We start from the raw sequence: 40,756 nt of genomic DNA, 5'->3' as shown, positions 1-40,756 counted from the left end.
CCAACCGGTAGACCTCGTTGTCGTACTCGTCGTTCTTGGTCCACAGCTCGATCTGGGCGATCACCTGGTTGGAGAAGCTGTTGCTCATCACGAAGGACGGGTGTCCGGTCGCATTGCCCAGGTTCAGCAGGCGGCCCTCGCTCAGCACGATGATCGAGTGGCCATCGGGGAAGATGAACTCGTCGACCTGCGGCTTGATGTTGATCCGACGGATGTCCTTGTCACGCTCCAGGCGCGCCATCTCGATCTCGTCGTCGAAGTGGCCGATGTTGCCAAGGATCGCCTGGTGCTTCATAGACCGCATGTGGTCGAGGGTGATGATGCCCTGGTTGCCGGTGGCGGTGATGACGATGTCGGCCCAGCCGATGGCCTCTTCGACCGTCTTGACCTCGAAGCCGTCCATCAGCGCCTGCAGCGCGTTGATCGGGTCGATCTCGGTGACCGCGACGCGCGCACCCTGGGCCTTCAGCGCCTCGGCGCAGCCCTTGCCGACGTCGCCGTACCCGCAGACCAACGCAGCCTTGCCGCCGATCAGCACGTCGGTGCCGCGGTTGATGCCGTCGATCAGCGAATGGCGGGTGCCGTACTTGTTGTCGAACTTGCTCTTGGTGACGGAGTCGTTGACGTTGATCGCCGGGAACACCAATTCGCCTGCGGCGGCGAACTGGTAGAGGCGCAGCACACCGGTGGTCGTCTCCTCGGTGACGCCCTGGACCGACTCCGCGATCTTGGTCCACTTGGTGTTGTCGGTCTCGAAGCGACTGCGCACCAGCGCGAGGAAGACCTTCCACTCGTCGGAATCGTCGTCCTCCGTGGGCGGGACGACGCCCGCCTTCTCGTACTGTGCGCCGCGCAGCACCAGCATCGTGGCGTCACCGCCGTCGTCGAGGATCATGTTGGCGGGCTCCCCGGGCCAGGTGAGCATCTGCTCGGCGCACCACCAGTACTCCTCCAGCGACTCGCCCTTCCAGGCGAAGACGGGAGTGCCCTTGGGTTCCTCCGGCGAGCCGTGCGGCCCGACGACGACGGCCGCGGCCGCGTGGTCCTGCGTGGAGAAGATGTTGCAGGACGCCCAGCGCACCTCAGCCCCGAGGCTCACCAGGGTCTCGATCAGGACGGCCGTCTGAATCGTCATGTGGAGCGAGCCCGAGACGCGGGCGCCCTTGAGCGGGGCGACGTCGGCGTACTCGCGGCGCAACGCCATGAGGCCGGGCATCTCGTGCTCGGCGAGGCGGATCTCCTTGCGGCCGAATTCGGCCAAGCCAAGGTCGGCGACCTTGAAGTCGATGCCGTTGAGGACATCAGCGGTCAGTGTTGGTGCAGTCATGTGGGAGCCCTTACTTCGTTGATCGTTCGCCAGTCATTGCCTGTGAACGCACTCGCGTGCGACGGCGACACCCTCAGCCTGCGGGCTCGCGGGACAGGCGCTATGGCGCTCTGCCGGCTAAGAGGTATCTATGACACCGTATCGTTCGGCAAACGGCGTCATCAAACGGGCCAGGTCACGGGCCACGTCTCCCCCACTTTCGGAGGGAGGTACCCCCAGGTCGGCCGGTCCCGGCGGCATGGACACGTAGCTCATGGCCAGCCGGACGATGGCCCTGGCCAGCACTCCGGCGTCCTCCTCGCTGCACCGCACCCAGCCCTGCATGAAGGTCGACGTCAGCCGGGCTGAGCACCTGGTGATGATGGGCGCGCTGTCGGTGGTGATGATCTGCAGAAGATCCGGCTTGGCGCTCCCGCTCAACAGCGAGATGACCAGTGGGTCGGACGCCGATTCGGCGAAGAAGGCCCGGAATCCCTCCAGGAACGCCGCGTAGACGTTGCCGACGTTGCCCTTGATCGCGTCGTCCACCGCGTCCACCAGCCGGTCGGCCAACCGCAACGCATACCCCTCGGCAAGACCCTGGCGCGAACCGAATTCGTTGTAGATGGTCTGCCTGCTGATGCCCGCGGCCTTGGCGACGTCGGACAGGGTGATCGACGACCAGTCCCTGGCCAGCAGCATGTCCCGCATACCGTCGAGGATGGAGTCGCGCAGAAGCACCCGGGACGCCTCGGCGTACGGCACGCGCGGTGGAGTCCGGGTTGCACCCGTCCGCTGATCGCGTGCGCCACCCATCCGCTCCTCGCGTGCGCCGCCCATGCCTCCCGGAGTGCTCACACGGGCGACCCTATCTTTTTCCGTCGCCCAGGTCGTGGTCACGGACGGGCGACTTCGACCATCTCGAAATCGGCCTTGGCCGCGCCGCAGTCGGGGCAGCTCCAGTCCTCGGGGATGTCGTCCCACCGGGTGCCCGGCGCGATGCCGTCCTCCGGCCAGCCCTTCTCCTCGTCGTACTCGAATCCGCACTGCACGCAGACGAACAACTTGTAATCGTTCATGGCTTCACTCCAATCTCGTTCTGATTCCCCGTCGCTTCGCTCGCCTCGTGGTCATTTCCCGTCGCTTCGCTCGCCTCGTGGTCATCCCCCGTCGCTTCGCTCGCCTTCTCGAAATCGATCTTCTCTCTGACCCCGCAGTCCGGGCAGCACCAGTCATCGGGCACCTGATCCCATCGCGTTCCGGCCGGAAAGCCTTCTCGCGCAGCGCCCTTGGCTTCGTCGTAGACGTAGTCGCAGACCGGGCAGACGTAAGCGGTCATCAGCTGACGCCGTACCTGGCCAGCACCGCGGCCCGCCTGCGCGGGTGAACGTTCACGCGAGTGATGTCACCGTCGTAGTGCGCCAGGACCCGGTGGTCCATCACCTTGCGCCACAGGGGCGGAAAGTAGGTCAGGCCGATCATCGACGCGTATCCGCTGGGCAGACTCGGTGCGCCCGACATGCTGCGCAGCGTCTGGTAGCGACGGGTCGGATTGGCGTGGTGATCGCTGTGCCTCTGCAGGTGGTAGAGAAACAGGTTGGTCACCAAATGGTCTGAGTTCCAACTATGTTCGGGCGTGCAGCGCTCGTAGCGGCCACTCGGAGTCTTCTGCCGGAGCAGGCCGTAGTGCTCGAGATAGTTGACGGTCTCAAGCAGGGTGAAGCCGAATACCGCCGAGATCAACACGTACGGGACGAGCGCGGCGCCGAAGACTGCGATCAGAGCGCCGTACAGCGCCACCGACATCACCCATGCGTTGAGCACGTCGTTGGACCAGTGCCAGGGACTCTTGTCCTGCCTGCGCAGTCGCTGCGCCTCCAGCTCCCACGCCGACTTGAGGCTGCCCCACACGCTGCGCGGCAAGAACTCCCAGAACGTCTCGCCGAAGCGAGCCGAAGCCGGGTCCTCCGGGGTCGCGACGCGGACGTGGTGGCCGCGATTGTGCTCGATGTAGAAGTGGCCGTAACAGGTCTGCGCCAGCGTGATCTTGGACAGCCAGCGTTCCAGCGAGTCCTTCTTGTGGCCCAGTTCGTGCGCGGTGTTGATCCCGACGCCGCCCATCATGCCGACCGATAGCGCCAAGCCGATCTTCGCGGGCCAGCCCAGCGACCCCTCGAATCCGAGCCAGCTCAGGTCCGAAGCGGTGAACAGGTAAGCACCCAACACCACCGTCGCGTACTGGAACGGGATGAAGGCATACGTGCAGTAGCGGTAGTACTTGTCGTTCTCGAGCCGCTGCATCAGCTCGTCCGGCGGATTCTGTCCGTCGGGGCCGTATCGCCAGTCGAGCAACGGAAGCACGGCGTACACCAGGATCGGCCCGATCCAGAATGGCGCCTGCGCGGCGGCGTGCCAACCGAAGTGGTTGAGCGCCCACACGATTGGCAGCATCACCATCACCGCGGTGGGCACGATCAGGCCCATCAACCAGAGGAAGCGCTTCTTGTCGCGCCATTGCTCGACGGGCACCGTGCCGTCGGCGGCATCCATTTGGGTTGTCACAACTGGGTCACCTCCATGTGAGAGCCATCACCTACCGATCTTGACTCTAGACGCTTCTTTGTCCGTTGTCTAGACAGAATGCCATCATTTGTAAACCGTGGACACGGACGGCTCGCCGCCGTCCACCGAGCGGCTCGACGACGGTGACGACTGTCTCGATCCGTGGAGTAGCGTCCGGGAGGTGGTGAGAGCCCCGGGGAGTCACGCCATCGTCATCGGCGCCAGCATCGCGGGGACCTGCGCCGCACGGGTGCTTTCGGATCACTACGGTCGGGTCACGGTCTTCGAGCGCGACGACCTGCCTTCCGCACCCGCCCATCGCGCAGCCGTCCCTCAGGGACGCCACGTGCACCTGTTGATGGCGCGGGGCGCCGCCGAGTTCGAGAACCTGTTCCCCGGCCTCCTCGACGACATGGTCGCCGCGGGCGTACCGAAGCTGGCGAACCGCCCCGACCGCATCTCGTTCGCCGCCGCGGGCCATCTGCTCGGGATCGGGAGCACCCTGCGCGAGGAGTTCACCGCGTACGTGCCGAGCCGACCGCACCTCGAGTGGCAAATCCGCCGCAGGGCCCTGGCACTCTCCAACGTCGAGTTGCGGGCAGAGGGCGTCGCGGAGCCCTGGTATGAGCCCGCCGAGGAGCGGGTGATGGGGGTGCTGCTCGAGGCGGGCGACGAGTCGACCGCGGTGGCGGCCGACCTGGTGGTCGACGCGACGGGTCGCGGCACTCGGCTGCCAACGTGGTTGGAGCAGTGGGGTTTCGGCCGCCCGACGGAGGACACCGTCGACGTCGGGATCAAGTACGCCACCCATCAGGTGCGTCTGCCCGCCGACCTGATCGAGGAGAGGGTCGTCGTCGCAGGCGCGAACCGCGACACGCCCATGGGTCTCGGCATGCTCCGCTACGAAGACGGCCTCTGGGGACTCACGACGTTCGGCACGGGCAAGGTCGAACCGCCGCACGACTTCGCCGGGATGTGCGCCTTGGCCGACGCCGTCCTGCCCGCCCACGTCAGCGCCGCACTCCGGAGGGGCGAACCGATCGGCGACGTCGCGTTCCACGCCTACCCCACCAGCCGGTGGCGTCGCTACGACCGGATGGACCGCTTCCCGACCGGCATCGTCCCGTTCGGAGACGCGGTGGTGAGTTTCAACCCGACCTTCGGGCAGGGCATGACGATGACGTCGATCCAGGCGGGCAACCTGCAGGCGGCACTGAGCTCGGGTCAGCCCGACCTAGCGGGCCTACTCGCCAAGGCGACGGCGAAGACCACCTGGCCGGTGTGGGTGATGACCTCCGTCGGTGACATCGCTCTGCACGACGCCACCGGCGACGCCCCGTGGTGGTACCGCCCCGTCGGAGAGCTGTTCGACCAGTTCCTCGGCGCCGCCGAGACGGACCCCGTTCTCGCAGAATGGTTTCTGCGCAGATTCAGTCTGCTCGACAGCCTTTACATGGTGCCGTCGGCACGGCTCGTCGGCCGCACCATCCGGCACAACGCGCGCCTGCGGTTCAGCGAGGCGCTCGACGCCCGGCGACGCGCACGCAAGGCCAAACTCGTTGCGGCGCAATGACGCGCTTTAGACGCCCACCGCTTTAGACGCCCACCGTGGCCCGGAACAGCGTGGCGGGCTCGTCGGCGACGAGCCGGATCGGGCCATCGTCGGCCGACACCCACGCCGAGGCTCCCCTGTCGAGCGTGAGCAGGCCTGCCTTGGCATGCACCTGAACCGAGCCCTCGGTGCACAGCAGCACCTGCGGCCCGTCGTGACGGGCAGGCGCGTCGACCTGATGCCCCAGTTCCGGACCGTCGAGGCGCAGCACCGACACGGCGAACTCCGGTGCGGGCGTGTCGTAGACGAGCTCGATCCCCTCGGTGACGACCTGCGGCCGAAGGGCGGATTCCTCGGTCGGGGTGAAGTCGAGCACCCTGAGCAGTTCGGGAACGTCGACGTGCTTGGGGGTCAACCCGCCGCGCAGGACGTTGTCGGAATTGGCCATCACCTCGAACCCCATGCCGTGAAGATAGGCGTGCAGGTTTCCGGCGGGCAGATAGATGCCCTGGCCCGGCTCGAGGCTGATCCTGTTGAGCAACATCGACGCGAGCACCCCCGCGTCTCCCGGATAGAGCTCGCCGAGCTGCAGGGTGGTCTTCGCCTCCTGCGCGAATCTCGTTTCCCCCGAACGCAAGTAGTTGATGGCGCCGTCGAGCACCGCGGGGACGAGGACGTCGAGATGCGCCTGCGGCGCGGTGATCCACGTGGTGAACAGTGCCCGCAGCCCGCCGGCGTCGGCTTGGCCGGCCAGCAGGTTCACGAACGGATCGAGATCGGCGACCGACAGCGCACGCATCAGGTCGACACTGCCGTCGACGGGCCGAAAGCCCGCCAGCGCCTCGAAGGGGGTCAGCGCGACCATCAGTTCCGGCTTGTGACTGCGATCGCGGTAGTTGCGGTTGGGTGCCGAGACGGGAATCCCGAGCCGGTCCTCGCGGGCGAAGCCCTCCATCGCCTGAGCGGCCGACGGATGCGCCTGCAGCGAGAGGGGCTCGTCCGCTGCCAGCACCTTGGCCAGGAACGGCAGCGCGTCGCCGAACCGCTGGCGCGCCGTGCCCCCCAGTTGTCCCTCCGGATCCGCGGCGATGGTGTCGAGCAGCGATCGCTCGATGCCGTCACCGGCCAGCCAGGCCGGGTCGCCGGGATGCGCGCCGAGCCAGAGCTCAGCCTCCGGATGCGGGGTGGGACTGGGTCGCCCGGTGAATTCGGCGATCGCCGTGTGCGATCCCCACGCGTAGGTTCGCAGCGCGCCGCGTAACAGATCCACCTGTCAACCTCGAACCAATCTCAGGTACACCGCCGTCATCTCCAGTCGCACCGCCAACATCGCCAATTGCTGCTCGGGTCGTCCGCTGGGGCGAGGCGTGACGACGTCGTCGACATCGCCCGCGCTGAGGACGTCGACACCTTCCCAGCCGTCGAGCGCAGAAACGATTGCCTGCCGCTCCTCGTCCGTGGCGAGCACGACGGTGCGCACCCGCGGAGGCAGCGGACCGTCGATCTCCTCGTCATGAAAGACCGACGACTCGTAATTACTTGCACCGCTGGCCATTCCACCACGTAGCGCAGCCAGCGCGTCGCTCAGACCGACGGCAGCCACGGGTTGGTGGGACACCCGCAGAAGCATCGCACCGGCATGTCTGGCGAGCGCGGCGCCCGCCGGATTGCCGCCTGCCAGTACCACGCTGCTGCCCGACATCCTGGCCGCGAGCGATTTCGCGGGATTGGTGAACAGGTCGCGGGCTGCGCTGTTGCGCAGCGCCTCGGCGTCCAGTTCGTCGGCCAGTGCGGAGAGATCCACGCTCATCCCCGGGTCGACCACGTGCAGGGTGGCCAGGCCCGCGGCGAGGTAACGGACGAAGCCGAACTCGTCGGACACGTACAGCCTCGGCGCCAGCACCACCGCCCTGCCCGACGCCACCTCGCGCAACGGCCCCTCGTCGGGGGCGGCCACCACGACGCGGGCACCGCGCCGGATCCCACTCGCAGCGGCGGAGACCAGAGCCGGATCGCCCGCGTCGTCACCCGCGACGATCATCACGTCCAGCGCGCCGATCCACGGTGGCACCTCGGACGCGACGACGATCGGTGCCGCGGTCGACCCGCCGAGGGCCGCGGCCAGCGTCAGGCCGGCCGCCTCTGCGGACCCTCGCCCCGCCACCCAGATCACGCTGCGGGGCGGCTGGTCCGACCGCAACGAGTCGAGTTCGCCCTCCTCGAGAGCGGCTGCCGTGGCCCGCGTCTGCGCACCCGCCATGGAGGCTGAGCGCAGCAACCCGAGTCGGTCGGCGCCCAGCAGACCGTCGACGTCGTCGAGGTCGATGGTGGCGTGCGTGGCGCTCACGTCAGCGCCTGGCTCACCGAACGGATGTCGGCGGCGACCGCGTCGACGATGGCCGCGACGTCCTCGGAGGTTCGGGCCTCGACGTTCAACCGCAGCAACGGCTCCGTGTTGGAGGTGCGCAGGTTGAACCAGCTGCCGTCACCGAGGTCGACGGTGACACCGTCGAGGTGGTCGATGGAGTGGATGCGAGTACCGAAGGACTTCAATACCGCGTCGACGCACGCCGGCGCGTCGTCGACGGTGAAGTTGAGCTCGCCGGACGCCTCGTACCGTTGATAGTCGGCCATCAGCTCCGACAGCGGGCGGTCCTGCTCCCCCAGCGCCGCGAGGACGTGCAGCGCGGCGAGCATTCCGGAGTCGGCGCCCCAGAAGTCGCGGAAGTAGTAGTGCGCAGAGTGCTCGCCGCCGAAGATCGCGCCGGACTCGGCCATCAACGCCTTGATGTAGGAATGGCCGACGCGGGAGCGGATCGCGGTGCCGCCGCGTTCGGTGATCAGCTCGGGCACCGCACGGGACGTGATGAGGTTGTGGATCACCGTCGCGCCGATCTCGCGAGACAGCTCCCGGCCCGCCACCAACGCCGTCACGGCGGACGGGGACACGGGCTGCCCGAGTTCGTCGACGACGAAGCAGCGGTCGGCGTCGCCGTCGAAGGCCAGTCCGATGTCGGCGGAGGTAGCGAGGACGTGGCGCTGCAGGTCCACCAGGTTGGCGGGATCCAACGGGTTGGCCTCGTGGTTGGGGAAGGAGCCGTCGAGCTCGAAGTACAGCGGCAGCACCGTGATTGCGTCGAGTGGACCGAGCACGGCGGGGGTGGTGTGCCCTCCCATCCCGTTGCCCGCGTCGACCGCCACGCGCAGCGGTCGCTGACCGGCGATGTCGACGAGGGACCGCAGGAAGTCGCCGTAGTCGCCGAGCACGTCGCGATCCTCGATGGTTCCCGGCTTGCCGTCGAACCCCGGCACGCCGTTGATGACGTCTTCGCTGATGGTGGTCAGCCCGGTGTCCTTGCCGACCGGCTTGGCGCCTGCGCGACACAGTTTGATGCCGTTGTACGCGGCGGGGTTGTGACTGGCGGTGAACATGGCGCCGGGGCAATCGAGTAGACCCGACGCGAAGTACAGCTGGTCCGTCGACGCCAACCCGATGCGCACGACGCCGAGCCCCTGCGCGACGACGCCCTCGGCGAACGCGGCGGCCAGCGCGGGCGAGCTCTCCCTCATGTCGTAACCGATCGCGACGCGGGTCGCATGGACGCCACTGGCTTCGTCGCGAACCAGCCTCGCAAACGCGCCGCCGACGTCGGTGACGAAGGCCTCGTCGATCTGCTCGCCGACCAGACCGCGCACGTCATACGCTTTGATGACGCTGTTGACAGCCGCAGCTGGCCGGGACATAGAGCTCCTAGTGAAGGGACTTTGGCGCCAGCCTATCGGCTCGACAATCCTCGCGCCGGTGGGCCGCTCCAGCACGACACGAATCTAACGGGCGGCCCGACCTCGGGGCGGTCTCGGGTTGGGCCCGAGTTAATCGGCCGGGTCTGGCAACACGCGCAAATGCCCGCGTCGGCGGCCGTTGTGCTGCTCTGATCGCGGCGCCGCCGGCGCCATCAACGCGCCACCATGGACGCCGGTCGTGGGGTCGGAGAAACCGACGGGTACAGCGTTCGACGGGACGTCGCGGCCTTCGCGCACGGCGTCGGCGAGGGCGACGAGGTCGTCGTCGTCGGTATGCGACGGCAGCGGACCGGCGTGGCGGACGAGCTCCCACCCGCGCGGCGCGGTGATCCGACCTGCGTGGATGACGCAAAGATCCCAGGAGTGAGGCTCGGAGGCGATGGCGAGCGGGCCGACGACCGCGGTCGAATCCTTGTAGACGAAGGTCAGCGTCGCCACGGCGTAGTGCGGGCACCCGGGCCTGCAGCAGCGACGGGGAACGTTCACGGACACGAGGCTATCGCGCAACACCGACTCGAGCTCACGACACGCGCAGCGGGTGGGCCCCCGATGTGCAACCGTTACGATCGCCGAATGGTCGAGCGTGGCGCCGGACGAGCCCACCGTGGTCGCCGCGAGATGCGCAGTCCGCTGCTGCCGCCCACCGTGCCTGGATGGCGTAGTCGGGCCGAGCGATTCGACATGGCGGTGCTCGAGGCGTACGAGCCGATCGAGCGACGCTGGCAGGACAGGGTGTCCGGCTTGGACGTGGCGGTCGACGAGATCCCGCGGATCTCGCCGAAGGACCCCGACAACGTGCAGTGGCCACCCGAGGTCATCGCCGACGGGCCCATTGCCCTCGCCCGGCTGATACCCGCCGGTGTCGACGTGCGAGGAAACGCCACTCGCGCACGAATTGTGTTGTTCCGTAAGCCAATTGAGCGACGGGCAAAGGACACCGTCGACTTGGCCGACTTGTTGCACGACATTCTGGTGGCGCAGGTCGCCACCTATTTGGGCGTCGAGCCCTCCGTCATCGACCCGACGATCGAGGACGACTGACCCGTTCGCTCAGAGCTTGATCAGATGATGCCGCGCTTGAGCCGACGGCGTTCCCGTTCGGAGAGGCCGCCCCAGATGCCGAACCGCTCGTCGTTTGCCAGCGCGTAGTCCAGGCAGGCGTCCTTGACTTCGCATCCCAAGCAGATGCGCTTGGCCTCTCGGGTGGAGCCACCCTTCTCGGGGAAGAACGCCTCCGGGTCGGTTTGCGCGCAGAGGGCGCGCTCCTGCCACTGCTCGTCGTCGATTGCCGGCTCGGCGTAGCCGAACCCGGCGTGGTCCGGCACCACACTGAGCTGAGGACGGCCCGCGACGGCGTCCTGAGCCGGCGCGTAGCCGACGTGCGGATCGCTGTCTACCGAGCCGAGCATCCGACTGTCGAATCGGATGACACGATCGAAATCTGCGTGCTCATAAGACATCTTCCGCCTCCTCGCAATGGTCTCGTAATTGCCTCATCTGATCCCCGCCCCGTTCGTCCGTATGCACACCATTCGAACAAGTGATCGAATCTCGGTCTGCGACAGTGGAACCGGGAAGCCAACCGGGAAATGACACTGATGTGATTAGACACGGGTTAGCTGCGGGGGTCAAGCGCTAGAACCGGTTTTCATATCATCTCGTGACCCAATCTCGGCGCGTCGGTTACACGGCGTGTCGAGAAAACGACGAAATCGGGGACCGCCGTGGACCACGACGGCAGGAATGCGCCTAGTGTCGATCGATGTGAAAGTCACCGTTCTGGTCGGCGGAGTCGGCGGCGCGCGATTCCTGCTCGGCGCTCAGCAGTACCTCGGCCTTGGGCAATTCGCAGACACCGCAACCGGACCGGAGGGCGAGCACGAGCTCACCGCCATCGTCAACGTCGGCGACGATGCGTGGATGCACGGCGTCCGCATCTGTCCCGACCTCGATACCTGCATGTATACCTTAGGTGGAGGGATAGACCCCGAACGGGGATGGGGCCATGCCAACGAAACCTGGCATGCCAAGGAAGAACTCGCGGCCTACGGAGTGCAGCCCGACTGGTTCGGGCTCGGCGATCGCGACCTCGCCACCCATCTGGTGCGCAGCCAGATGCTGCGGGCGGGCTATCCACTGTCCCAGGTGACCGAGGCGCTGTGCGCCCGGTGGCAGCCGGGCGCGCGGCTCCTGCCCGTCACCGACGACCGCAGCGAAACCCACGTCGTCGTAACCGATCCCGAACCGGGCGCCGAACCCGACGCCCGACGGGCAATCCACTTCCAGGAGTGGTGGGTGCGCTACCACGCCAAGCTCCCCACCCACGGCTTCGCCTTCGTCGGGGCCGACGCGGCAACGGCGGCACCGGGTGTCGCCGAGGCCATCGCCGAGGCCGACGTCGTCTTCCTGGCGCCGTCGAACCCGGTGGTCAGTGTCGGCGCGATCCTCGCCGTGCCGGGAATCCGTGGGGCACTTCGGTCGACGACGGCACCCGTGATCGGCTACTCCCCCATCATCGCGGGACGGCCCTTGCGCGGCATGGCAGACGAATGCCTGTCGGTAATCGGCGTCGAGACGACCTCGGAGGCCGTGGGACGACACTTCGGAGCGCGCTCGGGGGTCGGGATCCTGGACGGCTGGCTCATCGACGATGGCGACGAAGCAGCAGTGGACGGCGTCGACGTACGGCCGATTCCGCTGCTCATGTCGTCCCCCGAGGCGACCGCCGAGATGGTGCGCAGCGGAATCGAACTCGCCGGCCTCGGCTCCGGTGCGCGATGAGCGAACATGGCGCGGCGGCAGCCATCGAGATCCTGCCGGTGCCCGGTCTGCCGGAGTTCCGACCCGGCGACGACGTCGCAGGCGCGATCGCCGCGGCAGCGCCGTGGCTGCGCGACGACGACGTCGTGGTGGTCACCAGCAAGGTGTTCTCCAAGAGCGAGGGCAGGATCGTCGCGGCGCCGACGGATCCCGAGGAGCGGGACGCCTTGCGGCGGAGGCTCATCGATGCCGAGGCCGTGAGGGTGCTGGCCCGCAAGGGTCGCACGTTGATCACCGAGAACGCGATCGGGCTCATCCAGGCCGCGGCGGGTGTCGACGGTTCCAACGTCGACGCGTCGGAATTGGCGCTCCTGCCAATCAATCCCGACGGCAGCGCGGCCGAGTTGCGGGAGCGTCTGCGGTCGCTGCTCGGCATCACCGTCGGCGTGGTCGTCACCGACACGATGGGCCGAGCCTGGCGCAACGGCCAGATCGACGCGGCGATCGGCGCGGCGGGCCTGGCCGTGTTGCACGGGTACCACGGCGTCCACGACCCACACGGCAATGAACTCCTGGTGACCGAGGTCGCCATCGCCGACGAGATCGCCGCGGCGGCAGATCTGGTGAAGGGCAAGCTGACCGGAATTCCGGTGGCGGTGGTGCGCGGTCTCGCGCCACGCGATGACGGCTCCAACGGCCACACCCTCGTCAGGGCAGGCGAGGACGATCTGTTCTGGCTCGGCACCGAGGAGGCGATGCTGGCTGGCAGGCAGCAGGCCCAACTGCTGCGCCGCTCCGTCCGCCGATTCAGCGATGAACCGGTCGACCCCGCCGTCGTCGAGGCTGCGGTCGCGGAGGCTCTCACCGCGCCCGCCCCGCACCACACCCGTCCTGTGCGATTCGTCTGGGTCCGCGATCCCGAGGTCCGCGTGCGTCTGTTGGACGCCATGAAGCACGCGTGGCGCACCGACCTGGAGGGCGACGGCAAGCCGTCCGATGCCGTCGACCGACGCCTGGGGCGCGGCCAGATCTTGTACGACGCACCGGAGTTGGTCATCCCGTTCATGGTGCCCGATGGCGCCCACTCCTATCCGGACGCCGCCCGCACCGCCGCGGAGGCCACGATGTTCACCGTCGCCGTCGGCGCCGCCGTCCAGGCTCTGCTGGTGGCACTCGCGGTGCGCGGCGTCGGCAGCTGCTGGATCGGATCGACGATCTTCGCCGCCGACGTGGTGCGCGACCACCTCGACGTGCCCGACGATTGGGAGCCGTTGGGAGCCATCGCGATCGGCCATCCCGAAGAGCCGGAGGGCCCGCGGGGCCCGGTGCCGACGGACGGGCTCCTGGTGATCCGTTGAGCCTGCACCAATCGGTCGTCGACACGCTTGCGCGTTGGCAACCAGCAGATCCGGCGCAGGATTCGTTGCGCAACGCGGTGCTCGCCTTCGTGCTGGCCAGGCCCGACGCCTGCCAACGCGCCTGTGTCCCCGGCCACGTCACGGCGTCGGCGCTGGTGCTCGATCACACCGGGACCCGCACGCTGCTGACCCTGCACCCCCGGCTCGGCCGTTGGGTGCAGCTCGGCGGCCACTGCGAGGAATCCGACGCCGACATCTCCTCCGCCGCCCTGCGGGAGGCCACCGAGGAATCCGGCATCGACGGACTGACCGTCGACGACGTGCCCGCCGCACTGCACGTCCACGCGCTCACCTGCTCGCTGGGCGTGCCCACCCACCACCTCGACGTCCAATTCGTCGCTCACGCGCCGGAGCACGCTCAGATCGCGATCAGCGACGAGTCACTCGACCTTCGGTGGTGGCCGCTGCACGACCTACCCAAGGGCTCCGACTACGGGCTGAGGCAGTTGGCCATGGCGGCCCAGACGCCTCGGCCGTTTCACACGTCGGTGGAATAACGGATGCCGCCGTCGGGGATGTGCACTCCCGGCCACACGCGAGCGCCGCGCAGCAGCTCGCACCGCGCGCCGATGTCGGCGCCGTCACCGATCACGCCGTCGCGGATCAGCGCCCGCGGCCCGATGCGCGCGCCGAACCCGATGATCGAACGTTCGATCACCGCGCCGGCTCCCACGTGGGCGCCATCGAAGATCACCGCACCGTCCAGTCGGGCACCGGCACCGATCTCAGCCCCGCGCCCGACCACCGTGCCACCGATCAGCAGCGCCCCAGGCGCCACCGACGCACCGTCGTGAACCAGCTCCTCGCCGCGGTGCCCCTTCAACGCGGGCGACGGGGCGATGCCACGCACCAGGTCGGCGGAGCCCCGCACGAAGTCCTCCGGCGTGCCCATGTCACGCCAATAGGTGGCGTCGACGTACCCGCACACCTTGAGGCCCTCCGACAGCAGGGCCGGGAAGACCTCGCGCTCCACCGACACCGCGCGGCCCTCGGGGATCCGATCGATGACCGCGCGCTGGAAGACATAGCAGCCCGCGTTGATCTGATCGGTCGGCGGGTCCTGCGTCTTCTCCAGAAATGCCGTCACGCCGCCGTCGGAATCGGTTGGCACACAACCGAATGCGCGAGGATCGCCGACTCGGACCAGGTGCAGCGTCACGTCGGCCTTGCGGTCGTGATGGCTGGCGAGCAGGGCGCCGAGGTCTGCGCCGGACAGCACGTCGCCGTTGAACACCAGCGCCGTGTCGTAGCGAAGTCTCGACTTCACGTTGGCGATGCCGCCGCCGGTGCCGCGCGGCTCGTCCTCCACGACGTACTCGATCTGCAGACCGAGCTTGGAGCCGTCGCCGAACTCCGCCTCGAACACCTCGGCCTTGTACGACGTCCCCAACACCACGTGCTGGATGCCCGCGGCCGCGATGCGGGACAGAAGGTGCGTCAGAAAGGGCAGGCCCGCGGTCGGCAGCATCGGCTTGGGCGCCGACAGCGTGAGCGGACGCAGGCGGGTGCCCTGCCCGCCGACGAGCACGACGGCATCGACCTCTGCCGGGTTCACCGAACTAGTCACAACGAGGTCCGTCCTTTTCTCTTCGCGATCTGCCGCCGAGAGTTGCCGACGACCAGCAACGCGCGGACGGCGAGCGCTGACCTGATGGCGAGGCGCAATGGCGACTGCCACCAGCGAGGATGCCGGTCAGCGAGGAAAGTGTAGGTGCTCGTGTGGTGGGCGGCCAAGTTGCGGGCCGGGTCGCGGCCGGTGGAGTGGCCCTTGTCGTGCAGGACCTCCGCCGAGGGCACGTAGACGTTCTGCCAACCGGCCCGCGACAGACGATCGCCCAGGTCGACGTCCTCCATGTACATGAAATACCGCTCGTCGAACCCCGCGACGTCGTGATAGGCCTGCCGCCGTAGCAGCAGACAGGAGCCCGACAACCAGCCGACGGATCGTTCGCTGGGCTCCAGGCGCTCCTGGCGGTAGGCGGCCGACCACGGGTTGGCCTTCCAGAACGGGCCGACGACGGCGTGCATGCCGCCGCGGATCAGGCTCGGCTGATGCCGCGCCGACGGGTACACCGACCCGTCGGGATCGTGGATCAGCGGACCGAGCGCGCCCGCCGCGGGCCAGCGGTCGGCCGCCCTGAGCAGCTCGTCGATGCTGCCGGGACCCCACACCACGTCGGGGTTGGCGACGATGAAGAAGTGGGGGTCGCCGACCGGGTCCACACCGTCGGCCTCCACCAGGTACTTCGACACGGCCATGTTCACCGCGGAGCCGTAACCCAGGTTCGCGCCGGTGTGCATCAAATGCGTGTTGGGGTAGCGCTCGGCCGCTTCCTCGGGCGCCCCGTCGGTGGATCCGTTGTCGGCCATGACGACCTTCACCGCCCGTTCGGTGGCGTGCCCGAGCGAGGCGAGGAAGCGGTCCAGGTGGGGACCCGGTGAGTAGGTCACCGTCACCACCACCAATTCCCCCGCTTCCTCAGCGATCACTTCCTCGGCCACGGGCTAGAGGGTAGCGGGCGCGGCGGGCACGGGCCCGCCACGACGGGCGCAGTGCCAGCCCGCCGCCAGGGGGTGGGTCCCCGCTAGGCGTTCATCGCCGCGGCAAGCGCGTCACGCCACGGCCGCAGCGGGGTGAGACCCGCGTCGGCCGACTTTCTCGACGCCAACACCGAGTACGCAGGCCGGGGCGCCGGTCGAGGATGTCGATCGGTGCCGACCGGTGACACCAGGTCCGGGTCGGCGCCGGCGAGTTCGTACACCGCTCTGGCCTGTTCGTAGCGGCTGGCCTCCCCCTGGTTCGCGGCGTGCAGCACCGACTCGCTGATCGATCCATCCCCGACCTGAAGCAACGCGCTGACCAGGTCGACGGCGTAGGTCGGGGTCCCGATCTGGTCGGACACGACCTCGACCCGGGCGCCTTCTGCGGCCTTGCGCTGCATCACCGCGACGAAGTCGTTCCGGTCGCCGCCTGCGTAGATCCATGCGGTCCGCACCACGTGCGCCCCGGGCATCGCGGCGAGCACCTTGAACTCGCCGTCGAGCTTGGTGCGGCCGTAAACGCTCCGCGGGTCGGTCTCGTCGTCGATCTCATAGGGGTGGGGGGCGCCCTCGAACACGCCGCTGAATACGTAGTCGGTGGAGACGTGCACCAGCTCCGCTCCGGCCCTCGCGCACGCATGCGCGACGTTCTCCGCGCCCGCGGAGTTCACCGCACTCGCGGCGTCCTGCTCGACCTCGGCCTGGTCGACCTTCGTGTACGCGGCGCAGTTGATCACGACGTCACCCGCGGTGAAGTGACGTTCGGGCGCGGTGGGGTCGGTGATGTCGCACTCAGCCGACGTCAGCGCGAGCACCTCCCGACCCTGCCGTCGCGCCTCGGCGGCCAGAAGCCGCCCCACGAGTCCGCCTGCGCCGGTGATGACCAAACGTTGCGACATGTCTCAAGAGTCTGGCACGCCGACCCGAGCTACCCGGCGTCTGGTCGATTCGGAAGTAGCCTGGGCGGATGCCCGCTCGCCTCATTCGGATCATCGCCGTGCTCGCGGCGTCGGTGATCGTCATCGGCACTGGCGTCGCGTGGAGCAAGATCCGCTCGTTCGAGGCCGGGATCAATCACATCAGCTCTGAATCGCTCGGCGGTGGTGGCGAGGACGGCGCCATCGACATCCTGCTCGTCGGAATGGACAGCCGCACCGACGCGCACGGCAACCCGTTGTCGGCGGAGGAATTGGCCACGCTGCGCGCGGGTGACGACGTCGCGACGAACACCGACACGATCATCCTGGTGCGCATCCCGAACAACGGGAAGTCGGCGACCGCAATCTCGATTCCCCGCGACTCCTACGTCAAGGCACCGGGCGATCTCGGCAAGACGAAGATCAACGGTGTCTTCGGCCAGGTGAAGCTGGAGCGGATGAAGGAGCTCGTCGAGGTCGAGGGCGTCGATCCCGCAGTCGCCGAACCGCAGGCCAACGAGTCCGGCCGCGAGGCTCTGATCGAGACCGTCGCCGACCTGACCGGCGTCACGGTCGACCACTATGCCGAGATCGGACTGCTCGGCTTCTCCCTCATCACGGATGCACTCGGCGGGGTCGACGTCTGCCTCAAGGACGCCGTCTACGAACCCCTTTCGGGCGCCGACTTCCCGGCCGGCTGGCAGAAGCTCAACGGCCCACAGGCGTTGAGCTTCGTGCGTCAGCGCCACGACCTTCCTCGCGGTGACCTCGACCGGGTGACCCGGCAGCAGTCCGTCATGGCTTCCCTTGCCCACCAGGTCATCTCGGGCAAGACGCTATCCAGTCCCGCCACGCTGAACCGGCTGGAGGAGGCCGTCCAGCGCTCGGTCGTGCTTTCGGACGGCTGGGACATCATGGACTTCATCACCCAGCTGCAGAAGCTCGCCGCGGGCAACGTCGCGTTCGCCACCATTCCCGTCCTTCGCGAGGACGGCTGGAGTGACGACGGCATGCAGAGCGTGGTCAGGGTCGACCCGACACAGGTCCAGGACTGGGTGGCCGGCCTACTCAAGGACCAGGACGAGGGCAAGACCGACGTCATCGCCTACAGTCCGGCCAAGACCACCGTCGACGTCGTGAACGATTCCGACGTCAACGGCCTGGCCGCCTCGGTGTCCGACATCCTGACCGGCAAGGGATTCACGGCAGGCAACGTCGGCAACAACGAGGCCGAGCGGGTGGCCAGTAGCCAGGTCCGCGCCGCGAAGGTCGACGACCTTGGCGCCCAAGCCGTCTCGAAGGAGCTGGGCAACATCCCCGTCGTCGAGGACGCCTCGGTGCCGCCGGGCTCGGTCACGGTGATCCTCGCCGTCGACTACACCGGGCCGGGTTCGGGGCTGGGCACCGAGAGCGCGACGACGGAGGACGCCACGCAGCTCTCCGGCGACGGCACCGGCCAGACGACCGTCGACTCCAGCGAGGCCCCGCCTCCGCCCCCGACGATCATCACGGCCGGATCCGACGACCCGGAGTGCGTGAACTGACGAATCTCAGCTCGGCGGTGATGGATCCACTGCTCGCCGTCCCGTCCTCGCCGCGGGTCACCTACTACGACGACGCCACCGGTGAACGCATCGAACTGTCGACCGCCACCCTCGCGAACTGGGCGGCGAAGTCGGGCAACCTGCTGCGCGACGAGCTCGGCGCTGGCCCTGGCACCCGCGTCGCCGTCATGCTTCCCGCACATTGGCAGACCGTCGGCGTGTTACTCGGGATCTGGTACGTCGGAGCGGAAGCCGTTCTGGGGCAAGAGATTCTGGAGCAGGGGGGCTGCGACATCGCCTGCTGTACCGTGGATCGGCTCGCCGACGCCGACGCCGCCGTCGGATCGACCGGCGAGGTCGTCGTGCTATCCCTCGACGCGTTCGGCCGCCCGGTCCCCGACCTGCCGTTCGGCGTCACCGACTATGCCACGTCGGTGCGCGTGCACGGCGATCAGATCACGCCAGAACGTCAGCCAGGGCCAGCTCTCGACAGCCGTTCGGTCGACGACGTGCTCACGGCCGCAGCGACTTCCGCTACAGCCAACGGCCTCACGGCGGCCGACCGCGTGCTGTCGACGGCCACCTGGGGCACTCCCGACGATCTGATCGACAACCTGCTCGCCGTCTACGCCATCGGGGCGTCGCTCATCCAAGTCGCCAACCCCGCCCCCGAGGCGCTCGAGCGGCGCAAGACCAGCGAGAAGGCCACCAAGCTGCTCGGCTAAGTTCGACGTATGACCGACCCGAGCAGCCGCCCACCCCTGGACCCGACGACACTGCGGACTCGCGTCGGGCCACCATGGCGCGCCGTGGACGTCGTCGAGGACACCGGCTCGACCAACACCGATCTCCTCGAGCGTGCCGCCTCGGGCGAGGACATCGTGGGAGCGGTCCTGCTCGCCGAACACCAGAGCGCAGGCCGCGGCAGGCATGGCCGGCAATGGTCGGCGCCGCCCCGATCCCAGCTGTCCCTTTCCGTCGGCATCGACGCCTCGGCGGTGGAGCCGAGTGAATGGGGTTGGCTTCCCCTGCTGACCGGTGTCGCCGTGGTGGAGGCGGTCGCCGCCGTCACCGGTGTCAGCGCTGGACTCAAGTGGCCGAACGACGTGCTCGTCGGCACGGGCAAGTTGGCTGGGATCCTCGCCGAGGTCTCGGCACCGCAACCGGTGATCGTGGTGGGCGCGGGCATCAACGTCACGCTCACCGAGCAGGAAGCGCCCGACCCGCGCGCCACCTCCCTGGCGATCCTCGGTGCGACCGACGTCGACCGCACCGCCCTCGCGGCGGCCGTCCTGGACGCGTTGGGGTTGGGCATCCAGCGGTGGCAGGCCGCCGGCGGCGTCGATGACGCGTTGCTCGCCGACTACCGCAGACTGAGCCTGACGCTGGGCAGCCAGGTCAAGGCCACCCTGCCCGGCGGCGGCGAGATCGTCGGAATCGCAAAGGAATTCGACGACGCGGGTCGGCTGATCATCGCCAACGGCAACGACCTCACGACGGTCGCCGCGGCCGACATCACCCACCTGCGAGCCGCGGAGTGATGGCGGCCCGAGAGATCAGCGCAGCAGTGCGCGGCTCATCACCACGCGCTGAATCTCGTTGGTGCCCTCGTAGATCTGCGTGATCTTGGCGTCGCGCATCATCCGCTCGACCGGGAAGTCCTGCGTGTATCCGGCGCCGCCGAACAGCTGCACCGCGTCCGTGGTCACCTCCATCGCCACGTCGGAGGCGAAGCACTTCGCGGCTGAGCTGATGAACCCCAGGTTGGGCTCACCGCGCTCCGCGCGGGCGGCAGCCGAGTAGACCATCAGCCGCGCCGCTTCGGTCTTCATCGCCATGTCGGCAAGCTTGAACTGCACGCCCTGGAACTCGCTGATCGACTTGCCGAACTGCTTTCTGTCCTTGGTGTATTCGAGCGCGGCATCCAACGCCCCCTGCGCGATCCCCACCGCCTGCGCGCCGATCGTCGGGCGGGTGTGATCCAGCGTCGCCAGCGCAGTCTTGAATCCGGTACCCGGCTCGCCGATGATCCGATCGCCGGGAATCCGGCAGTTCTCGAAGTACAACTCCGTGGTCGGCGAACCCTTGATGCCGAGCTTGCGCTCCTTGGGGCCAACGGTGAAACCTTCGTCGTCCACGTGGACGACGAACGCCGAAATGCCGCTGGCGCCCTTGTCGGGATCGGTCACGGCCATGACCGTGTACCAGGTCGACTTGCCGCCGTTGGTGATCCAGCACTTGGCGCCGTTGAGAATCCAGTCGTCCCCGTCGGCCTTGGCGCGGGTGCGCATCGCCGCGGCGTCGCTACCCGCCTCACGCTCGGACAGCGCGTAGGAAGCCATCGCCCCGTCGGCCATCGTCGGAAGGACCTGCTTCTTGAGATCGTCCGAGCCGCGCAGGATCAACCCCATCGTGCCAAGTTTGTTGACCGCCGGGATCAGCGATGCCGAGGCGTCGACGCGCGCAACCTCTTCGATCACGATGCAGGCCGCCACCGAATCGGCGCCCTGGCCGCCGTACTCCTCGGGGACGTGCACGGCGTTGAAGCCCGACGCGTTCAGCGCGTCGAGGGCTTCCTGCGGGAAGCGCGCCTTGTCGTCGACTTCGGCGGCATGCGGAGCGATCGCCTTCTCCGAGAGCGCACGGATCGCCGTGCGCAGTTCGTCGTGTTCCTCGGGCAATCTCATTGCATCGAACGACGGATTTCCGGCCCAACTAGCCACTGCGACCTCCTAGTTACTCGCTAGTAGCTTACTCGACCCGCTAGCCACCGAGTAAGCGGTCGCGCAACGCGGCGTCCTTCTCTGCGACGGTCGCCGCGAGCCCCGCCTGGAACTCCTCGATCCGCCCACGCAGCTCGGCGTCGGCGGCCCCGAGGATGCGCACCGCCAGCAGACCGGCGTTTCGACCGCCGCCGATCGACACGGTCGCCACCGGTACACCCGCGGGCATCTGGACGATCGACAGCAGTGAATCCATCCCGTCGAGCCGCGCCAGCGGCACCGGAACGCCGATCACCGGCAGCGGCGTGGCGGCAGCCACCATGCCGGGCAGATGGGCAGCACCACCCGCGCCCGCGATGACGACCTCCAGGCCACGACCCGCCGCGGCCCGCGCGTATTCGAGCATCAGCGCCGGGGTGCGATGGGCCGACACCACGCCGACCTCGAACGGGATGTCGAACTCGGCCAGCGCCTCGGCGGCCGCCTCCATCACCGGCCAGTCACTGTCACTGCCCATGATGACGCCGACCCTCGGCCGATCAGGCATGCCCGTCCCACCCATCCGTCCACTCGGCGTGCGACAACCAGTGAGCGGCACGCACGGCACGCTCCCTGACCTCGGCAACGTAGTCCGGGTCGTCAGGCGACCCGCCGATCGCGCCGAGCACGTTGACGTGACCCAGTTTGCGACCCGGTCGTTCGCCCTTGCCGTAGAGGTGCACCTTCGCCTCCGGCAGGCGGCCGAACAAGTGATGCAGCCGTTCGTCGACCGGCATCGCCGGGGTCGTCGGCGCCCCGAGAACGTTCGCCATCACCGTCAGCGGAGCGACCGCCTCGGTCGACCCGAGCGGGTAGTCGAGGACGGCCCGCACGTGCTGCTCGAACTGGCTGGTGCGGGCACCGTCCATGGTCCAGTGCCCCGAGTTGTGTGGCCGCATCGCGAGCTCGTTGACGAGAAGGCGACCGTCGGTGGTCTCGAAGAGTTCGACGGCCAGCACTCCCACCACGCCCAGCTCCGACGCGACGCGCAGGCCGAGACGCTCGGCTTCCGACGCCAACTTCGGGTCCAGGGACGGGGCGGGCGCCAGCACCTCGACGCAGATTCCGTCGCGCTGCACCGTCTGCACCACCGGCCACGCGGCGCCCTGACTGAACGGCGACCGGGCCACCAGTGCCGACAACTCGCGCCGCATCGCGACGCGCTCCTCCAGCAGCACCTCGGCACCGTCGGCGAGATAACGCGTTGCCGCCTCCCGCGCATGTGCGGTGTCCCTGGCGATCGTCACGCCCCTGCCGTCGTAACCCCCACGCGAGGTCTTCACGACGACCGGTCCGCCGATCTGTTGCGCGAAGTCATCGACGGCGTCCGCGACGTCGGTGCCGCCGGTCACCACCGCATAGCGCGGGATGGGGGCGCCGAGCTCCTCGAGACGACGCCGCATCAGAATCTTGTCCTGCGCGAACACCAGAGCCTCCGGTGGTGGCGCCACGTTGACGCCTTCCGCGACCAGGGCCCTCAGGTGCTCGGTGGGGACGTGCTCGTGGTCGAACGTCACCACCGACGAGCCCTTGGCCGCGGTCCGCAGATCATCCAGATCGGTGTGGGATCCGAGGACGAGATCGGGGGTGACCTGGGCGGCGGGCTCGTCGGGCGCCGCCGCGAGGACGCGAAGCGTCTGACCCAGTGCGATGGCTGACTGGTGCGTCATGCGAGCAAGCTGACCAGCACCGATCATGGCCACGACCGGGACCGTTGAGTGTGTCGACACCGCTTCATCGTGTCATGCGCGCAGACGTGTCGTTCGTCTAGATGGGCGGCAGCGATGCGGCATCGGGCCGCCGCTTTACGTACACTCCACTTCTGTGTCCTTCGCCGATGCCACCATCGCTCGCCTACCGCGACCGATCCGGCCATTTGCCGAACGGCACCACGAACTCATCAAGTTCGCGATCGTGGGCGCCACGACGTTCGTCATCGATTCGGTGATCTTCTACACGCTCAAGTTGACGATCCTCGAGCCCAAGCCGGTGACGGCCAAGATCATCGCGGGAATCGTCGCGGTGATTGCGTCCTACATCCTCAACAGGGAATGGAGCTTCCGCGATCGCGGCGGCCGCGAACGTCACCACGAGGCGTTGCTGTTCTTCGGCGTCAGCGGGGTCGGCGTTGTCCTGAGCATGGCCCCGCTCTGGTTCTCCAGCTACGTGCTGGAACTGCGGGCGCCGATGGTGTCCCTCACCGTCGAGAACATCGCCGACTTCGTCTCGGCGTACGTCATCGGCAATCTGATGCAGATGGCGTTCCGCTTCTGGGCGTTCCGGCGGTTCGTCTTCCCCGACGAGCTGGGCCACGGTCCCGACAAGGTCGTCGAATCCACCTTGACCGACGGCGGATTGGCCGAGGCGATCGAGGACGAGGTCGAGATTCATCGCGCCACCACCATCGCGCCGGTCACGCCCATCTCGCCGACCAGCCCGACCTCGAAGCCGACCTCGAACGGGCGAGCCGCCAGCTGAAGCGGCTAGCGCGGACGCCTGGATCTGATGTCGGATTCCTCCGCGCCGAGGGTGTCGAACACCTCTTGGTACAGCAGTGAATGGACGTTCTCGACGCGAGGGATGTCGTAGAACTCGAGCGGATCCTGCGACGCCGACTCGACGATCAAGGTTCCGGTGCGCAAGATGCGGTCCAGCATTCCGTGCCGGAACTCGACGCTGTTGATGCGAGCCAGGGGTATGTCGATACCGCTGCGGGTGGCCACCCCGCGCCGGAACATCACCCGCCGGTCGGTCACGACGAAGTGCGTCGTCCACCAGCGGAGGAACGGCCACAGGGTGAGCCAGCCGACCACGACCAGCCAGACCACCGCGATCACGACCGACACCACGACCTTGGCGTTCTGCTCCCAGGCCGTGTTGTTGACGACGGCCGCCCCGAACGAAGCCAGCGCGGTGACGATCAGCAGGACAAGGACCGGTCCGACGAGCCGCTTCCAATGCGGGTGCCGATGCAGCACCACCCGCTCGTCGCGGGCCAGGACCTTCTCCGGGTACTTCACGGATGGAACTCTACGAGTCGGATGACGCAGGCATGGTCAGTAGGCTCCCGAGCCTCGCATGACCGCCTTGATGGTGCGAAACACGATCATCAGGTCGCCAACCATCGACCAGTTCTCGACGTAGGACAGGTCGAGGCGGACCGACTCCTCCCACGACAGATCGGAGCGTCCGCTGACCTGCCAGAGACCGGTGATGCCCGGCAACACCAGCAGCCTGCGGCGGACCTCGCTGTCGTAGGCGGCCACCTCGCGGGCCAGCGGCGGGCGTGGGCCCACGACGCTCATCTCGCGACGCAGCACGTTGATGAACTGAGGCAGCTCGTCGATGCTGTACTTGCGCAGATAGCGTCCGATGCCGGTGACCCTCGGGTCGTCGCGGATCTTGAACAGGACGCCGCCGTCTGCCTCGTTCAGGTTCATCAGCTCGGCGGCCCGTTGATCGGCGCCATCGACCATGGTGCGGAACTTGATCATCTGGAACGGCGTTCCGTCGATGCCGATGCGCTCCGACCGGTAGAAGACCGGACCTCGACTGCTCAGTTTGATGGCGATCGCCGCGAGCAACATGAGCGGCGAGACCACCAGCAGCACCAGCGCCGCGAAGCACAGGTCGAACAAGCGCTTCTCGAAGCGCTTGGCCCCGTTGTACTGCGGCTTCTCCAGGTGGATCAGGGGCAGACCGGCGATCGGCTGCATGACCAGGCGCGGGTTCGCGACGTCGGAGACACCGGGCGACACCATGAGGTCGACGTCCAGCTTCTCCAGCGTCCAGGACAGATCGCGGATGCCCTGCGGTCCCAGGTGCTCGGTGGCCGCGACGGCGACGGTGTCGATACCGGTGTCGCCGATGATCTGCGCGATGTCGGTTTCGTTGCCGAACACCGGGAACTCGCCTACACCGGGAACGGCGATGCTGGTGCGGTCCATCTCACCGGGAATGCACAGCCCGGCCACCGCGTAGCCGTACTCCGGCTGCCGCGCCAGGGATTGGATCAACGACGTCGCCGACCGGCGCTCGCCCACCACCAGCACCGAGGCCAGGAACTCGCCACCCATCCGGCGCTTGGCGACCTTGGCCCGCCAGTACCGCCGACTGACGAACAGTCCGGCCAGACCGAGCGGGAGAGCGATGGCGAGGTAGCCACGAGCTAAGTCCAGGCGGAACACCATCGACAGGATCGCAATGGCGCCGAAGCCTGAAAGCGTTGCTGTCGAAACGCGTCGATACTCTTCGACGCCCGCGCCGATCACCCGCGCGGATCTGCTGCGATAAATCGCGAGTGCAATGAGCCAAACCGCAATGATGACGAGCGACACCATCGTGTAGTCGATATCGCGATATTCCAGCCGACTGCCGTACTCGCCGAAGCGAATTCGCTGCGCAACCACGACCGCCAGCACCACGACGACCGTGTCGGAAATGCGGAGCCACCGAATGTAGCGCGATTGCCAGTCGACCCGGCTCTGCGCGCTCGTCCGCAGCATGCGCGGCGGCGTTCCTATTGCGGTGTTCGCTGTCATCTTCCCCACGGTAACTCGGCTCGACGAAGTTGCTGAGCAATCCTGACACGCCAGCAGTCAATCCGCCACTGTACTGCAAAAGAAATTAACTGAAGGGTCACTCAGCGAAGCCTCATTCCCGGGAGATGCGAGCCGCTCGACGGCCAAAACCGCTGCGCCACGGCATCGCTCGGGCGACGGCGGCGGGCGACGATCCAAACCGGAACCGTGCACAGATCCTTGCGCTTGCAAGCCAACGGCCTGAATGCTCCCCGTCTTCTCGCGTCAACACCGAATTAACCGAGCCATTGTTGAAGAACACCACGACACTATTGCTGCTCCGGACGCGCGACGTCCGTGGACTCCACCAGAAAGTTGTCCCGATACGCCGCCCACAGGCGTCGGCCCAGCTCACGCTGGCCTGCCGCGTTGTAATGAATCAGCTCGGACTCCGAGTTGTAGCTTTTCCTCGGTCCGGGGACGTACACCACCCGATTGCGACGTTTAGCGGTGTCCCGATGCACGGCATCGATCTCGACGTAATTCGGATGCCCTGATTCGATCTCCTCGGGCACCATTTGTCCGATCAGGAACGGCAGGTCGGCGCCATAGCGTCCGCGCAGTCCGTCGATCAACGAGTCCAGTTTGACGGTGTAGGCCGCCGACGGTGTCAGGGGCACGTCGGATTCCCCCTGGTGCCAGAGAATGGCGACCAACCGGTTCCCCGGCCGGGTACCGAGGGCGCCGTCGATCGCCCGCAGGGCACGCCGGTACAGGTTCACCCTGGTCTTGGTGTCACTCGGATCCCAGGTGTAACCATTCTTGGGCGCAAAGCACGTGTCACCGAGCGCGGCGGGCACGATCAGCACGGGGCGGCCGGTCGCCGCCGTCAGTTCTTTGGCGAACGTCGAGCCGAACCCGACGGCCTTCGACGGCGTGTCGTGGAACAGCGGGTCGGCGCCCGAGACGATCGTCCCCTTGGAACGTCCCGACGACGGCCACTGGTGCACGTCGGGATGTGGGGCGTCCAACCCGCCGCGGTCAAGACCGACGCCGGCCCCGTGCGCATTGGACTGCCCGAGAACCGCCACCACGTCATACGGTTGCGCGGCCGTCGGCACTGGCACACCGCGGCCCCTGCGCCTGGCCACCGCGAGTCGTGCGTGCAGCTCGAGCTGCTTCAACCAGGTGGCGTCACCGTCTGTGCCCATCGCCCCTCCGATCGTGTGAGTCAAGTACTACGCGTTTGGGTCATGCACTGCTGGACGGCTCGGTCGGACGTGCGCTCAAGGTCGTGCTCAAGGTAGTCCGATCCCGGCCGGGTTCATCGCGCGACCACCTTGACACCGGTGTTCTGCTGCCAGGTGATGCGACCACGCTCGAAGTCCACGGCCGCGCCGGGCTGCGACGCGGTCCCGATGTCGTACTGATCGCTGACCGGGAAGCCGATCGACGGCGTCCACGCCGCGAGGATCGCGCCGACGACCAGGTGGGTGCCGGTGGCCTCGTTGGAGAAGATTCTCCCGGTGTTGTCGACCGCGAAGTCTTGGTAGCCGTTGTTGAAGGGGCCGATGGGCACGATCTTCCACGCCCGGGCCAGCGCCGCCACCGCCGGGGGCGAGTTGAAGACGCCCTTCGCAGTCATGAAGCGGGTGCCACGCTCGAACTGCTGAGCCAACGCCGCCGCGACCGTATAGATCGGGGTCAGCGACCGGCCCAGCGTGGGATCGCGCGCGACGGAGAACTGCTCGTATTGGGCGCGAGCCGGATTCTTCGCCCGCAGTACGGCTTTCAGGTCCCGGAACGCTGGCTTGGGGGTGAAGTCCGCGGTCACCAGGCCGAATCCGGCGTGCGGGTCCCCGATTTCGGAGTCGATGTCACGGAGGCCGTAGATGAAGAAGGGTCCGCCCGCTTCCACCTCGGGCCACTGCCGCACCGAGTCGACGATCAGAGTCGACTGCATGCGCTCACCGACGACGCTGGTCGGGGCGCCGTACTCGGTGATCCAGATCGGTTTGTCGCCGTCGCCGTTGGCGGCCATCACGTCGAACATGTCCACCATCTGCTGGGTGGGTGACCCCGGGTAGAGGGCACCGCCGGCGAGGGGCGCCAAATAGTCGTAGGGGTGGTAGGACAACGCGTCGAAACTGCCTGCGACTCCGGCGGCATACATCTGCTTCAGATACTCCACGGGCACGATGACGCCCTCGCCGTGCCCCGTCGCGCCGAGCGCGCCCGCCACGACCACGGCCTTCGAATCGGCCTGTTTGATCGCCTGATAGGTCAGGCGCACCATCGAGGCATAGATCGCCGGATCGGGATCGGGTTGGAAGAACAGCCGGCCGTTCGGCTCGTTCCACACCTCGTACTGCCCCACCTGACCGGCGTAGCGCTGCGCTGCCTTGCCTGCGAACGCGGCGAACTGGCCGGGATCGGCGGGGCGGCCAGTGTGGCGGATCCGGCCTGCGGCCGCCCACGCCGGCGAGTTGGTCACGGTCGCCAGTACTTCCAAGCGTCGCCGGGTCGCGGCCTCGACGACGCGATCGGTTGGCTGCCAATTCATTTCACCCGGCGAGGGCTCGGCGAACGTCCAAGAGACGTCGAAGCGCACCATCTTGGCGCCTGCCTCGGCGGCCATGTCCATGGTCCTGGCCAGTTCGGCGTCGCTCGCCCACAGCACCGAGGAACCGAGCGCGAAGCCGACGGGCATGTCGCGCAGCCCCGGCTCGGTGGGCTTGGGTGCCAGCGCCCGGCGCCGGGCGGGCGGAGGTGGCGGAGAACAGGCGACCAAACCCGTGCCTGCGACTGCCATGCCAACCAAGAAGTTTCGCCGACCCAGCGTCGGCCAGCTTCTAGTCATCTCTTGTCATCGGAGCCTCATCGCTGGCAGTTCCACCAACCGATACGTCACCGACCCCAGGGCGATGGTGATGATCGCGACAATGGCGAAGGCGACGCTGATGCCGACGAAGTCGTCGCCCACCTTCAAGCCCGCTCGTTCGACGACGAGGAGCACCGGATAGTGCCAGAGATAGGTGGAAAGCGAGATGGTTCCGATGTGCTTGAGCGGACGCCAGTCAACGATTTTGGCGACGAGGGAGTCCTCGCCGCGGGCAAGCGGTGCCACGATCAGGATTATAAGAGCACACGATGCGAAGGCGAACACGGTGGCCAGATGCCGGGGGTTGAAGATGAACAGGGCGAACGAGCCGAACAACCCGATCATCATCACCGCGGACGCGATGGCCAATAGCCGCGCCGTGGACCAGCGCGCAAGGGCGCCGTCGGTCAGCGCCACGTAGATGACGGCTGCCACCATGCCGAACGCGAAGGTATCGGCGAGGGCCGGGAAGCTTCGGGACAGCACCGCGACCCAGTTGTCGCCCCAGTAGCCGGCCAGGATGTCGTCGGGGAAGTACGCGTGTTGCAGGATGCCCACCACGACGTTGGTGGCCACCCCGATGATCAGCAGCACCAACGCCGGCCAGAATGCCGCGAGGAAGGGCCGCCGGATCCGGCCCGACGCCGCATGCAGGCACGCGCCGATGAGGGGGAGAATCAGGTAGAAACCCCACTCCGTGGTCAGCGACCAGGCTGGGTTGATACCGGTCTGCAACGTCGAGGGAAACAGCGACTGCGTCAGCGTGAGCTGGGCCAGTAGGTCCAGCGGATCGGTGATCATCCCGGTGGCCGCGAGGCTGTCAGCCCACGACAGGTTGTACGGGTTCTCGATGTAGGCGATGCGCAGGATGAAGTTGACGATCAGGAAGATCACCAGGTACGCGGGAAAGACCCGTAGCACCCGATGCTTCAAATATGTTCTGGTAGAGGGCATCTCGCGCCGCTGACTCAGCCGCTTCACGTACGGCAGGTACAGCAGGAAGCCGGAGAGCACGAAGAAGAAGGTCAGCGCCTGACCGAGGAAGTCGATTCGGGTGGCCGCCAGCACGTTCGGCGCGAAGTGCACCGAGACGTGCACCAGGATGACGCACAGACACCCGATGCCGCGTGGCCCCTCCAGACCCGCCAGCCGCACGACCGGTTTGATCCGCTTGGGCACCTCGTCGTTCGGCGAGGGCACCCGAAGCTCACCCGGCAGGGTCGCATCGACCTCCGCGCGTGCGGAGTCGCCGTCCTCAGCCGGTTCGGCCATCGACGGCCACCTTTCGCTCGGCGAGATCGGGCCCGCGCTCGGGAAGCTCACCCACTCCCCCGTCGTCCTGACCGTCGTCGGGCTCCGCGAATATCGGATTCACCACCAGGAATGCGACGAGCACGCTGAACGCCATCGTCATCGGTGCGTGGGTGACGATCGGGAAGTCCAGCTGGAGGCCGACGAGCGCGAAACCGACGAACGCCGCCCCGAGGACGCCGACCTCCCACGGCTTCGATCGGGATCGCCGGAAGAACAGCACCGCACCCGCGATCAGGAGAGCGATGAACGCGATGCCGACGAAGATCCCGCCGCGGTAGATCGTCAGAAGCGGACTGTTGGCCACGTAGTTCGTTTCATACCCGACGACTTCGTCGGTGAACTCCCTGATGCCCCAGCCCTTGCCGAACCACCAGCTGCCCGTCATCGACTGCAGGTAGTTCACCAGGGCGTCGGCGCGATCGGCCGTGCCCTTGTCCGACGAGGAGAACGAGTTGATGATGCGGCCGTAGATCGCAGGCACCGTCATCGCCCCTGCCGCACCCACGATCGCCAGGGCGATGGTGCTCAGCTTCATCGTCGTGCTGACCTTCTGGAAGATCAGGAAGAGGAGCAGGGCGATCACCGCCGAGAAGATCGCCGACCTGCTGAGCGTGACGATCAGGGCCCCGAGGATCACCCCGCCGATGATCAGGCGTTGCCAGCCGCGGAGCATCGCGGTGGCCAGCGCCAGCCCGACGAACAGGAAGATGCCCGCCGCGTTCGGGTCCACGTAGGTGCCCGTCAATCGCACGACGGTGCTGTTCTCCAGAACGTAGAAGCGCAGGTGGGTGCCGATGGTGCCGGTGCGCCCGTAGCCGATGAACGACAGGTAGTTCATCGTCGTCCCGGCCTTGTCGAGGAAGAACACCAACAGCGCGAAGGTCGCGGCGGAGCCCACCCCGTAGATGAACGTCAGGCCGAACAGCCGGAGATCCCGGTGACTGAGACGCAACAGGGCGAACACCAAAGACGTTGCGATCAACCATTTTCCGAACTCAACCCAATGAATCTTGCCGTCGGCGGTGATGATCACCGAGATCAGCGAGGTGATCACCAGCACGCCGACGGTGATCTCCATCGGCGAGGTCCGCGTCACCGCGATCGGGTGGATCAGAACCGCGATCCACACCGCCATCGCCAGGATCAGCACGATGGGTTGCCCTGCGCCGGGCACGATGCCGAACGGGATCGCACCGAGGCAGAAGCCCATCGCGCCGTAGATGAATCGGGGGTGCAGCACCGTGGCGGCGAACCCGATCACCAGGACCACCAGACCCGTGCCCGCGGCCTGGATCAGCTTGGTCGCGCTGGTCATCATCAGCGTGGCGAGAATCGTCAACAGCAGCGCGCCGCCCACGACGGCGACCGGGATGGCGCGGCTCTGGCCGCCGACCCGGCGGCTCATCGCTTGAGCCATTCCTGGACCGCCTCTTGTGGCTTGCCCTGCTTCCAGCGCTGCGCATTCACGTCGTACAAGGCTCCCCCATCCGCGACCGCGGCCGAGCGGTCTAGCAAGTAGTGCCGACACCGATCGATGAACGCCTGCTCCTCGTCGAGCCGGTCGATTCCGAGCACCCCGCTCAGCGATCCCACGGCCGCAGAGGTGCCGACCACCGGGAGGCCGCGGCACGCCGCGTCGAGAATCTTGACCCGCACGCCACCACCGGTGCGGATGGGTGCCACCAGCGCCCGGCACGACGCGAGGAACGCCGTCAGGTCGTCGACGAAGCCGAGATCCTCCATGCCGTCGGGCAGTTCGACCGGCCGGGCCTCGGGATCGCGCGCGCCGACGACGAAGAGCCGGGCCCCGTCGATGCCTTCTGAGATTCGCGGCCACCGCCGAACCAACGTCTCGAAGGCCTCCTGGTTGGGAGCCCACCGGCGATCGCCGAGAAACACCAGCCGGCGCTCGGACTCCTCGACCGCGACGCGGTCAACCGGCGCCAGCGTGAGATCGAGCCAGTGGGCCCGCTGCACTCCCAGATCGCGAAAGAACTCGGCCTCCGGCTCGTCATAGGTTCCGACGGAGAACGCCGACCGGGCCACCCTAACCTCGTCACGGACGATGCGCCGAGCGTCCAGGTGTCCCGCCAACCCTCTTGTCGCACGCCACACCAACGCCTCTGGGACCACGGTGCTCACCGCGAGAATCGACGTCCCGCCGCTCTGCCGGGATCGACGGGACCGGAGAACACTCTCGGCCATGTAGCAGTGGTCGGCCACGAAGATGTCGCTGTCGGTGTCGTCGACGGCCTCGACGAGCTCGTCGAGATCGAATCGGGTGTGCACCAGGCTGCGTCGGCTCCGCACGCTGTCGAGCAGGAGCTGCCGGGCCCGGGGTGCCGTCTTGGGAACCCGACGGAATCCGCCCTCGGTCGACTGCGGCCACTGCGACAGGCAGATGACGCCGATGTCGTAGGACTCGCGGGCCATCTCCATCACCAGCTTGGCCATGGTGAGGTCACCGGTGGATTCGTGGCTCGGATCCTTCGACAGCACGAAGGTTGCTCTCATGGCTTCAGCGACTCCTCTTGGGACGGTTCGTCGTTGGCACCGAAGATGACGTGGCGGTACCACGCCAGCAGGGCGAGTTCGCACACCACGCACGAGATGGCGGCTCCGTAGGCGCCCATCAGATGCACGGCGGGCACGACGAAGGCCATCTTGACCACGGCGGACACCACGGTCGCCCGCACCCGCAGCGCGTCGGCGTGCTGAAGGAACAAGATCACGATGAAGATGTGGTTGATGGTCCTGGCGAACACCCACAGCGACATGATCAACGCGATGATGCCGACCTCGTTGGCACCGCCCCAGATCAGGATCCCGATGCCGATCGCCGCCATGGCCGCGCCGGTGACGAGTGCGGCCCGGATGATGTGCGCGACGGGTGGCGCCGAACTGCGATGGCCCTTCGCCTCGCGCAGCGCCTCGATGTAGGTGTTGGCGAAGTTCTGGCCGATCATCGAGATGGCCAGCGCGGTGACCAAGGCCACCGAGTAGTAGCCGGCGATCCTGTCGCCGCCGATGGCGCCGAGCACCAACAGGTCGCCCTGGGCATAGACCGCCGCGGCGAACGCCTCGGTCGACAGCAGCGAGATCTCGCGCACCCCACCGGGAACCGCGGGCTTGCGCCCTGGCACGTAGCGCAGGCAGACCAGCCAAATCAGCAGATACGGGACCACGTACAACCACGTCGCCTCGTGCAGGTTCGCATCGAAGAACACGATCGCCCCGGCCGCCAGGCCGATGCTGACCAACTGCCGGACGGCGTCGAAGCGCATGGCGATGTCCGGCCTGCTGACGCGCAGGTACTGGCTCTTGAACGTGTTGAACATCAGCTCGCCTGCGGCGACGATGATCGCGAACCCGGCGATGTACCACTCCAGGAAGCACGCGATGCCCGCGATCGCGACGACCGAGCCGAACAACACCCTGGCGCACCGCTCGCGTTCGTAGCGGTCCTGGTCGATGCGCAGCGAGCGGACGTAGAAGGCGTTGTCGATCGCCGCGTTGACGATCGCCGCCGCCGCGACGGCCATCGCGTACTGGCCGTAGTCGGCGATGCCGAGCCTGGCGATCAGCAGAGCCGTCCAGCCAAGGCCGACCACGCGGCTGCTGTAGTTCCAGAAGGAAGCTACCGCCGCGCGGAAGACATGGCTTTCGGCGAGCTTCATCAGCCGGCGCGACCCTTGCTGATCTCGACCCATGCCTCGAGGAACGGGGCCACGCAGTGGGCGACGGTCCGCTCGGCCTGCAGCTCGGCGACCTCGGCGCCGAGCCTGCGCAGGGTGTCGTCGTCGCGGACGGCTTCGTTGGCGCGCTCCGCGATGCCGTCGATGCCCTTGTCGGTGCTCAGGGCGCCGCCTTCAACGGCAGTCTCCACCAGAGCGCCGTCGAGGATGCAGATGATCGGCGTGCCGTAGGCGAACGAGCGGGTGACCGCACTGGATGCGGGAAACGCGAGGCCGTACTTGTTGTCCTTCGAGTAGGGCACGGCCAGGAAGCGGATCGAGTCGAAGAACGCGTCCTCGTCGGGTCCGTTGACCTCGCCGAGTACGGTCACCCCTGGCCGATTGGCCAGTGCCTCAGTGCCTCGGCCCGCCACCACGATCTCGATGTCGTCGTCGAGCAGCTGCCGCAGCCGGTCCAGCTGGTCGAAGCCCTTGCCCTTGTACAGGTGCCCGAAAAGGCCTATCGCCATGGGCCTTTCGGTGAGCGGCTTGGCAGGCGGGCGGGTCGGGATGAAGATCCGGGAGGCCCGCGGGTCTGAGCCCGGCTGGCGCTGCTTGAACTTCTCGGCACCGATCGAGGTGAGCGTGAAGACCGTTCGCCCCTTGGACACGCCACGCTGCACGGCATTGATGACGGGCCGCAGCGGGTAGTGCACCCCGTGGTGCAAGAGCCGGTGCCTGATCAACGTCCGCGTCTTGAACGGCCACCAGACCGGCTGCGGCGCATCGTGAATGGTGGCGGTGACGGGGATCGACCGCGGCAGGATCGAGCCCCAGAACGCGATCATGGAGCCGGCGCTCTGCTCGAAGTGGACGATGACGGGTCCGCGCTCGGCGGTCCGCTTGACCAGAGCGCGGACCTCGCGAATGCCACGTAGGACGTCGGCCGCCGACTCGTTGCCGTCGGCGTCGATCCAGAATTCGATGACCTCGCGGAAGTACGGCCGGACCTGCTCGGCGAAGTCGTGCGCGTAGTCACCGACTCCGCTGCGCCCCGGAGCGGGCGACACGTAGATCAGTCGGGTGTCCCGCAATTCGCTTGCCTGCGCGACGTCCCCCATGGAGCTGCTCATCGTCATCGCGACCACTCAGTACAGCAGCGGTCGGAAGATCGGATGGTAGTCCAGCGTGGACTCCCGCTTGCCTCGGACCTTCGCGGGGATCCCCGCCACGATGTTCATGTCCTCGACACTGTCCTTGACCATCGAACAGGCCCCGACGACGGCACCGACACCGATCGTCAGGTCCTGCAACACCGTCGACCTGCTTGCCAGCCACGCGTGATGCTTGACGTGCACGGGGCGCAGTTCGATGCCGAAGTCGTCGCTGTCGATGACGTGCTTGCCCGTGATGATCTGCACGTCCGATGCCAGCACGACGTCATCGTCGATCGTCAGCCCACCGCGGGCGTCGAGCAGCACACCGAATCCGATCGAGCAGTTGTTGCCGATCGACAACCGATTGAGCCCAAAGATGGTGGTACCCATCATGATCGACGTGTTGCGGCCGATCTTGACGCCGAAGTAGCGCAGGAACGCCTGCCGCACCACGTGCGACGGCACGTTGGTGATCAGGTAGTTGAACAGCCGCTCCCCGAACTGTTCCTTCCGGGTGGTGCTGTAGCCATCTATCACGATGCTCCTCTCTCGACGTGGGAGGCACCGTCGCGGTGCCGGGCTGCGGCGAGGTCGGACTCGACGAGAGCCGCGACCACTTCTTCGAACGTCTTGGTCGGCTGCCAGCCCAGCTCGCGCCGTGCCTTGGAGGCGTCACCGACCAGCTCCATGGAATCCGCCGGCCGCGCGAACTGGGCGTCGTACTCCACGTACCGTTCCCAGTCGTCGATCCCGGCGGCGTGAAACGCCGCCACCACGAAGTCACGTACCGAGTGGGCGACACCTGTCGCCACGACGAAGTCGTCAGGACGGTCGTGCATGGCCATCCGGATCATGCAGTCAGCGTAGTCGGGGGCCCAGCCCCAATCCCGTCGTGCGTCGAGGTTGCCGAGCGAGAGCTTGTCCTGGGTGCCAGAGGCGATCGCCGCCGCCGACGAGGTGATCTTGCGCGTCACGAAAGACGTTGGCCGTAAGGGAGATTCGTGATTGTAGAGGATCGCGTTGCTGAGGTGCAGGCCACGTGTCCGCAGGGCGGTGCCCATCATGTGCGCGAACGCCTTGGTCGCTCCGTAGGGGGACACCGGCGAGATGGGGGTGTCCTCCGACTGCGGAACCACGCCGGCCCCCGCGAAGATCTCTCCGCTGGAGGCGTTGACGAACCGGACGGTCCGCTGGCTGCGACTGCTCAGTTCGAGGGCCTCGGCCATCAGCGCCGTGGAGGCCATGGCGTTGACCTGAGCCGTCTGCACCGGGGACTTCCAGGACTCCGCCACCGAGGAGATGGCGGCCAGGTGGAACACCGCGTCGGGGGCCACGTCGGCGACCAATCGTCGACTCTCGGCAATGTCGGACAGGTCAGCGGATTCCAGCGTCACCCCTGGCAGTTCCGCCAGCTCCTTGACGTGCGGGCCTGAGACGTCCGCACCAGTCACGCCGGTCACCAACCAACCCATGGCGCTCAGCTGGCGGGTCAGCAGGGTGCCGTCCTGCCCGCCGACGCCCGTCACCAGAGCCGTCTGCCGTTTGGTCACGGCTCGTAACCGGCAACTCGCTTCGACTGGTCGTCGATGTCCCCGCGAACCATCATTCGAACGAGTTCCTCGAAGGACACCGACGGCTCCCAGCCCAACCGCTCGCGGGCCTTCGAGGCGTCGCCGATGAGCAGGTCCACCTCGGCGGGACGCATGAACCGCTCGTCGATCTTGACGTGCTTGTCCCAGTCGGCGATGCCGATCTCGGAGAAAGCCACGTCGAGGAGCTCGCGGATCGAGTGCGTCTCGCCGGTGGCGATGACGTAGTCGTCTGCGGTGTCCTGCTGGAGCATCAACCACATCGCCCGGACGTAGTCGCCTGCGAAGCCCCAGTCGCGCTTGGCGTCGAGGTTGCCAAGTCGGACCGAGTCCTGCATCCCCAGGCTGATCCTAGCCACCGCCTGCGAGATCTTGCGGGTGACGAATTCTGGCCCACGCCGGGGTGATTCGTGGTTGAAGAGAATGCCCGAGCTGGCGTGCATCCCGTAGGACTCGCGGTAGTTGATGGTCATGTAGTGCCCGAACACCTTGGCAACGCCGTAGGGCGAGCGCGGCCACAGCAGCGTGGTCTCACGCTGGGGCACGTCCTGCACCTTGCCGAACATCTCCGAGCTCGACGCCTGGTAGAACCGCACCTGGCGACCGGAGCTGTCTTGGTAGAACCGAACCGCCTCGAGCATGTTCAGCACGCCGCCGCCGGTGACGTCACTGGTGAGCCGGGCGTTCTGCCAGGAGTACGCCACGAAGGAGATGGCGCCCAGGTTGTAGACCTCGTCGGGCTCGGCCTCGGCGACCGCACGCATCACACTGGACAGATCAAGCAGGTTGCCGCTGAGGATCTCGACGTACGGGCACAGCTGTTCGAGCAACTTGCGCTTCGGGTTGTTCTGACCACTGACGAGCCCGAATACCCGGTATCCCTTACCGTGGAGGAGCTCGGACAGGTACAGACCGTCCTGACCGGTAATTCCAGTAATCAGTGCGGTCGGCAAAGCGTTCCCCTTTAATTCGAGCCTGGTGGATCAGCTGTCGCCCGCGCCTCAGCGGGCACAGACTTCCACGGTCCGTTTGCGGGCAGCAACAAAAATGAACATTGTCATCGCCCCGTGGCGAAGATTACTGTCGGCGGATCGATTATGTCTGGCGTTAAACCCGAGTCGCAAGTTGTCGCAAGTTGTCGTGAGTGTTGACCCCAGCTATCGTTTGCCTGTCGTGAGTTTGTCGCATCGAAAGGGAAGTCTTGGACATCCTTGGCTACTTGAGAATCTGGCGGCAACGCTGGAAGGTCGTTTTTGCTGCGGTGTTGCTGGGAATAGTCTGCGCCGCAGGGGTGTCCGCACTGACCCAGCCCCAATACGTGGCGTCTACGCAGCTATTCGTCACCACGACCGGTGGGGCGTCGGTCGTGGAGGCCTACCAGGGCAATCTGTTCGGCAAAGAGCGAGTACTGAGCTACGCGCAACTCGCCTCGGGCAAGCAAGTGGCCCAGCGGGCCGTCGACCAGCTCCAGATCGCGATGACGGCCGACCAGCTGATGAGCGAAGTGACCGCGGAGCCGGTCCCCGACACGGTGTTGCTGGACATCTCGGTCAGCAATCCGAATCCGGCCATGGCCGCCGACCTCGCGAACGCCGTCGCGCTTCAGACCACCCAGCTCGTCGAGGAGCTCGAGACGTCCGCACGCGGTGGTTCGCCGGCAGCTACCGCGACCCTGGTCGATGACGCTCAGGTCCCCGATTCGGCCTCGGTGCCCAATTGGACGCGAAACCTGCTGGTCGGAGCGTTGGCGGGCCTGCTGATCGGCTTGGTCGCAGCGATCGCACGCGACAAGCTCGACCGTTCGGTGCGGTCCTCCGACGAGGCAGCCGGCGCCGCGGGCGCACCCTTCATCGGGTCGATTCCCGGCCCGGGTCGTGGCAAGTCCCAGGGCATCCCGTTCGGGGCGGACCAGAACGCAACCACAGAGGCCTTCCGCGTCCTGCGGACCAACGTGCTGTCCTCCGACGGCGGACGCACCAGCGGCGCCTTCGTCGTGGCTGGTCCGACGTCCGGCGCGGGCGCCAGCACGCTCAGCCTCGGCCTGGCCGCCGCCGTCGCCGAGTCCGGCAGGTCCGTGGTCGTCGTCGACGGCGACCTGCGCAACCGGGGCGTCAGCAAGCGCATCGACATGGACGACGCCGCAGGCCTCGGCGAGGCGCTCACGGGGTCGGCGCGGGTAAGCGAACTCGTGCTCGACACTGACGTACGAGGATTGCACGTCCTGCCGGCGGGCAGCGCCTCCGACCAGTCCACCAAATTGTTGGGCGGCGACGCGATGGTGAGGATCATCAAGGAACTGGCCAGCAATTTCGATTTGGTGTTGATCGACGGCAGTCCCCTTCTCGCATTTAGCGACAGCGTCGTTCTGGCCAATGCGACCGATGGCGTGTTGGTGGTTGCCCAGGCGAATTCGACCACCACGGCCGATATCGCCGCCGCAGCCGAAAAGGTGACGACTGCGGGTTCGCAAGTTCTTGGCGTGGCCCTCACCGGCGCGAGATGAACCATGTCGGCTAGCCGCTCGAAGGCATGGCGTTGGGTGTGCATGGCGCTCGCCATCATGGTGGCTGCGCCAGGGTGCATGTCGCCGCCGCCGGAGCTACCCCACGCTCAGCTGGAGGTCAACACGACCCTGCCCGAGCACCCCGTCCCGCCGCCCGAGAAGGCGCCAGGATTTCCGCAGCTCGGCGGGGTCGAACCGGGTTCCCTGATCGATTCGTCTCCCTTCGATCTCATCGATCCGCGCATCACGATCTCCGGCGCCACCGCGTACCGCATCAAGTACATGTCGACGTCCGCCATCAACGGTGAGCCGGTCGAGGTGGGTGGAGTGGTCCTGTTCCCCGGCGGGCGGGCGCCCGACAACGGCTGGGAAGTCATTGCGTTCAACCACGGCAATACCGGTATCGACAAGGACTGCGGGCCCTCGCTGTACGACGACCTGCTGAATCAGTGGCTGCCCATCTCGGTGCTGCTGCTGCACGGCTACGTCGTGGTCGCGTCCGACTACGAGGGGCTCAGCGGCACCCCAGCGCACGCGTTCCTGAATGCGGCCGCGTTGGGGCGCAACGTCATCGATGGGGTGCGGGCGACCCGACACATCCGGCCCGACGTGGGGAAGCGCTGGGCCGCGTTCGGCGGCTCACTGGGCGGCCTGGCCACCTGGGCGGCCAACGAGCAGGCGTCGACCTACGGCACCGACCTGGACCTGGTTGGGGCTGCCGCATGGGTGCCGGTGGTGGACGTCTCCGGCCTGCCCGCGAAGGCGATGGCGGGCACGATGACGCACGACCAGCTGCATCTCTACTTCTTGGCGATCATGGGTCTCAAGCGGACCACTCAGCCCGACATGGACCTCCAGAGATTCATGCGCGGCACCATCTACGACAACCGCGACATCCTCATGGTCTGCAATGGTCCCGGCGTGATCGACGCGCTCGAGGTGCTGCGTACCGCCAATCCGGACGACCTCAAGCCGGTCGACCAGGCCGCCGAGGAGGAGATGACGGGGTGGCTCAAGGAACTCGCCGTCCCGAAGCAGCCGATGGCGGCGCCCATGCTCGTGCTGTACGGCTCGGTCGACCAACTCGTCGACCAGGCCTGGGTGGAACAGGCCATTGCCGAGGGATGCGGCATGGGCGACGACATTCAATGGCTGCTGCGGGTCGGCGAGGGTCACGGCGACATCGACGCCGCCATGGCATTCCCGTGGATACGCGAGAGATTCGACAATCAAGCACCGCAAAATCGCTGTTTGACTCCTCCGGTCCCGTAGCGGCGGGTCGAGAAAAGTTTGCTTAGAGTTACGTTGACGACCCGCGTGAAACCGTCGATCCACAATTCGGCGGGTTTTGCTCGGGCGTCGGCTAATTCGGCTTCGCCCATTGGCGAAATCGAAATACGGGCCAATGACGTCTGGTCCGCCGGAGATCCACCACCGCGGAGCACGCGTCGCTCCGTCAGCAGGTTTGCTGGGCGGCTCGTCGGCGGGTGTGGGTCGGTGGCGGGGTGTGGTTGCTCTTATGCTGGCGCGGGATGATGCATGGGTTGGTTTGTGTGGGGTTGAGTCGTTGAGTCGGAGCGGGATTGAGGCAGGGATCAGGGAGGTGTCGGTGACGAAGGTGGCGCGGGCGTTGTGCGCTGCTGTGCTGACCGTGGTGATGGTGAGCTGTTCGAACGGGGCGGCCAAGGTCGCCCAGATCGCCCCCACCCCGATCGCCACCGCCGACTACTCCGGAACCGGACCAGGCTCACTGATCGAAGCCATGTCCATGCCCAACATCGACCGCAAGATCCGCGCCCTGGGCGCCAAGGCCGTCCGGGTGGTCTACCGCTCCACCTCCGGAATCGACGACACCCCCACCGAAGTGTCCGCAGCGGTGTTCATCCCCACCGGCACCGCACCCCCCGGCGGCTGGCCCGTCATCGCCTACGCCCACGGCACCAGCGGCATCA

Annotated in this window: 38 protein-coding genes and 2 pseudogenes; 12 read left to right on the top strand and 28 right to left on the bottom strand. The window is 67.2% G+C overall.

Annotated features, from left to right (window positions below):
• The 5 genes and pseudogenes from ahcY to ABW137_RS09590 all read right to left on the bottom strand — a co-directional run.
• Positions 1-1,327, bottom strand: a 1,327-nt coding sequence (gene ahcY / locus ABW137_RS09610) for an adenosylhomocysteinase (RefSeq protein WP_526399232.1), incomplete at its 3' end; no start/stop codon positions are given.
• A gap of 117 nt (positions 1,328-1,444) precedes the next feature.
• A complete protein-coding gene (locus ABW137_RS09605) occupies positions 1,445-2,122 on the bottom strand; it encodes a TetR/AcrR family transcriptional regulator (RefSeq protein ID WP_526399245.1) in 678 nt (225 codons plus the stop codon).
• 80 nt (positions 2,123-2,202) lie between these two features.
• On the bottom strand, positions 2,203-2,385 hold the full coding sequence (locus ABW137_RS09600; protein WP_526399230.1) for a rubredoxin: 183 nt from the start codon (positions 2,383-2,385) through the stop codon (positions 2,203-2,205).
• Between the two features lie 104 nt (positions 2,386-2,489).
• A pseudogene (locus ABW137_RS09595) lies at positions 2,490-2,645 on the bottom strand (rubredoxin); the annotation flags it as partial.
• Positions 2,645-3,856 carry an alkane 1-monooxygenase gene (locus tag ABW137_RS09590; protein WP_526399244.1) on the bottom strand — a complete coding sequence of 404 codons (1,212 nt, stop codon included), beginning with the start codon at positions 3,854-3,856 and terminating at the stop codon, positions 2,645-2,647. The gene ABW137_RS09590 and the pseudogene ABW137_RS09595, both read right to left, overlap by 1 nt.
• 196 nt (positions 3,857-4,052) lie before the next feature.
• On the opposite strand from ABW137_RS09590, the gene ABW137_RS09585 reads away from it, so the two are divergent.
• Positions 4,053-5,441, top strand: a complete 1,389-nt coding sequence (locus ABW137_RS09585; protein ID WP_526399242.1) for an FAD-dependent oxidoreductase — start codon at positions 4,053-4,055, stop codon at positions 5,439-5,441.
• 22 nt (positions 5,442-5,463) lie between these two features.
• On the opposite strand, the gene manA is transcribed toward ABW137_RS09585, so the two are convergent.
• From manA to ABW137_RS09565, 4 genes are all read right to left on the bottom strand, one after another.
• Positions 5,464-6,690 (bottom strand): mannose-6-phosphate isomerase, class I, encoded by a 1,227-nt coding sequence (gene manA / locus ABW137_RS09580; RefSeq protein ID WP_526399228.1) that lies wholly within the window; start codon positions 6,688-6,690, stop codon positions 5,464-5,466.
• A gap of 3 nt (positions 6,691-6,693) precedes the next feature.
• Positions 6,694-7,767 carry a TobH protein gene (locus ABW137_RS09575; protein WP_526399226.1) on the bottom strand — a complete coding sequence of 358 codons (1,074 nt, stop codon included), beginning with the start codon at positions 7,765-7,767 and terminating at the stop codon, positions 6,694-6,696.
• Positions 7,764-9,164, bottom strand: a complete 1,401-nt coding sequence (locus tag ABW137_RS09570; protein WP_526399224.1) for a phosphomannomutase/phosphoglucomutase — start codon at positions 9,162-9,164, stop codon at positions 7,764-7,766. The genes ABW137_RS09575 and ABW137_RS09570 overlap by 4 nt, the downstream gene beginning before the upstream one ends.
• Before the next feature lie 129 nt (positions 9,165-9,293).
• The gene (locus ABW137_RS09565) at positions 9,294-9,710 is read right to left on the bottom strand and encodes a DUF3499 family protein (protein WP_526399222.1); all 417 of its coding nucleotides are present in this window, start codon (positions 9,708-9,710) and stop codon (positions 9,294-9,296) included.
• Positions 9,711-9,842: 132 nt separating this feature from the next.
• On the opposite strand from ABW137_RS09565, the gene ABW137_RS09560 reads away from it, so the two are divergent.
• Positions 9,843-10,265 carry a metallopeptidase family protein gene (locus ABW137_RS09560; protein WP_526399240.1) on the top strand — a complete coding sequence of 141 codons (423 nt, stop codon included), beginning with the start codon at positions 9,843-9,845 and terminating at the stop codon, positions 10,263-10,265.
• A 20-nt stretch (positions 10,266-10,285) separates the two neighbouring features.
• Here the strand turns inward: ABW137_RS09560 and ABW137_RS09555 are convergent, their stop codons facing one another.
• Positions 10,286-10,552, bottom strand: coding sequence for a WhiB family transcriptional regulator (locus ABW137_RS09555; protein WP_526399238.1), 267 nt, complete (start codon positions 10,550-10,552; stop codon positions 10,286-10,288).
• A gap of 436 nt (positions 10,553-10,988) precedes the next feature.
• Here ABW137_RS09555 and cofD point away from each other — a divergent pair, with 436 nt between their 5' ends.
• From cofD to ABW137_RS09540, 3 genes are read left to right on the top strand one after another with little or no spacing between them, the layout of a single operon-like run.
• Entirely contained in the window at positions 10,989-12,005 is a 1,017-nt protein-coding gene (gene cofD, locus ABW137_RS09550) for a 2-phospho-L-lactate transferase (RefSeq protein ID WP_526399220.1), read from the top strand.
• Positions 12,002-13,342 (top strand): coenzyme F420-0:L-glutamate ligase, encoded by a 1,341-nt coding sequence (locus tag ABW137_RS09545; protein WP_526399218.1) that lies wholly within the window; start codon positions 12,002-12,004, stop codon positions 13,340-13,342. Before cofD ends, ABW137_RS09545 begins: the two co-directional genes overlap by 4 nt.
• On the top strand, positions 13,339-13,899 hold the full coding sequence (locus ABW137_RS09540) for an NUDIX hydrolase (RefSeq protein ID WP_526399216.1): 561 nt from the start codon (positions 13,339-13,341) through the stop codon (positions 13,897-13,899). Before ABW137_RS09545 ends, ABW137_RS09540 begins: the two co-directional genes overlap by 4 nt.
• Here ABW137_RS09540 and manB read toward each other — a convergent pair.
• The 3 genes from manB to rfbD form a co-directional block, all read right to left on the bottom strand.
• On the bottom strand, positions 13,881-14,957 hold the full coding sequence (gene manB / locus ABW137_RS09535) for a mannose-1-phosphate guanylyltransferase ManB (RefSeq protein WP_526399236.1): 1,077 nt from the start codon (positions 14,955-14,957) through the stop codon (positions 13,881-13,883). The genes ABW137_RS09540 and manB overlap by 19 nt on opposite strands.
• Before the next feature lie 8 nt (positions 14,958-14,965).
• Positions 14,966-15,904 carry a glycosyltransferase family 2 protein gene (locus tag ABW137_RS09530; RefSeq protein ID WP_526399215.1) on the bottom strand — a complete coding sequence of 313 codons (939 nt, stop codon included), beginning with the start codon at positions 15,902-15,904 and terminating at the stop codon, positions 14,966-14,968.
• An 83-nt stretch (positions 15,905-15,987) separates the two neighbouring features.
• Positions 15,988-16,842: a dTDP-4-dehydrorhamnose reductase gene (gene rfbD / locus ABW137_RS09525; protein WP_526399213.1), complete on the bottom strand. Its 855-nt coding sequence runs from the start codon at positions 16,840-16,842 to the stop codon at positions 15,988-15,990.
• A 68-nt stretch (positions 16,843-16,910) separates the two neighbouring features.
• Here rfbD and ABW137_RS09520 point away from each other — a divergent pair, with 68 nt between their 5' ends.
• From ABW137_RS09520 to ABW137_RS09510, 3 genes are read left to right on the top strand one after another with little or no spacing between them, the layout of a single operon-like run.
• A complete protein-coding gene (locus tag ABW137_RS09520) occupies positions 16,911-18,404 on the top strand; it encodes an LCP family protein (RefSeq protein ID WP_526399211.1) in 1,494 nt (497 codons plus the stop codon).
• Positions 18,401-19,129, top strand: a complete 729-nt coding sequence (locus ABW137_RS09515; RefSeq protein ID WP_526399234.1) for a TIGR03089 family protein — start codon at positions 18,401-18,403, stop codon at positions 19,127-19,129. Before ABW137_RS09520 ends, ABW137_RS09515 begins: the two co-directional genes overlap by 4 nt.
• Before the next feature lie 9 nt (positions 19,130-19,138).
• A complete protein-coding gene (locus ABW137_RS09510; protein WP_526399209.1) occupies positions 19,139-19,945 on the top strand; it encodes a biotin--[acetyl-CoA-carboxylase] ligase in 807 nt (268 codons plus the stop codon).
• A gap of 15 nt (positions 19,946-19,960) precedes the next feature.
• On the opposite strand, the gene ABW137_RS09505 is transcribed toward ABW137_RS09510, so the two are convergent.
• Genes ABW137_RS09505 through ABW137_RS09495 form a run of 3 tightly spaced genes read right to left on the bottom strand, consistent with a single transcriptional unit; the run spans position 19,961 to position 22,896 of the window.
• The gene (locus tag ABW137_RS09505) at positions 19,961-21,127 is read right to left on the bottom strand and encodes an acyl-CoA dehydrogenase (protein ID WP_526399207.1); all 1,167 of its coding nucleotides are present in this window, start codon (positions 21,125-21,127) and stop codon (positions 19,961-19,963) included.
• A 40-nt stretch (positions 21,128-21,167) separates the two neighbouring features.
• On the bottom strand, positions 21,168-21,674 hold the full coding sequence (gene purE / locus ABW137_RS09500; RefSeq protein WP_526399205.1) for a 5-(carboxyamino)imidazole ribonucleotide mutase: 507 nt from the start codon (positions 21,672-21,674) through the stop codon (positions 21,168-21,170).
• Positions 21,667-22,896, bottom strand: a complete 1,230-nt coding sequence (locus tag ABW137_RS09495; RefSeq protein ID WP_526399203.1) for a 5-(carboxyamino)imidazole ribonucleotide synthase — start codon at positions 22,894-22,896, stop codon at positions 21,667-21,669. The genes purE and ABW137_RS09495 overlap by 8 nt, the downstream gene beginning before the upstream one ends.
• 94 nt (positions 22,897-22,990) lie before the next feature.
• On the opposite strand from ABW137_RS09495, the gene ABW137_RS09490 reads away from it, so the two are divergent.
• Positions 22,991-23,644 carry a GtrA family protein gene (locus ABW137_RS09490; RefSeq protein ID WP_526399201.1) on the top strand — a complete coding sequence of 218 codons (654 nt, stop codon included), beginning with the start codon at positions 22,991-22,993 and terminating at the stop codon, positions 23,642-23,644.
• 5 nt (positions 23,645-23,649) lie between these two features.
• Here ABW137_RS09490 and ABW137_RS09485 read toward each other — a convergent pair whose 3' ends face one another.
• The 12 genes from ABW137_RS09485 to ABW137_RS09430 all read right to left on the bottom strand — a co-directional run bounded on the left by ABW137_RS09485 (position 23,650) and on the right by ABW137_RS09430 (position 37,254).
• Positions 23,650-24,186 (bottom strand): PH domain-containing protein, encoded by a 537-nt coding sequence (locus ABW137_RS09485; RefSeq protein ID WP_526399199.1) that lies wholly within the window; start codon positions 24,184-24,186, stop codon positions 23,650-23,652.
• A 36-nt stretch (positions 24,187-24,222) separates the two neighbouring features.
• Positions 24,223-25,707, bottom strand: coding sequence for a sugar transferase (locus ABW137_RS09480; RefSeq protein WP_526399197.1), 1,485 nt, complete (start codon positions 25,705-25,707; stop codon positions 24,223-24,225).
• A gap of 308 nt (positions 25,708-26,015) precedes the next feature.
• The gene (locus ABW137_RS09475) at positions 26,016-26,897 is read right to left on the bottom strand and encodes a sialate O-acetylesterase (RefSeq protein WP_526399195.1); all 882 of its coding nucleotides are present in this window, start codon (positions 26,895-26,897) and stop codon (positions 26,016-26,018) included.
• A 113-nt stretch (positions 26,898-27,010) separates the two neighbouring features.
• Positions 27,011-28,546, bottom strand: coding sequence for a cellulase family glycosylhydrolase (locus ABW137_RS09470; RefSeq protein WP_526399193.1), 1,536 nt, complete (start codon positions 28,544-28,546; stop codon positions 27,011-27,013).
• Between the two features lie 6 nt (positions 28,547-28,552).
• Positions 28,553-29,839: an acyltransferase family protein gene (locus ABW137_RS09465; RefSeq protein WP_526399191.1), complete on the bottom strand. Its 1,287-nt coding sequence runs from the start codon at positions 29,837-29,839 to the stop codon at positions 28,553-28,555.
• Positions 29,823-31,298 carry an O-antigen ligase family protein gene (locus ABW137_RS09460; protein ID WP_526399189.1) on the bottom strand — a complete coding sequence of 492 codons (1,476 nt, stop codon included), beginning with the start codon at positions 31,296-31,298 and terminating at the stop codon, positions 29,823-29,825. Before ABW137_RS09460 ends, ABW137_RS09465 begins: the two co-directional genes overlap by 17 nt.
• Complete coding sequence (locus ABW137_RS09455; protein ID WP_526399187.1) at positions 31,283-32,395, bottom strand: glycosyltransferase; 1,113 nt, start codon at positions 32,393-32,395, stop codon at positions 31,283-31,285. The genes ABW137_RS09460 and ABW137_RS09455 overlap by 16 nt, the downstream gene beginning before the upstream one ends.
• Positions 32,392-33,558, bottom strand: coding sequence for a lipopolysaccharide biosynthesis protein (locus tag ABW137_RS09450; RefSeq protein WP_526399185.1), 1,167 nt, complete (start codon positions 33,556-33,558; stop codon positions 32,392-32,394). Before ABW137_RS09450 ends, ABW137_RS09455 begins: the two co-directional genes overlap by 4 nt.
• The gene (locus ABW137_RS09445) at positions 33,558-34,688 is read right to left on the bottom strand and encodes a glycosyltransferase family protein (protein WP_526399183.1); all 1,131 of its coding nucleotides are present in this window, start codon (positions 34,686-34,688) and stop codon (positions 33,558-33,560) included. The genes ABW137_RS09450 and ABW137_RS09445 overlap by 1 nt, the downstream gene beginning before the upstream one ends.
• Positions 34,689-34,703: 15 nt before the next feature.
• Positions 34,704-35,249 carry an acyltransferase gene (locus ABW137_RS09440; protein WP_526399181.1) on the bottom strand — a complete coding sequence of 182 codons (546 nt, stop codon included), beginning with the start codon at positions 35,247-35,249 and terminating at the stop codon, positions 34,704-34,706.
• The gene (locus tag ABW137_RS09435; RefSeq protein WP_526399179.1) at positions 35,246-36,262 is read right to left on the bottom strand and encodes a GDP-mannose 4,6-dehydratase; all 1,017 of its coding nucleotides are present in this window, start codon (positions 36,260-36,262) and stop codon (positions 35,246-35,248) included. Before ABW137_RS09435 ends, ABW137_RS09440 begins: the two co-directional genes overlap by 4 nt.
• Positions 36,259-37,254, bottom strand: a complete 996-nt coding sequence (locus ABW137_RS09430) for a GDP-mannose 4,6-dehydratase (protein ID WP_526399177.1) — start codon at positions 37,252-37,254, stop codon at positions 36,259-36,261. The genes ABW137_RS09435 and ABW137_RS09430 overlap by 4 nt, the downstream gene beginning before the upstream one ends.
• Positions 37,255-37,502: 248 nt before the next feature.
• Here ABW137_RS09430 and ABW137_RS09425 point away from each other — a divergent pair, with 248 nt between their 5' ends.
• The 3 genes and pseudogenes from ABW137_RS09425 to ABW137_RS09415 form a co-directional block, all read left to right on the top strand.
• Positions 37,503-38,804 (top strand): tyrosine-protein kinase domain-containing protein, encoded by a 1,302-nt coding sequence (locus ABW137_RS09425; RefSeq protein WP_526399175.1) that lies wholly within the window; start codon positions 37,503-37,505, stop codon positions 38,802-38,804.
• A 42-nt stretch (positions 38,805-38,846) separates the two neighbouring features.
• Entirely contained in the window at positions 38,847-40,076 is a 1,230-nt protein-coding gene (locus ABW137_RS09420; protein ID WP_526399173.1) for a lipase family protein, read from the top strand.
• Between the two features lie 337 nt (positions 40,077-40,413).
• A pseudogene (locus ABW137_RS09415) lies at positions 40,414-40,756 on the top strand (alpha/beta hydrolase); the annotation flags it as partial.

Origin of the sequence: Mycobacterium sp. (assembly GCF_040509115.1) — a bacterium.
In the GTDB taxonomy this organism is placed as follows: domain Bacteria; phylum Actinomycetota; class Actinomycetes; order Mycobacteriales; family Mycobacteriaceae; genus Mycobacterium.
Note: the sequence above shows the minus strand (reverse complement) of the source record. Positions and strands in the feature narration are given on the sequence as shown.

Excerpts from the sequence above, each read along its gene's own strand:
- ABW137_RS09605 (WP_526399245.1), bottom strand. The coding sequence starts at position 2,122 with ATGGGTGGCGCACGCGATCAGCGGACGGGTGCAACCCGGACTCCACCG.
- ABW137_RS09600 (WP_526399230.1), bottom strand. The coding sequence starts at position 2,385 with ATGAACGATTACAAGTTGTTCGTCTGCGTGCAGTGCGGATTCGAGTAC.
- ABW137_RS09590 (WP_526399244.1), bottom strand. The coding sequence starts at position 3,856 with ATGGATGCCGCCGACGGCACGGTGCCCGTCGAGCAATGGCGCGACAAG.
- ABW137_RS09570 (WP_526399224.1), bottom strand. The coding sequence starts at position 9,164 with ATGTCCCGGCCAGCTGCGGCTGTCAACAGCGTCATCAAAGCGTATGAC.
- ABW137_RS09560 (WP_526399240.1), top strand. The coding sequence starts at position 9,843 with ATGCGCAGTCCGCTGCTGCCGCCCACCGTGCCTGGATGGCGTAGTCGG.
- ABW137_RS09545 (WP_526399218.1), top strand. The coding sequence starts at position 12,002 with ATGAGCGAACATGGCGCGGCGGCAGCCATCGAGATCCTGCCGGTGCCC.
- rfbD (WP_526399213.1), bottom strand. The coding sequence starts at position 16,842 with ATGTCGCAACGTTTGGTCATCACCGGCGCAGGCGGACTCGTGGGGCGG.
- ABW137_RS09520 (WP_526399211.1), top strand. The coding sequence starts at position 16,911 with ATGCCCGCTCGCCTCATTCGGATCATCGCCGTGCTCGCGGCGTCGGTG.
- ABW137_RS09510 (WP_526399209.1), top strand. The coding sequence starts at position 19,139 with ATGACCGACCCGAGCAGCCGCCCACCCCTGGACCCGACGACACTGCGG.
- purE (WP_526399205.1), bottom strand. The coding sequence starts at position 21,674 with ATGCCTGATCGGCCGAGGGTCGGCGTCATCATGGGCAGTGACAGTGAC.
- ABW137_RS09480 (WP_526399197.1), bottom strand. The coding sequence starts at position 25,707 with ATGACAGCGAACACCGCAATAGGAACGCCGCCGCGCATGCTGCGGACG.
- ABW137_RS09475 (WP_526399195.1), bottom strand. The coding sequence starts at position 26,897 with ATGGGCACAGACGGTGACGCCACCTGGTTGAAGCAGCTCGAGCTGCAC.
- ABW137_RS09470 (WP_526399193.1), bottom strand. The coding sequence starts at position 28,546 with ATGACTAGAAGCTGGCCGACGCTGGGTCGGCGAAACTTCTTGGTTGGC.
- ABW137_RS09465 (WP_526399191.1), bottom strand. The coding sequence starts at position 29,839 with ATGGCCGAACCGGCTGAGGACGGCGACTCCGCACGCGCGGAGGTCGAT.
- ABW137_RS09460 (WP_526399189.1), bottom strand. The coding sequence starts at position 31,298 with ATGGCTCAAGCGATGAGCCGCCGGGTCGGCGGCCAGAGCCGCGCCATC.
- ABW137_RS09455 (WP_526399187.1), bottom strand. The coding sequence starts at position 32,395 with ATGAGAGCAACCTTCGTGCTGTCGAAGGATCCGAGCCACGAATCCACC.
- ABW137_RS09450 (WP_526399185.1), bottom strand. The coding sequence starts at position 33,558 with ATGAAGCTCGCCGAAAGCCATGTCTTCCGCGCGGCGGTAGCTTCCTTC.
- ABW137_RS09445 (WP_526399183.1), bottom strand. The coding sequence starts at position 34,688 with ATGAGCAGCTCCATGGGGGACGTCGCGCAGGCAAGCGAATTGCGGGAC.
- ABW137_RS09420 (WP_526399173.1), top strand. The coding sequence starts at position 38,847 with ATGGCGCTCGCCATCATGGTGGCTGCGCCAGGGTGCATGTCGCCGCCG.